General features: G+C 60.2%; 35 protein-coding genes and 1 tRNA gene (1 of these 36 only partly in view). 17 read left to right on the plus strand and 19 right to left on the minus strand.

Annotated elements, in window-relative coordinates:
• Positions 1 to 59 precede the first annotated feature (59 nt).
• Positions 60 to 1,055 (minus strand): cupin domain-containing protein, encoded by a 996-nt coding sequence (locus HDF16_RS20710; protein ID WP_184221168.1) that lies wholly within the window; start codon positions 1,053 to 1,055, stop codon positions 60 to 62.
• Between the two features lie 120 nt (positions 1,056 to 1,175).
• On the opposite strand from HDF16_RS20710, the gene HDF16_RS20715 reads away from it, so the two are divergent.
• Positions 1,176 to 1,907, plus strand: a complete 732-nt coding sequence (locus HDF16_RS20715; protein WP_184221460.1) for an SDR family NAD(P)-dependent oxidoreductase — start codon at positions 1,176 to 1,178, stop codon at positions 1,905 to 1,907.
• Positions 1,908 to 1,973: 66 nt separating this feature from the next.
• Positions 1,974 to 2,708, plus strand: coding sequence for an SDR family NAD(P)-dependent oxidoreductase (locus tag HDF16_RS20720; RefSeq protein ID WP_184221170.1), 735 nt, complete (start codon positions 1,974 to 1,976; stop codon positions 2,706 to 2,708).
• 123 nt (positions 2,709 to 2,831) lie between these two features.
• Here HDF16_RS20720 and HDF16_RS20725 read toward each other — a convergent pair whose 3' ends face one another.
• Positions 2,832 to 7,244, minus strand: coding sequence for an Ig-like domain repeat protein (locus tag HDF16_RS20725; RefSeq protein ID WP_184221172.1), 4,413 nt, complete (start codon positions 7,242 to 7,244; stop codon positions 2,832 to 2,834).
• 356 nt (positions 7,245 to 7,600) lie between these two features.
• On the opposite strand from HDF16_RS20725, the gene HDF16_RS20730 reads away from it, so the two are divergent.
• On the plus strand, positions 7,601 to 9,703 hold the full coding sequence (locus tag HDF16_RS20730) for a winged helix-turn-helix domain-containing protein (protein WP_184221174.1): 2,103 nt from the start codon (positions 7,601 to 7,603) through the stop codon (positions 9,701 to 9,703).
• A 114-nt stretch (positions 9,704 to 9,817) separates the two neighbouring features.
• Here HDF16_RS20730 and HDF16_RS20735 read toward each other — a convergent pair whose 3' ends face one another.
• Together HDF16_RS20735 and HDF16_RS20740 are read right to left on the minus strand one after the other, a co-directional pair.
• On the minus strand, positions 9,818 to 14,443 hold the full coding sequence (locus HDF16_RS20735; RefSeq protein WP_184221176.1) for a protease pro-enzyme activation domain-containing protein: 4,626 nt from the start codon (positions 14,441 to 14,443) through the stop codon (positions 9,818 to 9,820).
• Positions 14,444 to 14,754: 311 nt separating this feature from the next.
• The gene (locus HDF16_RS20740; RefSeq protein ID WP_184221179.1) at positions 14,755 to 21,075 is read right to left on the minus strand and encodes an Ig-like domain repeat protein; all 6,321 of its coding nucleotides are present in this window, start codon (positions 21,073 to 21,075) and stop codon (positions 14,755 to 14,757) included.
• Positions 21,076 to 21,703: 628 nt separating this feature from the next.
• Here HDF16_RS20740 and pulA point away from each other — a divergent pair.
• Entirely contained in the window at positions 21,704 to 25,141 is a 3,438-nt protein-coding gene (pulA, locus tag HDF16_RS20745) for a pullulanase-type alpha-1,6-glucosidase (RefSeq protein WP_184221181.1), read from the plus strand.
• 29 nt (positions 25,142 to 25,170) lie between these two features.
• Here pulA and HDF16_RS20750 read toward each other — a convergent pair whose 3' ends face one another.
• Entirely contained in the window at positions 25,171 to 27,432 is a 2,262-nt protein-coding gene (locus HDF16_RS20750) for a TonB-dependent receptor (protein ID WP_184221183.1), read from the minus strand.
• A 191-nt stretch (positions 27,433 to 27,623) separates the two neighbouring features.
• Between HDF16_RS20750 and HDF16_RS20755 the strand changes: the two genes are divergently transcribed.
• A complete protein-coding gene (locus tag HDF16_RS20755; RefSeq protein WP_184221185.1) occupies positions 27,624 to 30,131 on the plus strand; it encodes a TIM-barrel domain-containing protein in 2,508 nt (835 codons plus the stop codon).
• 234 nt (positions 30,132 to 30,365) lie between these two features.
• Here HDF16_RS20755 and HDF16_RS20760 read toward each other — a convergent pair whose 3' ends face one another.
• From HDF16_RS20760 to HDF16_RS20770, 3 genes are read right to left on the minus strand one after another with little or no spacing between them, the layout of a single operon-like run.
• Positions 30,366 to 31,085, minus strand: a complete 720-nt coding sequence (locus HDF16_RS20760) for a hypothetical protein (protein WP_184221187.1) — start codon at positions 31,083 to 31,085, stop codon at positions 30,366 to 30,368.
• A 7-nt stretch (positions 31,086 to 31,092) separates the two neighbouring features.
• A complete protein-coding gene (locus HDF16_RS20765; protein WP_184221462.1) occupies positions 31,093 to 32,040 on the minus strand; it encodes a type I phosphomannose isomerase catalytic subunit in 948 nt (315 codons plus the stop codon).
• Positions 32,041 to 32,097: 57 nt separating this feature from the next.
• Positions 32,098 to 34,956: a bifunctional YncE family protein/alkaline phosphatase family protein gene (locus HDF16_RS20770; RefSeq protein WP_246409512.1), complete on the minus strand. Its 2,859-nt coding sequence runs from the start codon at positions 34,954 to 34,956 to the stop codon at positions 32,098 to 32,100.
• A gap of 270 nt (positions 34,957 to 35,226) precedes the next feature.
• On the opposite strand from HDF16_RS20770, the gene HDF16_RS20775 reads away from it, so the two are divergent.
• The 7 genes from HDF16_RS20775 to HDF16_RS20805 all read left to right on the plus strand — a co-directional run bounded on the left by HDF16_RS20775 (position 35,227) and on the right by HDF16_RS20805 (position 43,649).
• Entirely contained in the window at positions 35,227 to 36,096 is an 870-nt protein-coding gene (locus HDF16_RS20775) for an acyl-CoA desaturase (protein ID WP_246409565.1), read from the plus strand.
• Positions 36,097 to 36,515: 419 nt separating this feature from the next.
• Positions 36,516 to 38,099 carry a B12-binding domain-containing radical SAM protein gene (locus tag HDF16_RS20780; protein WP_184221191.1) on the plus strand — a complete coding sequence of 528 codons (1,584 nt, stop codon included), beginning with the start codon at positions 36,516 to 36,518 and terminating at the stop codon, positions 38,097 to 38,099.
• Between the two features lie 229 nt (positions 38,100 to 38,328).
• Positions 38,329 to 40,194 (plus strand): sensor histidine kinase, encoded by a 1,866-nt coding sequence (locus HDF16_RS20785; RefSeq protein ID WP_184221193.1) that lies wholly within the window; start codon positions 38,329 to 38,331, stop codon positions 40,192 to 40,194.
• Complete coding sequence (locus HDF16_RS20790; RefSeq protein ID WP_184221195.1) at positions 40,191 to 40,634, plus strand: response regulator; 444 nt, start codon at positions 40,191 to 40,193, stop codon at positions 40,632 to 40,634. Before HDF16_RS20785 ends, HDF16_RS20790 begins: the two co-directional genes overlap by 4 nt.
• Before the next feature lie 12 nt (positions 40,635 to 40,646).
• Positions 40,647 to 41,717 (plus strand): ATP-binding protein, encoded by a 1,071-nt coding sequence (locus HDF16_RS20795; protein WP_184221197.1) that lies wholly within the window; start codon positions 40,647 to 40,649, stop codon positions 41,715 to 41,717.
• 85 nt (positions 41,718 to 41,802) lie between these two features.
• Entirely contained in the window at positions 41,803 to 42,756 is a 954-nt protein-coding gene (locus tag HDF16_RS20800) for a sensor histidine kinase (RefSeq protein WP_184221199.1), read from the plus strand.
• Between the two features lie 158 nt (positions 42,757 to 42,914).
• Positions 42,915 to 43,649, plus strand: a complete 735-nt coding sequence (locus HDF16_RS20805) for a response regulator transcription factor (protein ID WP_184221202.1) — start codon at positions 42,915 to 42,917, stop codon at positions 43,647 to 43,649.
• Positions 43,650 to 43,810: 161 nt separating this feature from the next.
• Here HDF16_RS20805 and HDF16_RS20810 read toward each other — a convergent pair whose 3' ends face one another.
• The 4 genes from HDF16_RS20810 to HDF16_RS20825 form a co-directional block, all read right to left on the minus strand.
• Positions 43,811 to 45,280, minus strand: coding sequence for a Tad domain-containing protein (locus HDF16_RS20810; protein WP_184221204.1), 1,470 nt, complete (start codon positions 45,278 to 45,280; stop codon positions 43,811 to 43,813).
• A gap of 20 nt (positions 45,281 to 45,300) precedes the next feature.
• Positions 45,301 to 45,744, minus strand: a complete 444-nt coding sequence (locus HDF16_RS20815; protein ID WP_184221206.1) for a TadE/TadG family type IV pilus assembly protein — start codon at positions 45,742 to 45,744, stop codon at positions 45,301 to 45,303.
• 365 nt (positions 45,745 to 46,109) lie between these two features.
• Positions 46,110 to 47,672, minus strand: coding sequence for a pilus assembly protein TadG-related protein (locus HDF16_RS20820; protein WP_184221208.1), 1,563 nt, complete (start codon positions 47,670 to 47,672; stop codon positions 46,110 to 46,112).
• A complete protein-coding gene (locus tag HDF16_RS20825) occupies positions 47,669 to 48,163 on the minus strand; it encodes a TadE/TadG family type IV pilus assembly protein (protein WP_184221210.1) in 495 nt (164 codons plus the stop codon). Before HDF16_RS20825 ends, HDF16_RS20820 begins: the two co-directional genes overlap by 4 nt.
• 349 nt (positions 48,164 to 48,512) lie before the next feature.
• Between HDF16_RS20825 and HDF16_RS20830 the strand changes: the two genes are divergently transcribed.
• Positions 48,513 to 48,896 (plus strand): HesB/IscA family protein, encoded by a 384-nt coding sequence (locus HDF16_RS20830; protein ID WP_184221212.1) that lies wholly within the window; start codon positions 48,513 to 48,515, stop codon positions 48,894 to 48,896.
• A 267-nt stretch (positions 48,897 to 49,163) separates the two neighbouring features.
• Here HDF16_RS20830 and HDF16_RS20835 read toward each other — a convergent pair whose 3' ends face one another.
• The gene (locus HDF16_RS20835; protein ID WP_246409515.1) at positions 49,164 to 50,528 is read right to left on the minus strand and encodes a M24 family metallopeptidase; all 1,365 of its coding nucleotides are present in this window, start codon (positions 50,526 to 50,528) and stop codon (positions 49,164 to 49,166) included.
• Positions 50,529 to 50,570: 42 nt separating this feature from the next.
• Between HDF16_RS20835 and fbp the strand changes: the two genes are divergently transcribed.
• The 3 genes from fbp (at position 50,571) to HDF16_RS20850 (ending at position 51,998) form a co-directional block, all read left to right on the plus strand.
• Entirely contained in the window at positions 50,571 to 51,557 is a 987-nt protein-coding gene (fbp, locus tag HDF16_RS20840) for a class 1 fructose-bisphosphatase (protein WP_184221216.1), read from the plus strand.
• The gene (locus tag HDF16_RS20845; protein WP_184221218.1) at positions 51,554 to 51,832 is read left to right on the plus strand and encodes a hypothetical protein; all 279 of its coding nucleotides are present in this window, start codon (positions 51,554 to 51,556) and stop codon (positions 51,830 to 51,832) included. The genes fbp and HDF16_RS20845 overlap by 4 nt, the downstream gene beginning before the upstream one ends.
• Before the next feature lie 90 nt (positions 51,833 to 51,922).
• A tRNA-Ala gene (locus HDF16_RS20850) sits at positions 51,923 to 51,998 on the plus strand.
• A 10-nt stretch (positions 51,999 to 52,008) separates the two neighbouring features.
• Here the strand turns inward: HDF16_RS20850 and HDF16_RS20855 are convergent.
• The 4 genes from HDF16_RS20855 to HDF16_RS20870 form a co-directional block, all read right to left on the minus strand.
• Positions 52,009 to 52,374 carry a nuclear transport factor 2 family protein gene (locus tag HDF16_RS20855; protein WP_184221220.1) on the minus strand — a complete coding sequence of 122 codons (366 nt, stop codon included), beginning with the start codon at positions 52,372 to 52,374 and terminating at the stop codon, positions 52,009 to 52,011.
• Positions 52,371 to 53,495: an alkene reductase gene (locus tag HDF16_RS20860; RefSeq protein ID WP_184221222.1), complete on the minus strand. Its 1,125-nt coding sequence runs from the start codon at positions 53,493 to 53,495 to the stop codon at positions 52,371 to 52,373. The genes HDF16_RS20855 and HDF16_RS20860 overlap by 4 nt, the downstream gene beginning before the upstream one ends.
• A gap of 49 nt (positions 53,496 to 53,544) precedes the next feature.
• Positions 53,545 to 54,264 carry a hypothetical protein gene (locus tag HDF16_RS20865; RefSeq protein WP_221312973.1) on the minus strand — a complete coding sequence of 240 codons (720 nt, stop codon included), beginning with the start codon at positions 54,262 to 54,264 and terminating at the stop codon, positions 53,545 to 53,547.
• Between the two features lie 114 nt (positions 54,265 to 54,378).
• On the minus strand, positions 54,379 to 55,299 hold the full coding sequence (locus HDF16_RS20870; protein WP_184221224.1) for a sensor histidine kinase: 921 nt from the start codon (positions 55,297 to 55,299) through the stop codon (positions 54,379 to 54,381).
• A 172-nt stretch (positions 55,300 to 55,471) separates the two neighbouring features.
• On the opposite strand from HDF16_RS20870, the gene HDF16_RS20875 reads away from it, so the two are divergent.
• Positions 55,472 to 56,602, plus strand: coding sequence for a hypothetical protein (locus HDF16_RS20875; RefSeq protein ID WP_184221226.1), 1,131 nt, complete (start codon positions 55,472 to 55,474; stop codon positions 56,600 to 56,602).
• A gap of 24 nt (positions 56,603 to 56,626) precedes the next feature.
• Here the strand turns inward: HDF16_RS20875 and HDF16_RS20880 are convergent, their stop codons facing one another.
• Together HDF16_RS20880 and HDF16_RS30290 are read right to left on the minus strand one after the other, a co-directional pair.
• Positions 56,627 to 57,355, minus strand: a complete 729-nt coding sequence (locus tag HDF16_RS20880) for a Gfo/Idh/MocA family protein (RefSeq protein WP_221312974.1) — start codon at positions 57,353 to 57,355, stop codon at positions 56,627 to 56,629.
• A gap of 18 nt (positions 57,356 to 57,373) precedes the next feature.
• Positions 57,374 to 57,671: the 3' portion of a Gfo/Idh/MocA family protein gene (locus tag HDF16_RS30290; protein WP_221312975.1), read on the minus strand. The gene runs 56 nt beyond the window's last position; only the last 298 of its 354 coding nucleotides appear in the window; the start codon falls outside the window, past its right edge; it ends in the stop codon at positions 57,374 to 57,376.

A 57,671-nucleotide genomic window follows, 5' to 3' on the forward strand; every position in this document is an offset into this window, starting at 1 on the left:
AATGTTCCTCCGCGAATGCGGGCAGCCAGGCACCGCCGTCAAAGTAAGAAGCCTTTGCTTCAAAAAGCTTCCGACGTTCCGGCACTGCCGCTGCGTTCAAAACCACGTTTGATGTATTCACCCGTGTTGGCACCGACAACCCGCTTGAACGCCTTACTAAACGCAGCGTCGGACTCGTAACCGACCAACCGAGCCACATCGATCAGCTTTTTGTCTCGCTGTTCGAGTAACTGCATCGCCTTCTGCATCCTCCACTCCGTTACATATTCCAGCGGTGTTTGTCCGAGCAGCTCTTTGAAACGCGCTGCGAAAGCGGAGCGAGACATGCCCGCTGCCTCGGCCAGGGATTCTACAGTCCAAGGGGTCTTCACACTGTCATGAATAGCACCCAAGGCAGTCCCCAGTTGAGGATCGAAGACAGCCCGAAGCCATCCTTTGTTGCGTTCCGGTTCCGAAGCAATATGAGACCGGAGAACCTGGATAAACAGCACCTCCGCCAGCCGAGTTGCGACGACCCCAGATCCCGGCGCCTGTTCCGCCATCTCTGATGCCAGTGCCTGCAGCGTGTTGTGAAGGGCAAGCGTACGTGCCTGATCGGCTTTGATCAGAATGAAGTTCGGCAACAACTGAGTGATAGGCCTCAGACTGGCGCGATCGAAGCTAAAGGACCCGCAGACGATTGTCGTCGGGGCACCACCACCTCCACAAAGAGCAACATTGCCGTTGGCGCTCGCCCCGATCTCGCGGAAGGTCCATCTCGGACGCGTTCGCCGACTGTCACGCAAAACAATCGACGTCCCCTTCGCCAGCAAAAAGCAGTCACCCCCCGTGAGCGGGATCGGCTCCGCAATTCCTTCCACACTCAGCCAGCAGTTGCCACGCGAAAGCATCGCGAAGTGCGCCAAGTCTGTCGGTGGAATCTTTTTACCGGAAGATTTGGTCTTTCCTTCGGTTTCATTTTCCTGTTTCACACCCCACGGGGCGGTTGCTTCCAGTCTGTGCAGACCGAACGCGGTGACGTGCATCGTTCTGAAGATGTCGCTTATCGGATCCACGTAGCACTTCCCTTCTGGACGAATAGACAAAATGTTTGGATGTTTGAGCAGTCCGAGTCCACCACAGAAGAACTCTACTCCTCAGTAGTGGATGCAGAACATTCACCGAAGGGAGCAATTATGGGAAAGCTTGAAGGGAAAGTTGCAGTGATCACGGGCGGATCGAGCGGTCTTGCGCTGGAGACTGCTAAGCGCTTCGTTCAGGAAGGCGCTTATGTCTTCATCACGGGCCGGAGGCAAGAGCAGCTCGACGAGGCCGTGAAGCAGATCGGTCGAAACGTAACCGGCGTGCGTGGAGACGCGGCCAATCTCGACGACCTCGACCGCCTGTTCGATACGGTCAAGCAGGAAAAGGGCAAGATCGACATTCTCTTCGCGAGTGCTGGCAAGGGCGAAGCCGCCGTACTGGGCGAGATTACCGAAGAGCATTTCGATAAGGAGTTTGGGCTGATTGTGCGCGGGACGCTGTTTACAGCTCAAAAGGCGTTACCGCTCATGAATGACGGCGGATCGATCATCATGACCGGTTCGGTTGCTTCGGTGAAAGGTTTCCCCGGGTTCGGCGTGTACGCGGCGAGCAAGGCCGCGTTGCGCTCCTTCGCACGCACGTGGCTCAACGAACTGAAGGGCAGAAACATTCGAGTGAACGTGCTGAGTCCGGGCCAGGTCGACACACCTGACTCCCAGCGGCTCGATGAGGAAACGAGGAAGATGTTCGAATCCCTGATTCCACGCGGAAAGATGGGACGTCCTGAGGAGATTGCGGCGGCCGCTCTGTTTCTTGCTTCAGACGAAGCAAGCTACGTGAACGGGCTTGATTTTGCGGTCGACGGCGGCTTCTCCGCTATTTGAAATCACGCCCGATCGCCAACGAACTCTTTGAACGAAACGTTACACATTGATCGAAAGGAAATCATCATGGGAAAGCTTGAAGGTAAGGTTGCAGTCATCACAGGAGGGTCGAGCGGTATGGCGCTTGCGAGCGCAAAGCTCTTCGTGGAAGAGGGTGCTTACGTTTTCATTACGGGCCGTAAACAGGAGCAGATTGACGAGGCCGTCAAGGTCATCGGCAAGAATGTGACCGGTGTCCAGGGTGACGCGGCCAGTCTCGAAGACCTCGACCGGTTGTTCGACATCGTGAAGCGGGAAAAGGGGAAGATCGACGTCCTGTTCGCAAGCGCCGGCATCGGCGAGCCCGTGCCGCTGGGTCAGATCACCGAGCAGCACTTCGATAAGACCTTTGACCTGAACGTGCGCGGCACCCTCTTTACGGTGCAGAAAGCGTTGCCTCTGTTCAATGATGGCGGATCCATCTTCATGACCGGATCCAATGCTGCGGCGAAAGGTTTCCCCGGTTTCGGCGTCTATGCGGCGAGCAAGTTGGCGCTGCGCTCCTTCGCTCGTACATGGCTCAATGAGCTGAAGGACAGAAAGATCCGCGTGAACCTGTTGGTTCCAGGTGCTATTGCCACACCGATGCAGGAAGCAGTTCTCACCAAGGAAGCGAGGCAATATTTCGAATCTCTCATCCCGCGAGGGACGATGGGCCGATCTGAGGAGGTCGCTACCGTCGCGCTGTTTCTTGCCTCAAACGATTCGAGCTTCGTGAACGGGCAGGAGTTGTTCGTCGACGGCGGCATGACGGCGATCTAAAGATCCGCAGACCTCTGTTAGCGGCGGCTGACATTTCAGACGTTCGCAAAAAGCCTCGGCTCCGAATCTCACGGGATGACTTGGAGCCGAGGGATGCCTTGATGCGTGTTCGTGAGTTGCCGATCAGTTTGAGGCGGTCACCTGCAATTTGATCGTCTGAGTCACCGTGCTGGCTCCGCTGGTTAGAGCAACGGTCAGGGAGTACGTACCGACGGGCGTACCTGCATAAGTGGGAGCGTCTGGGGGCGTGGATGCGGTTTTGGATGAGCCGCCGCAGCCGGTCAGACCGATGGCAACCAGTGAGAGCATAGCTACGCATAAGAGCGACAACTTACGCAGGGCACGCCGGCGGGGCCAGAAGAAGAGTCCAACTCCGCCGATCATCACACCGCCGGCACCAGGTGCCCACGGGGCCAATGGCAGCGTCTGCTTCGCCTGGTAGGTGCTGTTGGGCGGAGTGGTGGCCACAACAACCGTCGCGGTTCCCTGCTGGCCGGGCGTCAGGGTCAGGCTGCCTGGATTGATGCCGCAGGTTGATTCGGTGGGAGCGCCCGAGCAGCTGAACGCAATCGCTCCGCTGAAGGTCGCGTTGGCTGCGAGCGATAACGTCACCTGGCCGGTTGCTCCCTGAACGAGAGATAAGGTCGCGGGCGCAGGCGTCACAGTGAAGGCGGGATTGAGCGGAGCTACGGTGATCGTCATCGAGCCGGTCGAGGCGGCGTAGTTCCCATCGCCTGGATAGCTGGCTGCAATCAGGTTCGCTCCTGCCGGGAGTTGGCTGGTCGAAAAGACTGCCGTGCCGGATGTGGAGATCGGCTGGGCCGCTAGGAAGATGCCGTTGTTGGTGAAGGTCACCAGTCCCGTCGGCGGAGTCGTTGCCATTCCAGCCATGGTTGCGGTGAACGAGAGTGCCTGTCCCTGGCTGGGTGAGGATGACGAAGCGGTCACTGTGAGCGTGTCCGCCGCGAGTGCTGCGATGACGACGGTTGCGGAGCTGCTGGAGGGGGCGCAATGAGAGTCTCCGGCGTAGTTGGCGACAATCGTGTCCGAGCCGGAGGGCAACTGGGTGGTGCTGAAGGTGGCAAAGCCCGAAGTGTTCCACTGCGCCGAGCCTAGCTGCGCGCCGTTGAGAGTAAAGGTTACGAGGCCGGTCGGCATCACGGTGCCGGTTCCTCCGATGGTTGCGGTGAGCGAGATGGTCTGGCCCGCGTTCGCCTGCGAAGGAGAGGCAGTCAGGGTCAGGGTGTCAGCGATCAGGCTGGAGACGGCGACAGTCGTTGACGCGCTCGCGGGATTGGTGTTCGAGTCGCCGGAGTAGGTCGCCGTGATCGTGTCTGAGCCTGCTGGGAGGGCCGTGGTTGCCAGCGATGCGGCTCCGGTTGCATCCAACGGTGCCGCTCCCAGGAGTGTGCTGCCGTTCCAGAAGGAGATGGTTCCGGTTGCGGGATTCGGGTTGGCGAACGACTTGATCGCCGCGGAGAGCGTCACCGTCTGGCCCAGCCCAACGGTGGCAGGGGTGGCCGTCAACGTCATGCTGTTCGTTCCTTGATTGATGAACTCGGCGGTCGATGCGCTTCCCGAGACCAACAGATCGTTGCCGCCGCTGTTGCCGAAGTTTCCGGTGAAGGTATAGATCCGGTCCGTCAGATTATTGAGCGGGTTGGAAGTGACGTCGAAGTCGTTGAAGTCGTAGTCGGCGTCGTACAGCGTGATCGCAGCTCCGAAGATTCCTGATCCAAGGTTCGGCAGAATCTGCGCGAGCGGCGCTGGCTGAATGAACTGCTCGTCGCCTGGATCGAGCGCGCTGCCATATTCGGCGAGTGCGAGGTCCGGAGTGCCATCGCCGTTGAAGTCAGCATAGGAGCCCCAGAAGGCAAAGTTACCGGCGTTCACCAGGGACAGCGGACCGAAGGTGAAGTCTCCTTTTCCGGGCAGAAGGAGAACGCCCTGGCTACCCTCCGAGATATGGGTCGATGGCGCGTAGTTGGGGTCGGCGACACCCAAGGCGGCGAGGGTCAGATCCTGCTTGCCATCCTGGTTATAGTCACCGGGAACCATATCCGAGACGACATAGTTCGGAGCCTGGTTGAAGGCGGATGCGAGATCGAAGGTGCCGCTGCCATCAGCGGCGTTCGGCACGGTGTAGATGCCGAAGACTGCGTTGGTGAAGTCCTGATCGCTGATCGCGAGGTCGGGCAAGCCGTCGCCGTTGAAGTCGATCAGGCGGGCCTGAAAGAGCGAGCTTCCATAGGCGGTGAAGGTGGGCTGCTGGAAGCTGCCGTCCGCGTTGCCGAGGAAGGTGTAGTAGCCCGAGCCTACCTGCACGGTGGCTCCGCAGGAGGCGTCGCCGGGATAGGCGATGACGATGTCGTTGACTCCGTCACCGTTGATGTCGCCGGCATCGCCAAGCCCAAAGGGACAGCTGACAAAGCCGGGTGTGAGGAGCCAGTTTGCTGGGCCGGCCACGCCGTTGGTGACGGTCTGGAGGGTGATGCCGCTGACGCTAACGATGAGAACGTTCGTCCCGCCAGCGGGATTGGCAAAGGTGAGGGGCTCAACAAATGAGCCTCGAATGGCCTGGAAGTGTCCTGCCGGAAGGAGCGTGGAGAAGGTGTATCCGCTGGCTTCGTTGGCTCCGGGTTTGCCTCCGTTGTTGATGCCGACGACGAGGTCGGGATAGCCGCCATTGGCTGCGGTGGCAGAGTTGGTCCAGTCTTCCGCGATCACATCCAAGAGGCCGTCGCCGTTCATATCGCCGGTGGCCTCTACGATGATGTTGCCGCCGAGAGCCGCGTAGCCGTTGCCGTTCGTGCTTGCTCCCGCGACCACCGGAGCGGCGTAGAACTGTCCCGTGCCATCACCGGCGTAGAGCGAGACGCTGTCGAGTGCGTAGTCCGCCTCAAGGAAGGATGGCTTGGTTGTGTAGGTGAATCCGGAGAAGTCTCCTGGCTGGGGTTCGACGTAGCCCGGAACGCCGGTAAGCACCTGGGCTGGCTTGGTGGTGAAGGTGCCGGGGCCGTCGTTGAGATAGACGTAGTTCGCGCCTTCGCCATAGACGATGAGATCGAGTGCGCCGTCGCCGTTCATGTCGGCGACGTTGAGAAATTGGGTGAGAGGGATGGGCGTGAAGTTGTTCGATCCCACGGTCGAATCGTTCGCGCTTCCCTTGACCGCAAGCGGTGTTGGGCGTGAAGGACTGGTGACGGTATATGGACTGACCTCTGCGTTGGCACCGACCAGGACGTTTACCGTACTCGGCGAATAGCTGGCTCCGTGGTCGGTGTAAGGGACGTCGTAGACTGCGCCGTCGCCTGTCAGGAAGACGAAGTCAGTCGTGGCAATTCCTGTCCCTACGGTGCTGTGCGGTAACGCGCCCTTGCCGGACTTGCCCGCCGGAGATGAAGCGTGGGCAAAACTTCCGGTGAGGTTCGTGGCGTAGAAAGATCCCTCGCTGAAGGAGTAGTAGTCCGGAACCAGGGCGGCAGACGGCTCGACGGCGGCCGCGAAGCTGCCATCGCCATTCGATTTCATCATCACGACGCTGGTGCCCGGATTGACGTCGATGCCCTTGACAGTAAAGGCGATGCCGGTGGGGGCCCCGCCGTTACTGACCACGTCGCCCGCGCCGAATTGCGCGCTGTAGCTTCCGGAGAACTGGGTATCGGTCTCCGGGCCGGTGGCGAAGTTGCCTTGACCGTCGTTGAGCAGGGTCAGCTCGGTTAAGGTCGTGCCGTAGAATTCGATCGTCGCGATATCGGGGAAGCCGTCGCCGTTGAAGTCGCCTACTACGGCAAAGCCTCCGCTCAGGAGCCAGTTCGCTTTGGATTTCGGGGTGATGGCGTATGGCAGAGCTCCCTGAAATGTGCCGTCGCCGTTGCCCATCCATATAAGAAGCTGGGTGTGGAACGCATCCTGACCGATCAGGTCGAGATTGCCGTCGCCGTTCAGGTCGGCGGACGTGAGAAAGATGACTTCCGGCAGCAGGACGAACGCGCTGGTGTCGGGTGTTAGAACTTTCGCCGTTGCGAGACTGCCTCCGGGACCGGGGTTGAGGACCATGGTCAGGTCGCCATCAGCCTGCACCACCGCCAGGTCGAGATTGCCGTCGTTGTTGAAGTCTCCTGAGACCGTGGCCTGCAGCGTGTTGTGGTCGTACTCGCTGTTTTGGGCGAGAGGGCTGGGATTGAAGTTGATCGCCGCGAGCGGCAGCGTAGGCGCGGAGACGAAGCCGGGAAAGTTTGGGTTCGCCGAGGTCGTGGCAGCAGTGTTTGGTGCTGTCGCTGCCCGGTGTTGCGCGGGAGTTATCGCGCGAGCCAGAGCATGCGCGGAAGCCGATTGCTTCAACATCTGGCCGAGGTGAGGAGCCATGATGCGCTGGAACGGACTTTGCACGTTCGCGTTGTGGTTCGTCCCATTGCCGGCAGGATTCTGGCGCGTCGCCGCATGGCTCTGAGTCTGCGGTGTCGCCGAGGCAGCCTGTCCGCTCATGCTCGAGGTCGCCGGAAGGGCGATACCGGCCAACATCCCCATTGCCATAAGGCTTCTTGTTACGAGCCGATGGCGGAGGCTGGATGCACCAGGTTGTTGGGTGGCCGTGGACGACAGAATCTTTACATTTCTCGTAGACACAGGAGGGACTCCTCAAATTGAGCTCGTGGCGTCAACTTCAAAGCTGGTGTATCTGGATTTCGCCTGGAAGGGTGGTAACGTCATCCTAGCCCGTGGCCGCGAGGTGGGCAATTCGCGAGACCTCCCCATTGGGATACCGTTTTCTCCGCAAATAAACGATTTAGAATAAGCGACTTATATCGAGTCGCAGAGAAAACTGCGCGGGAAAACGGCAGCTAAAGACAGTCGTTGCTTGCCGTTATCGCAGCGTGATAGCTTGAAATATGAGAATCAGTAAGTGTGCGTTTTCAGTGTTTACCTTTGACGCGCCCGCTGGAGTGCTCAAACGGAATGATCGCTATCTTCGGGTTCCGCCGCAGACGCTGGTCTTATTGACCGCTTTGCTTGAGCGAGCCGGAGCCGTGGTGACCCGTGAGGAGCTTCGGGCCGTACTCTGGCCTGAGGGCGAATTCATCGACCATGAACACGCGATCAATCGCGCCGTGAACTACCTCAGAACCGTCCTGCGCGACGATCCCAAGAAGCCTCAATTCATTGAAACTCTGCCCAAGCGCGGCTACCGGTTCATCGCCGAAGTTACGCACTCGCCTGAGAAGGCGGAGGCACTTCCGGAAGCGACTGCGGTGCCTGTCCCTGTAGATGCTCTTTCAAGTTCGGAGAGCCTGATCGTCGAGCCGATGGTCCCGGCAATCTCAGAGCAGGTGATAGCCCCGGCGGCCAATACCGCTTCCTCATACGAGGAGCCGCTGCACTCCGAGTCGCTGGTGTACCTGGAGGAGACGTTTCTGCATCCTGCGCCGCGCCGGACTGGATGGTATCAGCGTGTGACATCCTCAGTTCGCCGCGCACCTGGGGTGTACTCGGCCGTTGCGGGCGTCGCGGTGCTCGGTTGCGCTCTGGTTGCGACCTACGTTGCGACCCGCCCCAAGCCCCATCCTGCGACGACTTCCCTTTCGATGGGGATCGTGCCCTTTGAAGTCCATGGTTCTCAGGCCGGACAGTTGGAACAGAGCTTCCGCATGGACCTGACCGATACGCTGTCGCAGCTGCCCTCGCTGCAGCTTCGCGCGTCGCACTCGCTTGACCACGTGAAGACGGATGATGCCAGTCTACGCAGCACGGCGCAGGCACTCCATCTGGATCTGCTACTGCTGGGCGATCTCACCGTCGAGAACAGCCGCTGTGTTTTAAAGCTTGAGTTGGTGCGGGGTATGGATGCGGTCCATGTGACTTCCTTTCAGTACGCCGGCTCGGTGCAGGAGCTGACCGCGATTCGCGACAAGGCTCAGAAAGACATCTATAACGGCCTGCAGTTGACAGGAAGTTCAGTGCAGGCCAGCGCTGGCAGTACCCAGAACCCAGAAGCGTACAGCTTTTATCTTCGGGGCCGGGAGCTGGCCTCGCGGCGCACAGTGGCCACGCAGAACAGTGCGCTGGCGCAGTACCTGAGCGCTACGGAACGCGATCCCGGATTTGCGCGGGCCTATGCGGGCATGGCAAGCGCGTATCTGAACCTTGGCAGCATGGCTGATCCGGCCGAAAACCTGCGAGAAGCAAGAAGCATGGCGGAGAAGGCAGAGCGTATGAATCCGCGAGTGGCCGAGGCCCACGCAGTGCTCGGCTTTGTGGCGATCCGGCAGGATTGGAACATGGCGTTGGGAGAGACCGAGCTACGCCGCGCCATCGAACTGGAACCGAACGAGGCTGTCTATCATGCGTGGCTGGCCGAGTCGCTTGCCGATGAGGGCCGTTCCGACGAAGCGCTAAGAGAGGTTGATCTGGCTCGCGCCGACGACCCTCTATGGCCGCAGATCAACGCTGTGGACCTCTTTGTTTCGGGAGCGACTCATCAGTACGCGCGCGGAGTGGAAGCTGCGAGGCGGAACGTGTCCCTGGCACCAGACTCGTCATTCGCGCGCGATCAGCTGGCTTGGTCGCTGTTCGACGCGGGAAGCTATGAGCAGGCGATTGGCGTATGGCGTGAGACCGCACTACGGGAGAAGGATTCGGCGCGCGTGGCGCTCGAAGACCGCGGACTTACAGCGCTGCATAAGGGAGGTCCGGCGGCCTACGGAGAGGTCCGTGTGAGTGCTATTCAGGATCATCTGGAAGCAGCGGCCACCCATCCTGACGACTTTGTTCCGGAAGAGTGGTATGCCTACGTTGGCGATCGCGACCAAGCCATCGCCGCGCTGCAGCACACGATCGACAGTCATGATCCCTCCGCTGTCGATATCGCGGTCAATCCTATGCTGGAAAATCTGCACAGCGATCCTCGCTTTCTTGCGATGCTGAGCCGGGTTGGGCTATCGCTTCCATCGGCTCCCGCGTTGGCTTCGGCCAAGCATACTCCCACCAATCCCTAGACTCTTTGCAAGCAATTCCTTAAGCAAGTCCGCGATGCGGAATCTTCTTGAGGAAGATACACGCATCGCGGATGCCCAACAGACGACGTTGATTACAGCTCAGTGTGGCGACGTCTATTGCACGTTCACGATTACCGTCGTTGAACTGACCAAAGCTCCGCTTGCTGCGTCTGTTCCGGTTACGGTAAAGGTGAACGCGCCTGCTCCGTTGACTGGAGTAGAGCTTGTTGAGGCCGCACCTCCGCAGCCGATCGTGAAGGAGCCGGCTGCGGCAAGCAGCAGGACCATGAACACGATGCGTTTGCGACGGCGGGACGGGATGAAGCAGAAGAGCAATCCAGCCAGACTTGCGGCCTGAGCAATTCCCTGCCATCCACCGTTGTGGGGAGCGACCATGGCTGTCGCGGTCGTGCTGGTCGCCACATTCATCGTCGCGGTGACCGGACCGGATGCCGTGATGACAACACTATTGCTGGAGCCGAAGGAGCAGGTAGGATCGACATTGACTCCGCTCGGTGCTGATGCCATGGCGCACTTCAGGTTCACCTGTCCGGTGAATCCACCGGCCGGGGTGAGCGTGATCGTGGAGGTCCCGGTCGATCCGAGGGTGGCAACCGTCACCGAGGTTCCCGTGAGGGTGAAGCCTGCCGGAACGACTGGAGCGCTGATGGTGACCGTTACGCTGGTTGTCGCGACGGAGGCACCTCCGGCGTTTGCGGTGACCGCCAGTGTGTAGGAGCCGGGTGTGGTGGTGGAGGTGGTTTCGATGTTCAACATCGCGGTGACGGCTGCTGTCCCCGAGATGCTTGCTGTCGTGGTGGGGCAGACCGGCAGCGAGACGGCTCCGGTCGGGCTGGCCGTAACGGTGCAGGTCAGGTTGACCGTACCGGCGAATCCACCGGACGGAGTGAGCGTGACGGTTGAACCCGCCGACGCGCCGGGATTGCTCATCGTAACGGGAGTGGCGGCGATGGCGAGCGAAGGTGTTGCAGCTACGTTCACGGTCACTGCGACCATGGTTGAGGCAGTCACCTTGCCGGTTGCCGCATCGACGCCGTTGACGGTCAGCGAGTAAGCGCCGGCGACGGTGGTTGACGGAGCGTGGATAGTGAGGCTGGCGCTTCCTCCTGACGCAGCGACAGTCGCGCCGGCCGGATCGCAGGTCAGCCCTGCGGCTGATGCTGCGCAGGTAAGCGAGACTCCACCGGTGAATCCGCCTGAAGGCGTGACGGAGACCGTAGAGGCAGCGCTTGTTCCGGGGCCTGCGAGGGTTACTGGCGTAGCCGCCATGGTGAAGGCGGGAACGACTGCCGGATTGACCGTGAGGACGATCGTCGCCGAAGCGGCGATCTTACCGGTGGCCGCATCAGCACCAGTAACAGTCGCCGAGTAAACGCCTGCCGTGGTGGTTGAGGTTGTGGCGAAGGTGACGGTTGCGGTCGTCGCCGTCGTGCCGGTGATGGTTGCGGTCGCTGCTGCGCAGGTGGGAGCCGAGACCGCTCCTGAAGGTCCGGTCACGGCGCACGTCAGGTTGACTGCCCCGGTGAATCCGCCGAAGGGCGTCACCGTCATGGTTGCGTCGACGGAAGTGCCCGGGCTGGCGATGGTCAGCGTCGCAGGTCCGTTCAGCCCGATCTTCGGAGTCGGCACACCGGTTACCGTGATGCCTACGCCATTCGAAATGGAGGAGGCGTAGTTCGCGTCACCTGCGTAGGTGGCGGTCACACCGTTGACACCATTCTTCGGGAACTGAGTTCCGGTGATGGTCGCCTTCGCAATGCCCGCATCGGTGTAGTCCTGAGTGCTGTAGCCAGTCTCCATCGTTGCCGTACCGAGAACCGTACTGCCGCTCATGAACGTGATGGGGCCGGTGGGGAAGTTGCCCACGCTATCGGTTGCGATATAGGCCGTAAGCGTGACCGAGCCGCCATAGCTCACTCCCGTCGAATCGGCAGAGAGCGAAGTCGAGATCTGACCCTTGGTGACGGTAAAGGCCGAGGAGATGCTGTGGCTCGGGTTGTAGCTAGCGTCACCTGAGTAGTTGGCGCTCAACTGGTACGTCCCGGCTGGGAACGCAGGCTGGTCCTGGCTGTTGTACGACGCTATCCCGGCGGTATTGATATTTACCGGACTTCCCAGAGCTGTGCTGCTGTTCTTGAAGGTGACCGTTCCGGTAGGAACTGAACTCGGGCCGCTGACTCCTTGAGGCGTGGCCGTTGCGAAGAGATAGGCCCCGTAAGGAACGACGGTACCACTCAACGGAAGGCCGCTCGAAGCGTCATAGAACACCGTCGAGATCGCCGTGGTGCTGTCTTCCGGTCCGACGATGACGGGGACTGGGTTGGACTTGCTGGCAGCGTAGCTGGTGTCGCCACCGTAGTAGGCGTAGACGTTGTAGCTTCCGCCGGGGAGCCATGTCGTCGTGCCGGTGGCGATGCCACCCACACTCAGGCTGTACAGGGGAGTTGGTGCGCCGCCTCCGGGGGTGACGGTCACGTCGGTGTCGGTGATCAGCGTAACGTTGCCGGTGACTGAGCCTCCGGGCGCGGTCTCCGACATGAAGGTGAGGGGCGTTCCGTGTTGAACCGTGATGGCTGCCTCAGTAAGCGTGGCCATGCTCGTTCCCAGTTGGAAACCGGTCGTGGAAGGAGCGAAGCTTACAGACGGCCACGATTGAACCAGAGCGGTTGCGTCGACGCTGCCCAGACCGGTGGCGAGATCGTAGCCGGTGCCACTGTCATAGCCGGTAAGGAAGTTGGTGGAGTTGCAATTCGGAGACCCGGACTCGCAGAAGACCGAGTTGTTGCCGACGGTTACGTCATGGAAGACCGAAGGTGTCGTCTCGGCCAGGCTGTAGAGGACCGGGTTGACGTTGCCGAGCCGGCTGCCTGTCGACTGGCTGACCAGAGCCAGCATGCCGGCAAAGGCTGGAGCCGCGGCGGAGGTTCCGCCGTAGCCGCTAAGCGTTGTGGTGGAAGAGGGCTTGCCGTTTACCAACTCGCAGTCGGTATAGGTCGTGGCTTCGCCGTTGGTGATGTTATCCGCGCAGACTCCCCAGATCGCGAAGCTGAAGCCGTTCGAAGCGAAGAAGGAGACGTCCGGGAGATCGCGAGCGCCGTCTGCGGGGGTGAGGTTGGTCTGGTACGCGGGTTTGGCATATCCGGCCAGGCATCGGCTGCTCTCGTCCTCGTAGCCGCAGGTGCTTATGCCGCCGCCGCCACCGACGATGTTGTACTTTGAGTTCGGCACGTTCAGATTGAGGGTCGTGTTGTTCGTCGTGGAGTCGTTCCATACTGTCTCCGGGATCGGTCCGAGAACGCTGCCGTAGTAAGGTGCCACGCCGCCATTCGAGTTCATGTACTGGTCGAACGAGGAGGGGTAGTTGGAGGAGAGCACACCAAAGTCGGTTCCGCCCACAGCCACGGCGTAAGGCGTCGAGGCGAGGCCGTTCACAGCGAGGCCATCGTAGGCAATCTGCTGGGTGTTGGGGTTGTCGCAACTCGCGGCACCGCTGTCACCGGTAGAGACCGTGACCGAGATACCCTGCGTGGCCGCCTGCTCCCAGGCGAGGAACTCCTGCTGGTTGCCGGCTTGCCCCTGGCCCTGTTCGCAACCACCGAAGCTGACATTCAGGATGTCGGCGGTGTTGTCGTCAAGGGCGCGGAAGATGGCAAGGAAGAGGCCGGCCTGCAGGTCAGTGTTCTCGGAGGTGTAAAAGTTGATCTTCGCTCCGGGAGCGACGCCGCCGACGATCTCGTTGTCGAGAATCGCTTCGCCTGCATCCGGGGTCACGCCGGGATCGTTGCCATCCACGATCACGTTGGGCAGATGGGCGGCGTTGGTGTCGTTTAGAAAGAATGCCCGGTAGTTGGCCACATCTTTCATGATGAAGTTGGAGTCGCCGACGATGCCGACGGTTACGCCGGTGCCGTCATAGCTCGTCCCGGTGTAGCTGGGGTTAAGGGTATGGTTGGGCGTGTTGTAGAGCACGGCGACATCGGCCGGTGCGACGTATAGAGATTCATTTCCGTGGGGATCTGTCCAGGTGATGTTCTTGCCGGTGCGGCTGGAATCAGCGCTCCAGTGGCCCTGTTTGCCGACCACGCTGTTCTTCTTCAGGTTGAAGTTGTGCAGTTGGGTTACGCCCGCGACGACGGGGGCGAGCGCGGCCGGGATCTCGGGATCGGTGGCGTTGGCGAAGTGATCTTCGCCATTGACTACGTAGTGGTGAATCGAGGTGTGAAACGCCTCCTGCACCTGCCCTGCGTTGCCAGAGAACTCGATCACGTTGCGCGCTTTGGCGATGCGGTTGACGGCGAACCCATGCGACTGGAGCCACGTCGTGACGGCCTGCAGGTCCTGATCGGAGGGGCCGTACTTCGCGCCGTACTGCTCGGGCGTCAGCCACTTGTGATAGTTCGGCGACTTCTTGTCCTGGAGGGAGTCGATGTACTCGCGAACCGCGGCAGCCTGGGTGGGGCTGTGCTTCATCAGGAGCATGAGACGAGAAGCGGGCATCGTCGCAGCGACGGCACCGCGGTCGTAACGCGCCTGGGCAAGAGGATGCACGTTGCCATGCAGAGCCACGCGAGCGTTCTCGTTGACCGCTGCGGTGATGCGCGAGGGCACATGGGAACCGTTCAATTGCACGGCCTGCGACTGCTGGGCCGAGGCGGATGAGGAAACGGAGGCGGCCAGGGCCAGGGAGAGACTGAAGCAAATAAGCAATCTGCGTAACATGGCTATCCTATGGTTGAGGCGGGCGATTGCGGATATGAGACCCGGTCGTCTCCCCAGTGAGATTGGGTTATGAGTTAGGGCAAATGACGCTGCAAACCAGCTCTGCGGCACGCCTGATTCCTGCATTGAGTTGGCAACGATGCGCTGAGCTTACAACGGGTGGAATGAATCTTCCCTACTCAAAACCGCATCGTTACCTACTCGATTGATTGCCGTACAAGTTTGTTTCGTTCATAGCGTTACGCGGACGGGAGGGCTCCGGTCAGGAGGCTGGCGGAGCTGCACCAGCCCGGTTGTGATTGCGACCCCCGCTACTGCAGGGTCAGGTTGACGACTGAAGACTGGCTGATGGTTCCCGAAGTAGCTGTCACGGTAAAGCTTGTCTGTCCGGTAATGACCTGGTTGAAGCCGGCGCCGGAGGTGGATGACTGGTTGAGGCTGTCGCCGGCATACTTCGCCGTGATGCCGTGTGCGCCGACGCTGAGGGTGTTGATAGAGAGAGCCGCCGATCCATTGGCGACATCTGCTGCTCCGATCTGCGTTGCGCCGTCGAAGAACGCGATGCTGCCCGTCGCCGTGCTGGCGTTGGTCCCTGCCAGCTTCGCGGTCAAGGTGACGAAGCTTCCGCTCGCACTCTTGATCGCCGACGAGCTGATCGCGACGGTTGTCGCGTCAGGTCCCGCCGGGGTGACAGGCGTCGTGGCCTTGGCTCCACTCCCGCCGCAGCCGATGAGAGCGGATCCTCCGACCGTCAGGAGCAGCAGAACCAGCCAGGTCATGCGTTTGCGCCGGCCCGTGAACCCGATCAGGAAGATCGAGGCTATGGCCGCAGAGCTGGCCGCCAGGATACGGCTGCTGGCGATCGCGCTCTGCGTTGTGGAACCGGAGGCGGGCGCGAGGACCGATACAGTCAGCGTGGACTGTAGAGCGGCCGCACCGACCGCGCCCGTCGCCGGAGCGAAGATGCAGTTGACACCTGCGGGGAGGCTGCCGCAGGTGAAGGTGACGTTGCCGGTATAGCCGAGTTGCGACGTTGCAGCGACAGACTCCGCAGCGGACGAGCCTGCTGTCAGGGTCATCGCTGGCTCTCCGACCGACAATGCGATCCCCGGCGTTCCGATGACGACCGAGACCGCGGCGGCGGTGCCGGGGGTGAAGTTGCCATCGCCCAGATAATTCGCCGTGACGCTTGCGGTGCCAGCCGGCAGACTTGCTGTGCTGATGGTGGCGACGCCGGTGCTGTCCACCGTTGCCGAACCCAGCGAGGTGGTGCCCGAGAAGAACGTCACGATGCCGGTAGGGGTGGTGGTGGTTGTCGTCGAGACCACTGCATCGGTGAGGGTCACAGCAACGCCCGAAGAAGCCTGTGCGGTAGACGCAGTCAGCGTCTCGGCCACAGTGGCCTTGGTCACGGTGAATGGTACGCTGGCCGTGCTCGGGGAGTAGTCAGTGGGAGTGGTTGGAGTGAAAGCCGCCAGGAGAGCGTAGGTTCCCGCACCCGGCAGAGTGTCACCGGCGGCGACCGGAATGGTTGCTCCCAGTGCCGTCTGTGCGGAGTAGGCGATGGTTCCGGAAACGCTGTGCTCGACTTGCGCGTTCAGTGACCCGGCGGGGATCGCCGTGCCGAAGACTGCGGATGCAGTTGCCGGGGTCCAATCCAGCTTGGTTGTCACCTTGCTTCCCGAACCCGGCAGGGTCAGAGGAGCCGAGGTCGAAGCCAGGTTGACGCTGTCGCCGGAGTAGGTGGCTGTCATCGTCTCCATCTCTGTCGCGGCTCCATAGAGAAGCACGTTGAGAATCGTCGTCGTCCAGGTCTGGCCGTTCAGCATCGCACCGATCGTGCCCGAGGTTGGCTCTTCGACCAGGATGTCCGGGGTTCCGTCGCCGTTCAGATCGCTCACCAGCACCTGGAAGGGCCCGGGAGCGGTGTTGATCAGCTTTGGCGTGTACTGCTGGAAGGATCCATTTGCCTTGCCGTAGAGAATGGAGACCTGGTTGATGTGGTTGTTCGCGATGACCACGTCCATGTCGCCGTCGTTGTTCATGTCGGCGAGGGCTACGCTGAACGGCTCCGGGTAGTAGTACTGCTGAGGATCGTCGATCGACGCTGCCTTGTACGTGTTGGGGCTGGCGAAGGTGCCGTCCTGGTTGTTGAGGAAGACGGAGATGTTCTGGTCCGCGCGGTTCGGTGCGACGATATCCGGGAAGCCGTCGTGGTTCACGTCTCCGAGAGCACCGAAGGTGGTGAGACTGCCGGACGGATAGGTCAACTCGCCTTGGAAGGTTCCATCTCCATTACCAAGGAACGTGGCTACTTCGCCGTCGGTCTGGATGAAGGCAACCAGGTCCGGCTTGCCGTCATTGTTGATGTCGCCAACCACCAGGCCGTCAGGGGCGTTGCCGGAGTCGTAGTCTCCGATGCTCGGAATGATGGTGGGAGTGTGACCGAAGCTACCGTCGCCTACACCGAAGAAGACCTCGATATTGCCGACATAGTTTCCGCCGTTGAAGAGGGCGATGTCCTGGATGCCGTCACTGTTGAAGTCGGCGGTGACCATGTTTCCGAGAGTGGATGATGGGGCAGCACCGATGGGAGGAATGGAGAGCGTCTGTCCCGGGTGGAAGGTTCCGTCTCCGTTGCCCAGCATCACGACCATGGTGTTGCTGGTTGCGAAGGTGACTGCGATGTCCGCGACGCCGTCTGCGTTGAAGTCGCCGGCTACAAGTCCATAAGCGCTGGTGAGAGTCGGGTCCGTGCTAACCACCGAACCGACTGCCGGCTTGAAGGTGCCGTCGCCTACGCCGATCGAGACCATCAATTGCGTTGCGAGGTTGGGGCTGGTGGCGGCGAAGTCAGGGATGCCATCACCGTTGAAGTCTCCGGTAACGATCAACCCGGTCTGATTGCCGGTGGTTACGGCGACCTCCGGCGAAGGACCAGAGACGGCCTTGTTGGGATCAAGAGCAACGTTGCCCACCGAAACGCCGAGGCTCGTTTCCTGCAGCGTCAGCGTTCCCGTTGGGGCGGTAATTCCACCGGCGACGACCAGTGCGGTCACGTCGTAATTCGCGGGGGTGGCAGCATCGTTGATCGCGCTGATCGACGTTGTCACGGTTTGTTGCGCAGCGGTCACGGTGATCGCTGGTGCTGCCCCGCCGGTGGGATGCAGCACATTTCCCGCACCGCTGTAGATGCCGACGATCACGTGCGTTCCGGGAGTAAGGCGGGTCACGAGTGTTGCCGTGCCTGTCACGGCCCCGGCAGCAGGGGTCAATCCGACTACTGGGATCTGAGCGATTGGCTTTCCGTTATCGAGGAAGTTGACCGAGCCGGTCGTCGCGGGAGTTGTTCCCACCGCGAGGGTCGCCACCACCGTCACCGGGGTCAGGTTCGTCACCGTGGCGCTGCTCGCTGTCAGGGACATCTGCGTGGGCAGCTGACCGGAGAGGCTGATGAAAGAGGAAGGCGTCGCGGTCGAAGTGAGGAAGTTATCGTCGCCGCTGTAGGTCGCGACGATCTGGTTGTTGCCGTCCGCGATTGCCGAGGCAGGGACAGCAAAGGTGGTCGTTGCAATGCCCGCGCCGGTCAACGTGTCAGTGCTGCTCGCGAGGCGGGATGTTCCGATGGCCGTTCCATTCAGGTTGAACGTCACCGATCCGGTTGGAGGTGAGGCGTAGCTGTTCGAAAAGACGTTGGCGATCAGGTTGACTGTGTCTCCGCTGGCTATCGTGCTGGCACTGGCGTGCGCTTCGATAGAGGTAGCGGCCTGAACCTCGGTGTAAGGAGCGGTGAGCGCGGCGATGGGATTGTAGTTGGCATCGCCGCTGTAGCTCGCCGTAAGGGAGTAGCTGGCGATGTGGCCGGCTACTGTCTGATAGGTGGCCGTCATGCCTGCCGCGGTGGAGGTGAGTGGAACGGTCGAGAGGACCGTGCCGCCTGCGGAAAAGGTGACGCTACCGGTCGGCGGAAGAACGCCGGGAGCTGTAGTTGGACCCTGTACGGTGACAGTCGCGACGACCTCATCACCGTAGGGAATCGCGCCATTGCTCGAGGGCAGCGCAGCTCCGGTGCGAACGTTGGCGGCGGAGAAGACGAGCGTGTCGGTCGGCGTTCCCGCTGCGACAGTCATCGAGATGGGGGACGAGATGCTGTTGAGATATCCGCCGTCACCTATGTAGCTGGCGGTGATGTCGTAGGCACCAGGTAGAAGACTTGCGACCGCCTGGCTATACGTCCCGTTCGTCAGATTGAGCGACGCCTGGTTCAGCTGCATGCCCTGGATCGAGACCGCTCCAGGTGGCGTGCCGGAGCCGGATACTGGAGCCACCGTTCCGGAGAGAGTGATCAGCTGGCCATAGCTTGAAAGCGTGGTGGAGGCCGTCAGCGTGGTGGTCGTTGGCTGTGTGGCGGCTGCGAGGGTGGCCCAGTTATTGACCAGGTTCTCAACGTTGATCGAGCCGAGCCCGGTTACGCGATCGTAGCCTGGGGTCGAAGTGTAGGCGGCAAGCACGCCGGCATAGCCTTCGGGGCCGTTGATGCAGTCCCAGCTGGTGATGAAGCAGGGGAGTGCGTTTGTGCCCTCGGTCACGTCGTAAAAGGTGCAGGAGTTGGCCGCGCCTGGGGACGATCCTGCTCGGCAGGCATTCGTCTGGCTGGTGTTCGGTGAGGCGGTGCTTCCGAACTCCTGGCCCGCTATCGAATAGAGATAGTAGTTGGCAAGGCCTTGCGAGGAGCTGGTCTTCTGGTTGATGAGAGCCATGATGCCGGCGAAAGCTGGTGCGCCGAACGAGGTGCCGCCGCTTGCCAGGTACTTGAGGCCGTCGGGAGTGTCGTAGTTGCAGGACGGCACATACTTCGGGTCGGTCATGCAGTAGAGATAGGCGCTGCCGAAGGTGAGATAGGAGCCGAAGAGCGAGACATCCGGCACGTCGCGAACCTTGTCGTCGGGGATACCGTTAACTCCGGCCTGCCACTCCGGCTTGGCGTAGCCTGCCGCGCAGTACGCACGTGTCGGATAGGCGGCTGGGTCAAAGCTGGTACAGCTGCTCGCGCCTCCGCCACCGCCTTCGGGGGTCAGATAATTGCCGGGAAGCTGATAGTCGTCGCACCATTGCGCCGGGGAGGAATCGCCCGAACCTCCGCTGAACGCTGCGAAGACCTCTGGGCTGGCGCAGGAGTTATTCCAAGGAACTTCAGGGATATAGGAAAGCGCAGAGGCCTGGGTCACAGGGTCGTTCGTCGTTCCCCAGTACGGCGTGGGATTGGTGATGTTGACCGCGAAGTCGGTTCCGCCGACGGCGACGTTATAGGGAGTGGATGCGAAGCCATTGACTGCAATACCGTTCGAGGCGATCTGGAAGGGATCGATATCGCAGGCCGCCGCAGCGCTGTCGCCCGAAGAGACTACAACCGTGATGCCTTCCGCTGCCGCCTGCTGCCAGGTCTGGTAGAAGAAGAGGTTGCCAGCTGGGCCTAGTGCGCTCTCGCAGGTCTGATAGCTCTCGCTCAACACCGGCGACGTCAGGTTGTCGACGGCATAGGTCATCGAGAGATAGATCCCGGCCGTGACCTGGGTCGAGGCAGAGACAACAAGATTGATGGTCGCGTTCTTCGCCACCGCGCCCGCCCATTCGACGTCGATTGATGCCTCGTCCTGGTCGTTCAGCAGGCCGGGAGCGTCTCCGTTATGCAGGATGTTCAAGTGCTTATCTGGAAGTCCAAAGGCGCTGCGAAACTGGTCCACGTCGCCAGTGCTGATGTCGCTCTCGGCCACAACGGCAATCTGCTGGCCGGTGCCGTCGAGGCCTGCATCCCAGAGGGGTTTCAGGTTGTAGATCGTGGCAAAGTCGTAGGGCGTCACGCCGTACATCGTCTGGCCGTCGGCGGTGTGCGTGGTCGTCAGGGCGGGACGTACGCCTCCCTTCCCCACACTGCCGCCGGGAGTCTTCCCGTCGTCAACTGCGGTCCAGGTATGCGTCTTCTTGTCGAGTTGAACCACCTTCGAGTCCGAGTGCGCACCCTTGATGGGGAAGTTGTTCATCGCCGCGAAGCCCGCCACCACGGGCGCGAGAGCGGCCGGAATCTGCGGGTCGCTGGCATTCGCCGAGTAGGTGCCGCCCTTCCAAGCGTAGTTGTGCATCTCCGTGTGAAACGCCGAGGCTACCTGCGATGCCGTACCCGAGAACTCGACGACGCTACGAGATTTGGAGACGGAGTTGACGTGGAAGCCTGCGCTGGCCAGCCAGCCCGTCACCTTGGCGACATCTTCGGGAGCAGCGCCGTACTGCTCACCGATCTGTTCCGGGGTCAGCCAATGATGAAAGGTCTTCGAGCCGGGACGCTGCATCTCCTTAATGGCGGCGGCCAGCGCCTGGTCCTGCGCCGCCGGGCGCTTGAGGACCATCATCATGCGGTTCATCGGCTGCGAAGGCGTGACCGCTCCCCGGTCGTTTTGCGCGTTGGCCAGCGGATGGGTGCTTCCGCCCAGCTTCACCAGGCTGGCGTTGTCGACCGGCTTAGTAATGAGCGGCGCAACGCGTGAGGCCGCCTGCGACACGGGGACAGCAAGGGCCACCAGGAGAACTGCCAGGATCGGGGAGAGGCTGCGGCGAATCCGGAATCTGCTAAACATGACTGTCCTATGGCTTGGGGCGGACGGGCATCGGGCTGATGGAGCCCGGCCGCTTCCCCAGCGGAATATGGGTCGTGAATAATGCAAAAGCTTGCTGATGTGTGGTCGGAAGAGCCGCAACACTACCTGGCAAAGACGGCGTGGTCTTTTCGGATCCGGGCAGGGCGTAGTTCGGCGATGCGGAAGATCATCGATCGAAGAGCACACGAGATCGGACGAGCGGAGTCCGAGTAGCTGACAGAACCGGCTGAAAGCCCGGGCCCTGGCGTTGTGTCGATCGAAGGATGAACTGAGCGTAAAGGAGAAGACGCCGACCCTCCATACTCAAAAGCACATCGTTACCTACCCGATTTATCCTCATGTAAAGCTATTATTTTCAACCGCTTATGATGCCGGGCGAGCCGGGCGCAAAGAGGCCCGCGCGAGGCCTCCCTGGCGCAGAGACCCTCTGCGGAGAAGTTTCGCCACTCGCGTAATGGAAGAGCAGGTGGTGCAAGGCGGACATACTCGTGGATTGAAGAAAGTTTGGCGGGAGGGTGGACTTTCGCGTTAGCCGCGGTCTAGTATTCCGCCACTTCGCTGCCTTTGACGACCGGGCCGGTGAAACATTCGCTTCTCGGAGAATCCAATGTTCCTGTTCCAGCGTCTGCGCGCGGTGGCCCTTGCGATGTGCCTGCTGTCCCTGATGGTTGCGGTGGCTCACGCCGCAACCCCGATTCCGGCAGATCATATCCGCATCCATTACTTCCGCCCGGATGGCGTCTACACAGGATGGAGCATCTACGCCTTCGGCGATACGACCGAAGACCAAGGCAACTTCAACGGTGGCCCGGTGCTGATCGCCGGGACCGACACCTTCGGGGTCTACTTCGATGTGGGCGTGACGGCGGGTGCGAAGAACGTCGGCATCATCGTCCACAACCTACAAAGTGGAGCGAAAGATCCCGGCCCGAACGAGTTCGCGAATCCGTCGGCACAAGGGAACGAATTTTGGCAGGTCTCGAATACGACGGGGCTGATGACTTCGCCGCCAAAGACCTCTTCCGCGAAGAACCCGAACATTCCCGCGAACGTCGCACGTATCCACTACTACCGCCCTGACAACAACTTCACGGGATGGTACGTCTACGCTTTCAACGACACCACCGCCGATACCGGCAACTACAACGGCGGACCCATTCCGCAGACGGGGAGCGATGACTACGGCGCGTACTATGACGTTCCGCTCTCGGCCAATCCTCAGGACCTTGGCTTCATCGTCCACAACATCGTAAACGGCACCAAGGACACGCCCGACGATCTCCACCTGAACGTGGACATCTACAACGAGGCATGGAAGATCTCGGGCGACGGCAATGTCTACCTGACGCAGCCTACTGCGGCACAGTTACTGAATGGCAGCTTTTTGAAGCTACAGGCGTTCTGGGTTGATCGCAGTGCGGTGCTGATCCAGAGCGCTTATCTACAGTCGGGTGGAAAGTATTTTCTGGCGAGCGACCCGGCCGCTAACTTGCAGTTGACCTCTACCGGTGTGACCGGAGGGACTGATATTCCGTTGACTGTGGGCGGCAGTCTGACCGCCGATCAGATCTCGCGCTTCCCGCAGTTGGCTACCGGATATACCGTGTTGCAACTGCCCAAGACACTCAAGGCCAAAGACTATGCCGCGTTGGTGAAGGGACAACTCGCGATCTTTGTCAAGCGCACCGACGGGACGTTGACTTACGCGACAGGGGTGCAGGACGCTGGCGTGCTCGACGATCTCTACGCCTACTCGGGGAAGCTTGGCGTCATCGTTCGCGGCCACGGATTCGGTGGCTGGTTTGATGATGACGAGGACGATAAGGACAATCGGAGCGCGGTGAAGGTGAAGGTGTGGGCCCCTACGGCGCAGTCGATGAGTCTGCAGCTGTTCAAGCTCGGGACCGACACGGCACCGGCAAAGACGGTTGTGATGCAGGAGGACAAGGGCTTGTGGTCGGCGTCGCTTGAGGAGAGCTGGATCGGGAAGTATTACCTGCTCGACGAGAAGGTTTACGCGCCCAGCGTGCGGAGCGTAGTGGAGAACGTCGTCACCGATCCTTACTCGATCGACCTGGCGTTGAATGCGACCAAGAGCCGGCTGACCGACATCGACGCCGATGCGAACAAGCCTGAAGGCTGGGATGAAGACCGCTCGCCCTGGCTGGGGCGGACCAACGATCTCAGCATCTATGAACTACACGTTCGCGACTTCAGCGTGGGGGACGCGACCGTGCCGGTTGAACATCGCGGGACGTACCTCGCGTTCACCGACTTCCGCTCGAATGGCATGAAGCATCTTGAGCAGCTTTCGGCTGCGGGGTTGAAGGCAGTGCATCTGCTGCCAACTTTCCACTTCAACAGCATCAACGAAGACAAGACTACCTGGCAGACCACGCCTGACCTGAGCATCTATGCGCCGGACGGGCAACAGCAACAGGCCGCTGTTGCGGCTGTCCAAGCCAAAGATGCTTACAACTGGGGCTATGATCCGGATCACTATCTCGCACCCGAGGGCGGCTATGCCGTCAATCCCGACAAGCGGGTGAAGGAGTATCGCCAGATGGTGATGGGCCTGCATCGGGTGGGTCTACGTGTGATCCAGGATGTCGTCTTCAACCACACCAGCGGATTTGGTGAGGCGACGAACTCCATCCTCGACGAGGTGGTTCCCGACTACTACAACCGACTGGATATGGACGGCAATCTCGAAACGGGATCGTGCTGCGCCGACACCGCAACCGAGCACCTCATGATGGGCAAGCTGCAGCAGGATGCGATTTTGTGGAACGCGAAGAAGTACAAGATCGATGGCTTTCGCTTCGACATTATGAGCTTCACCTTTGTGAAGAACCTGCAGCAGATCAAGCAGGCGTTGGCGAAGCTGACGCTTGAACGCGATGGCATTGATGGGTCGAAGATCTATATCTACGGCGAGGGCTTTACGTTTGGTGAGACGGCGAACAACGCGCTGGGAGTTGCCGCGAACCAGATCAACCTCTACGGCAACGGTATTGGGACGTTCAACGACCGCATTCGCGATGGTGTGCGCGGAGGTGGGCCCTTCGATGACGAACGCGTACAGGGCTTTGCTACTGGCCTCTTCGACGATGCGAGTAGCTACACCTCGCAGCAGACTGCGCTGCTGGATCAGAAGAACACGCTGCTGCACCGGACGGACTGGATCAAGGTCGGGCTGACGGGCAATCTGCGCGACTATAGTTTTACCGACTCGACTGGAGCTACCATCACCGGAGCACAGCTTGATTACCAGGGACAGCCAACGGGCTACACAGCGTCGCCGGTCGAGGCGGTCAACTACGTTTCCGTGCACGACAACCAGAACCTCTTCGACACGGTCCAGATCAAGGCTTCGGAGGCGGATACGGCAGTCACCCGGGCACGGCGACAGGTGCTGGCGATGAGCGTTGTTGCGCTGGGCCAGGGAGTTCCCTTCTTCGCTGCGGGAGACGATCTACTGCGCTCGAAGGACATGGACCAGAACAGCTACGACTCCGGCGATTGGTTCAACAAGATCGACTGGACGGGACAGGGGAATAACTGGGGCATTGGGTTGCCGATTGCGAGCCAGAACAGCAGCCAGTGGAACTTTCAACAGCCGTTGCTGGCGAACTCCGCATTGAAGCCGACGCCGGCGGAGATTCAATCGACGACGAGCGCGTTTCAGGCGTTCCTGAAGATCCGCGAGAGTTCGGGGCTCTTCCGTATGGGCACGTTCAACGAGGTGCAGGCCAACCTGCACTTCCTGAACAACGGAAGCTCGCAGACGCCGGACCTTGTCGTGATGCAGCTGGATGCGAACGGGGGGCACTACGGTTTGTACAAGCACATACTCGTCGTCTTCAACGCAAGCACCACGCAGCAGAGCTTCACTGCGGCGGGACTCGAAGGAGTGGGATTCCGTCTCCATCCGGAGCAGCAACTCTCAACCGACAGCGTCGTGAAGACGTCGAAGTTCGATCGCAATACTGGCACCGTTGTCGTGCCGGGACTGACGACGGCGGTCTTCGTCAGCCTGCAATAGATCGCTTCAAATCCGATTGGACTGGGTGCCTAGTTGCGGCCCCAGTTCAATCGGACTCCGCCTTGCGCGAGGAACGGTGTGCCCAAAGTGAGGTTAGGGGTTCGCGCGGTTTCGATGCTGCGGTTCAGCAGATTCTGGAAGGACAGATAAGCGCTGATGTGGGAATGCACGCGGTACTCGGCGTAGGCGTCGAGTACGAAGAAGGTGTGCAACTCAAAGGTGTTTGCGCTGTCGTCGAAGGCGCGGCCGCTCTGGCGTGCCGCAAGGGTGAAGCTTCCGGGGCCGTGATGGTAGCGAAGCTGTCCGGTGGCGGTGTGGCGCGGGACCTGGGGAATCCACAAGCCTACCAGCGTCTGCTGCGGTTGAAAGGCGGTGACTACCGCGTGAGCATATTGGTAGCCGAAGTCCAGAGACAGGCCGTGCCCTGGTTGAAGCTGAGCGCCAAGCGCTGCGCCCTGACTCTGGATCTGGCCGAGGTTTTCTCTTAGGAGCGTGGTCGATGTTGCTGTGCCGCTCTGGAAGACGGTCGATACGGGGCGGTTAATCTCCGTCCAGAAGTATGTGGCCTGCAACGCTGCGAGGCTTCGAGGCGATGTCCAATGAGCGCCGCCTTCGATGCCTGTCGCACGCTCTGAGAGAAGCGCGGAGTTCGCGAGCGTCGTCTGCTGGCCAACTTGGCCGGTGCGGTAGAGTTCGTTCATCGTCGGCGTGCGGAAGGCGCGGAAGACAGACGCATGAAGCTCAAAGCGGGCCGGAAGCTGCTTCGAGATTCCCAGCCTCGGACTGAGCACGGCTTCATGACGGTCCGGCGTCCGGGTGAGCGTCTGAGGTTTTGTTCCGCTCCGCACGATGGCGTTGGTGTCGAGGTTTGCGGCCTCATCGCCGCGCAGGGAGAGCGCGCCCGACCAGCCGTGGTGCTCTGCTACGATCTCGCCGAATCCGCCGTAGAAACGTTGCCTCGCCGATGTGTCCTGAATGCCGGTGGGAGCCCCGGCGGAGTAGGGCGTCTCGAAGTCAGTCGCGCGAAGGTCGCGTAGATCGCCGCCGGCGATCAGCGCGACGTGCTCGAAGTGGTAGGCCGCATCGGTCGAGACTCCGAACTCCTGTGTTCGAACGCGCTGCAGGCGGGTGATGTTCTCCGTTGAACGCGCGGCGTTGATGGACGAGAAGCTCTGGCGATAGCCTTCGTTGCTGCCGTAACCTCTCACTCTGCCGTCGACGTGCGAACCGGCTTTCCAATCGTCGCCTGCGATGTAGCGCCACAGGCGTGTGCCGTTGGTCTGGATGGGTGTGCCGTTGCCGTGATCCTCGTTGAGCAGGTTGCCGGTCAGCCAGGCGCGGCCTTCCCTGGGCAAAGTACGTGCCAGTTCAACTCGACCATTCTGATAGTGGCCATTGGATGGAACGTCGACTTTGCCGCGAATCGCGGGAGCGACGATGGTGTATCCGGCGGTGCGAAAACTTTGCCCAGCGACCAGAGCGCTTGTACTTTCGTGGCGGAGATCGGCCCGTCCGCTGTAGTTCGACGTGTCTTCGGAGGCTCCGGCGATATCTGCGGAAGCGAGGACGGTGCCGGGGCGCGATGGGACGATATCGATGACGCCTCCGAGGGCGCTCGAGCCGTAGAGGTCGGATCCCCCGCCGCTAGCAAGCGTGATTGCGTCGATGGTCTCAGGGGGCTGTTCGTTCCAGTGAATCCATCCGCCAAAGCCGTCGTTGAGGGGGACAAGGTCTGATAGGACGAGCGTGCGACTGGCTGCGGTCGAACCAAGACCGCGCAGAGAGATGCCTTCGCTGGTGGGGTTCGCAACCCAGCTACTGGAGCGCCGGAAGAGTTCGAAGCCGGCGTGCTGGCGCAGGCGCTCGTCCAGCGTAAGCGCGGGATATTCATACAGCTTCGTGGAAGACAACGTCTCTACTGTCGCAGCGACGATGCCCATCTCGACGGAGGAACGCGTGGCCGTGACTGTGGCGCTCTGGTCGATCGTTGCGGGAATGAGGACAAGGTGAAGATCAGTACCGGTCGGTGACGGGACGCTTGCGTGTAGGCCACCGAAGACCGCCGTGAGTGGTGCATTCGTGGAGGAGACCGTGATAGCAAATCTTCCCTCGGCGTCGGTCTTCGATTGCTCAACACCGCCAAGCAGGATTTTGGCCCCGGCTACCGGAGCTCCTGTGGCATCGACCACCTGTCCGTGAATCTCACGGGGCGATTGCGCGCTGCTCCCAGGTGCTGCAAAAAGAGAAAGCAGCGACGCGGCCACGACAGACAGTAACCAGCGACACGTCATCTTCAGCCTTCTCCTTATATGTTGCAAAATGTTCGTGAGATCCGCGGCGAGCCGGATATGTATCAGTGTATCCGCGCAACTTGTATAGACTGCGAATCGGATGTCACTCTTCTGTCACCAATGATTGCGTGGCAACCGGTCGTTGAACAAGAAGCTTGCTAAGAGTTCATCGTTTGGGGTCTGATGTTCGGATGAAGAGCGCGTTCGCCATCCTTGCTGTAGTCCTTCTTCCTTTTGTGTCCGGAGTGCCTCGTTACGCTGCTGCCAGCAACATCGCGGAGTCCGTTGGAATCTCGGTGCTGCCCGATGGCGTGATGGTCTCGCATGGCGGAAATACCCTCAGGGTGACTGCACTGCGCGACGACGTGCTACGCGTGACAGCCAGCCATGCGCGGGGCCAGTTCCCGGAGAAGGCCTCCTGGGCGGTGGTTCCTGCGGCGCTCTCAGAGTCGGTGAAGGTGGTGGCCGGGCCGAACAGTCCCAATGGCGCTGTTGGCTTCCGCACGAACTCGCTACAGGTGAGCATCTCGGTGGATATGCGGATCACGATCCGCGACCTTGCCGGCAATATCCTGCAGGAGGACGCGGCTCCGATTGAATGGCACAAGCATGGGTTCACGGTTGCGAAGCAGAAGCATCAGGACGACCACTTCTTCGGGCTTGGCGATAAGCCCGGCCCGCTCGACCGTGCGGGTGAAGCCTTTACGATGTGGAACACGGATATGTTCGGATGGCAGGAGTCGACCGATCCGATCTACAAGACCATTCCGTTCTTCATCAACTTTCGTGCCGGGCATGCGACCGGGCTGCTGCTCGACAATACCTTCCGGACAAACTTCGACTTTGGCCGCAGCGATCCGAACGAGTACACCTTCGGCGCTGTCGACGGGCCACTCACTTACTACTTCTGGAGCGGCCCTGAGCCGAAGAAGGTCGTCGAAACATACGCGTGGTTGACGGGAACAACACCGCTGCCGCCGATGTGGTCGCTGGGCTTTCAGCAGTCGCGTTATAGCTACGAGACGGAGACTCGCTTGATGACGATAGCCAACCGGCTGCGCGCGGACAAGATTCCCAGCGACGCTCTGTATCTCGACATCGACTTCCAGGAGAAGAACCGGCCGTTCACCGTCGATACCAAGGCGTTTCCGCGCTTCAAGGATATGGTGTCAGATCTTGCGAAGGACCACTTCCATCTGATCGTCATCACCGACCTGCATATCGCGAAGCTGCCGGATGCTGGGTACGCTCCGTATGACAGCGGGATCGCGGGCGACCACTTCGTAAAGAATCCCGACGGAAGTGTCTTCTCCGGAGTTGTGTGGCCGGGGCCAGCGGTCTTTCCGGACTTCACGCAGAAGGTATCGCGTGATTGGTGGGGCACCCTGTACAAGGGGTTCACCGATGAGGGTGTTGCCGGTTTTTGGAACGATATGAATGAGCCCGCGGTCTTTGAGGTTCCGACTAAGACGATGCCGGACAACGTGCAGCATCGCATCGATGAACCTGGCTTTGCGAGACGTACAGCGACGCATCTTGAGATCCACAATGTCTTCGGCATGGAGAACTCGCGCGGCACCTACGAGGGGCTGCTGAAGCTGCAGCCGGACGTGAGGCCGTTCGTGTTGACCCGCGCTTCGTATGCTGGCGGCCAAAGATATGCGGCGACGTGGACCGGAGATAACAGTGCGACGTGGAACCATCTAAGACAGACGGTGCCCCAGATCGAGAACCTCGGCCTCAGCGGCTTCGCCATGACGGGCGCGGACGTGGGCGGATTTGCGGGTTCGCCTCCGCCTGACCTGCTGACGAAGTGGATCGAGATTGGCGCGTTCCAACCTATCGATCGCGACCACTCTGCGAAGGGCACGCGCGACCACGAGGTATGGGTCGATGGGCCGGAGCATGAGGCAATTCGCAAACACTTCATCGAAGAGCGCTATCGCCTGATGCCCTACCTCTACACCTCGGCTGAAGAGACCTCGCGTACGGGGCTTCCGATCATGCGCCCGCTCTTCCTCGAATTTCCTGACGCGACGACCGATGGACATCCACTCGATAACGACGCTACGGGCGAGTTTCTATTCGGCGATCGCATCCTCGTCGCGGCTTCGCCTTCACCTGAGGAGGTCGCGCCTTACGAGGTTCAACTACCACCTGGCCAATGGTATGACTACTGGACGGGCGAGCGGCTTGCGATGCTGACCGCAGTGGGCGCGCGCGATCTTGAGCAGCGTGACGCCCTTCCACCGAACAAGCCTATCTATATAACGCCGAAGCTCGCGGAGCTGCCGGTGTATGTACGGGGCGGATCGATCATCCCGGTCGCGCCGTTGACGCAGAGCACGATGGAGAAGCCCGATGGGCCGCTGACGTTGCGCGTGTATCCGGGCGCGAAGTGCGAGGGGTCGGTCTACCAGGATGATGGGACGAGCTTTGCCTATCGCGAGGGCAAGTTCTTTCGCCAACACTTCTCCTGCACGGAGGCGAAGAATGGCGCTGTGACGGTAAAGCTCGAGGCACCGACAGGCAGCTTCACGCCGTGGTGGAACTCACTGCGTATTGAGGTCTACGGTCTGGCCGGAAAGCAGCATATCGCCGTGGCGAACGGCAAGAGCGTAAAGGTTGAAGCGACGACGGCGGCGTCAATCCTTATCGTGCCCGCGGCTTCTACAGCGACAGAGGTGACCTTCCGATAGCGGTAGATGAACTTTCAAACATTGTCCTGTTCGTGCAACCGTCAATGAGCCTTGCGATAAATCTGTTTCATCACAAAGGCGTGTGCGGCAGCCTGTCATTGCTCATCCGTGCCCCGACAAGGAGGCCTGTCGGTTGACTCGTCCGTTCAGATTCAAGGCGCGTTGCAGGGTCGTCGATCATTCGCACAAAACCTCGGCGGAGAATATCCGGTCACTATAGCGCCAACTTCGCCTCTAGCGGGAGCCGGCCTTCAAGACAATCCGCAGCAAGTGTGCCGCCTCAGCCCCGCTTCCCTTGACGCTTGTCACTTCACCCTCCGGCACCCAGCGCACCGCCCCGGCATACACCGGCACGTTCTTGTGTGTCCTCCCCGAACTCATCTCGAACGTCGTAAACGCAACGAGCAGCGACGGCCCACCAACCGGCTTGACCGCACAAGCCTCCGCCTCCACACAAACAATCCGCTCAACCTGAACCTGCGGATCACTGAACTCCACTACATCTGAATCCGCACTCAGACTCTGCGGAGCCTTGCCCCGAAATGGCTCCTTCACCTGCAACGACACCCGCTTCAACTCCACCCGTAGAAAGTCCGAACTCAACTCTCCAAGGTTCTCGATGCTATGCCGTTCCGCAATCCCCGGAGCAACGCGATACGCTCCCTTTACCGTGGGTGGTCGAGTAACGGGAGCTTCCTTCGACCCTTCTTCCTCATGATTGATCCGCACCGGCCCCGAATCGCTCAGGTATACAAACACCGTCGAGAAGCTGGTATGGTCGTGCACCGGGATCTTCTCGTGTGGCCCATAGTGCGCGCGAACTACCACGACATCACTGTTCTCCAACACCACGCGGTAGTTCTTACCCGGCAGCGTCAGAGGATCCTGCGCCTGCAAACCAACAGGCACAGCCATCGCTGCCAAAGCAACCACGCCAAAGTAAAATCGACGCATCCTCAACCTACGCCACCTTTGGCTCAAAGCACCGAAAGAAAGTAAGCGCATCTCCCGCCACAACCTCAACGCCCGAGGCAGTAGCCGGCACCACCACCGCCTCGCCAACTCCAAGCGCCACGCCGCCTTCTCCGGAGTTCACCGTTCCCGAGCCCTTCAAACAGACGAGGCACTCTGAGACGCCGCTTACATCCGCAAGCGAGATTGTCGTCCCGGCCGCGACCTCAAACCGGTCCACCACAAAGTACTTCTGCGAGATCACCCGGGTAAACCCGTCCATTTCCACCGGCTCGACTTTGCCCGCAGCGGTATGCAGCTTCGTCACCGCCAGACCCTTCTCCAGATGCAACTCGCGAGGCCTTCCGTAGTCGTAAAGCCGGTACGTCGTATCGCACGTCTGTTGCGTCTCGAGCAGCACCACCCCGGGCCCTATGGCATGAACGGTCCCGGCGTCGACGAAGATCATCTCGCCCACCGTCACCGGTACCCACTCCATCAGCGACTCCATCGTGCCGTCCTCGACCGCGGCAGCCATCCCGGCGATCGTCGTGCCAGGCTTGAGTCCGAGAGCGATCGTCGCTCCAGGCTCCGCCTCCAGCACGTACCAGCACTCCGTCTTGCCCCGATGGAGTCCAATTGCCTGTGCCTCCGCGTCGTCTGGATGCACCTGCACCGATAGCTTCGCATCCGGAAAGAGCATCTTCACCAGCAGCGGAAACTCCGCCATCGCCCCCGGCGTCAGCAGCTCGCCCGCGTACTCTTCGGCGACATCGCCCAGCGTCCGCCCCGCCAACGGTCCGGTCTCCACCAGGCACTGCGGTCCGGTTAGCCAGGCCTCGCCCACCAGCTCCGTCGTCCCTGTCTCTTCATACCAGGGCTTCAAATTAGGCTTGCCCCAGGGCCGCGGGCTGAAGAAGGGCTTTAGACGAAAAGGGGAGGATGTTGACGATACCATTGCGCTCTCACTCATGCTTCAAGTTTACCGTGATCGACATCTCTGGAGTCGCGCGGCCTAGTCGTCATCATCCTTCTTAGCCTTCTTCCGCTTCTCCATCAGCATCGGAGGCACCGTCTTACCCCCCATCGCATCCTGCCAAAGGACCACGTTCAACTTCTGCGCATCCGCACGGTCCGCATGACGAAAGTCCATCTTCATCGACTCCTTCGCACCCGGCGCAGTCTTCTTGTTCGCCGTATAGATCAGCCCGTTATCCCGGTTCCGATAGTCCGCCTGATACGGCGCATCATCGCCCGCACCGGTAAACACCGTATTGATCAGCGAGCACAACGCATCATTGTTATTCATCGGCGGAATCCCCAGCAGCGTCTCCATCGTCCGAATCACGCTCACCGTCGAATAGAACCGGCTATCCACAAACGGTCCGCCATCCGCGGCCTTTGGTGAATACTTACTCACCACTAGAGCTGTACTCCGATGCGCATCCACGTGGTCGGCCCCGTTCTGCGCATCGTCCTCAAGGATGAAGAACGCCGTGTCCTCCCAGAACTTGGTATGCGAGATCATCTCGACCGCCCGCCCCACGGCCAAATCGTTATCGGCTACAGACGCCTTCGGCGTCGGATCTCCCGGAGTAGTCCCCGCCGTATGATCGTTCGCCAGCCGCAGCATCACGAAGTTCGGCATCGTGTCGTGCCCAGCTTTACGATCAGACACCCACTGCTTCAGATGCTGCTCGAAGATCTGCACCCGAATCTGGTCCGGCACCATCAGGTTGAAGTCCGGTGCCTCGACGGCAAAGTGCCCCACCAGCTCAGGCTTGGTCGCCAGGTTCTTCGCCATCCGCGGGATCGCCCATGGCCAAAGATTTACACCGCCTCCCCAGTTAGCCGGCAGAGGCTGCCCTGGCTTGATCTCCGGGTCCTTGCAAGGCTCGCCGGCAAGCATCGGGCCGTCCTGGGGATTGTCCGTATGCTTCTCATCGCAGAAGACCGAGGAGATGTACTCGCCAAAGTGATACAGCGTCTTGCCATGCTTCGTAAGGTTCGTCCACAGATACCCACTCGCCGGCTCGTTCACATCGGGAATCTTCTGCAGCAGCGGATACCCCGACGACACCACGCCCTCGAAGTCGTACCCACGCTCACCACCGCGATAGTCCTGCTCCCACGTCTTCTCAAGATAGTCCGTCCCAATCGCCGCGTTCGACCACACATGCCCGTCGCCCGATACCTCTCCCGAGTCGAAGAAGTTATCCAACACTCCGAACCTCAGCGCCAGCGCGTGTTCATTCGGCGCGATGTCTGCCCCGTACATGGTCAGGCTCGCATCGCCGTTGCCCACCGCCTTGCCGTCTTTGCTCAGGTCGCCCAGAATCTGGTCGTACGTCCGGTTTTCCTTGATGATGTAGATCACGTGCTTGATGCGGTCGCTCGATCCATCCGCAAACTTGATCTTCTCCTCCGCCGCCTTCATCCGGTTGGACTCCAGCACCTGAGCCGTACTCGCTTTCAGGTTGTTTTGCACTGCCGCCTCATCAAGCGTTGCAATCGACCCATACAACAGCGTCGCAATGTACGTCCCCGGCGTGCTCAGCTTCTTCTGGGACTTCATCTCCTCCGTCAGCCGCTGCGGAAAGTTATTCGGACCCGTCCCCTTACCCTTCGCCGTTGCAACATAAACCTTGCCTCCGGCGAATGCCACGTTCATCGGCATCCACTCCGTCGGCACAAATCCAACCGGCTCCGCAAACCCCTTCGTCGCCACGCTCTTCGTCAACTTCGCTGTATCGATCACCGCCAGAGCATCCGATCCCATATTCGCGACATACAGTCTGCGCCCGTCCTCTGACACCGCCAGTGCCGCAGGCTCCGCTCCAAAGTAAGTCTGCCCTGGCAGCCGCGTATCGAAGTACCCCTTCACCGCGAAGGCCGCGCCCTTCAAATCAATTGCCGCCACCGCATCGCGATTCGATAACGCCACGAACATCGTCTTCCCATCTGCCGTAATATCCAGCGCACAAGGATGCGTCCCGGGCGCAATCGGACTCTTGGGCTTCAACAGCGCCAGCTTCCGCCCAACCTTATTCGCCTTCAGATCAAGCTCAACCACCTCCGACGAGTTCCAAAGCGCCACATAAGCCCGCGCCTCATCTTTAGCGACAGCCAGCGCCACCGGATACACCGACGGCACATTGTTCGTCTCCGCCAGATCGAACCGCTTCAGCACCGCGCCCGTTACTGCATCGAGTAGCAGCACATCGTCCGAGAGATTGTCCGCCACCAGCAATCTTTCCGCACCCGCTCCACCGATCACCGCGATCGCCGCGGGGAAAGGGACTCCCAGCACGCCATCTCCGCCACCCTTGCGCTCGAGGATCTTCGTCGTCTTTCCGGGAGCAAGCTGCTGCAGCGGAATCTTGATCATCCTCTCGGCGGTAATCTTCCCCTCGCTGAAGCCGTACACGGCCACACCGCTCCCGCTATCGCCATCCTTCTCGCCCAGCGGATCAGTTGTAGAAGCCATGCTCGCGTAGATATGCCGTCCATCCTTGCTGAAGGCGAGCCCCGAGTAGAGCGTCTGCTTCGCCACGCGCGCCAGCGTCCGGCTATCAGGAAAGTCTTCGACCTTTCCCGTCGTCGTATCCAGCACCGCCAGCGACTGGTCGTAGTTCGACTCGAACGTCCCATAGCCCGCATTCAGCGTCACCACGTACCGCTTATCCGGCGACACCGCAATCGACATCGGCAGCGTATTCAACCGCTTCGGATCACCCGGTACCGGCATCGTTAACTGCTTGCTCGTCGGCAGGTCGATCGTCTTGCCATCCTGAGCAAATGCCGCAAACGTCAACGAAGAGACCCATACCGCACTCACAAATCCCGCTACGCCGTAACACCGCAAGCCACGCATATCCATCCCCCGAACGTATCAAACTCCGTCGTAACCGGCATTACAAAACTCTTACAACCGCCTCTTTGCGATCCTGTTAGCGTTGTCCTTGTAGCAGCTTGGTAACAGGAACAAGGGGACAAGAAGACACCTATGAAGCAAGCCACCATCACACCTGAAAAGCTCTCGGCTGCCGCCGCGTACAAGCCTCAGATCGGCGACCTGCCCAACGCAATCTCTGACCTTCCCATCGCCGCCAAGGTTGCGCAGAAGGTCAAGCAGGACCTCCGCATGGGCCGTGAGCACCAGCAGGGACGCATCAACTGGATCACCACCATCGTCATGGGCCTCTTCCATGTCCTCGCAATCGTGGCGCTCTTCTTCTTCTCCTGGAAGAACCTCGCTGCCTTCGCGATCACCTACTTTTTCGCCATCAACGTCGGCATCGGCGTCTCGTATCACCGCCTGCTGACGCACCGCGGCTTCCGCTGCCCCAAGTGGGTTGAGTACTTCGTGACCGCCTGTGGGACGATGGCTCTTGAGGGAGGCCCGATCTTCTGGGTCGCCACCCACCGCGTCCACCACCAGAACTCCGACCACGAAGGCGATCCGCACACCCCCACCGAAGGCACCTGGTGGGCGCACGCCGGCTGGATCCTCTCCGGTCGCGCCATGCACTCCGAAACCGCCCTCCTCGGCCGCTACGCTCCCGACCTCACCCGCGATCCGGTCCACGTCTGGCTCAGCAAGTACCACTGGCTGCCGCTCACGCTCTCTGGCCTTCTCCAGATCGCTATCGGCACCTGGGCCACGGGTCACATCTCCGGCGGTCTCACCATGCTCCTCTGGGGAACCTTCCTCCGCGTCACGCTTGGCTTGCACGCAACCTGGCTGGTCAACTCCGCGACCCACATGTTCGGATCGCGGCGCTTCGAGACCAAGGACGATTCCCGCAACAGCTGGTGGGTCGCTCTGCTCACCGGTGGCGAAGGCTGGCACAACAACCACCACGCCCACCCGGTCAGCGCCCGCCACGGCCTGACGTGGTATGAGTTCGATGTGAACTACTACTGCATCTGGGTCCTCAGCAAGCTCGGCCTCGCTGAAAAGGTCCAGATCGCCAAGTTCGACCCCAAGAACCCCAAGCCAGCCGGAGTCTAAACCCCTCCGAACCACCCCAGACGGCCATCCTTCACTTGAAGGATGGCCGTCTCCTTTGAGAGCCGTCATCTTGAGCGGAGTTATTCGCAGCTTCACCGCCAATAACATAGTCGAAGGACCCCAAAGCCGATCATTGCTCCCGAGCCGCTCGAAGATTTCTCCCCAGGCATCCGTCAGACATTCGTGCGAAGCACGAACCATCTCGCATTGTTCGATACCGCACCAAAACCCCGCCCCAAATTGTCTTTTACCCGACAAAACACCTACGTAAATCTGTATGATCGAGTGGCCATCACCTCGGCACGATCTGTCGCAGGTCATACGCAGTAGAGGCTCTTCTCTCTCATTGGAGATCACCGGCACAGCCGGTCCCCTGGGAACACGAAGTCAGCACGCCCCCCAGCGGAGCCCTCTTACGCATGTCTGTTCACCTGATTAATCCCAGCGACAACGCCTTTGGCACTGCCGTCATCACCCCGCGCTGGCTCTTCGTCCTCGCCGCCGCCACCCCTCGCTCCTTCGGCGACCCCATCCTCGTAGACGAGTCGATTGAACAACTTGACCCAGAAACGATCCAGTCCGGCGACGTCGTCGGCATCAGCGTCCATACCGGTAACGCCCTGCGCGGCTACCAGGTCGGCAAACTCGCCAAGGATCGCGGCGCGACCGTAGTCTACGGCGGAATCCACGCCACCCTCTTTCCCGACGAGCCCTTCGAACGCGGCTACGCCGACCACGTCGTCAAGGGAGACGGGGATGTCGCCTGGGGCAACGTCCTCCGCGACATCGAGAGTGACTCGACCAAGCTCGTCTACGAAGGCGGCAAGATCGAAGGCGAGGAGTTCCTCGCCGCCCGCTGGGACCTCATGCAGAAGGACAAGTACATGTGGGCCTCCGTCCAGACCATCCGCGGCTGTCCGAAACATTGCTCCTTCTGCTCCGTCTGGCGCACCGACGGCCAAAAGCCCCGCCAGCGCTCCTTCGAAAACGTCATCAACGAGATCATCGACCTCCGCCGTCTCGGCTTCCGCTTCATCGCACTCGCCGACGACAACTTCTACCCGGTCACGTTGACCGACCTGCGTCTCGCTGAACAACAGGGCGATCAGGCCAAGCTTGACTCCCTGCGCGCCACTCGCGCCGAACGCTACGCCCTCATGGCCGAGCTCGCCAAGCTCCCCAAGGACATGGTCTTCTTCACCCAGATCACCATGGAGTCCGCCGAGGACACCGACTATCTCGACGCCATGCGCAAGGCCAACATTAAGGGCGCTCTCGTCGGTGTCGAAGCCGTAACGCCCGAAGGTCTGAAGGCCGTCTACAAGGACTTCAACTACTCCGGCGACCGTCTCATTCAGCAGCTCCAGACATTCCGCAAGCACGGCGTACACGTCCTAGGATCCTTCATCTTCGGCCTTCCCACGGACAAGGAATCCACCTTCAATGCTACTGTCGAAGTCGCCATGAAAGCCGGCGTCACCTTCGCCCAGTTCGTCATGATGACCCCGTTCCCCGGAACCGTCGACTTTGGCCGTTGGGAAAAAGAACAGGCCGCCGCCCCCGAGCTCGTCGATGGCACTCCCATCACCCGCTACTGGCTCATCCCCACCGCCATCCGCCCCAAGATGTTCACCCCACATCCCTCCATGTCGTCGGACGAGATCAAGACCCGCACCCAGGGCGTCTGGGACCGCTTCTACGAGTGGGGTCCGGTCTGGAAGCGTTCGTCCTGCATCCAGAACAACCTCAAAGGTCGTATCGCCTTCGTCCTGCTCTCGAAGCTCTACCGCCAGATGTACGCCGGCACCGGCATCTCGACCGATAGCGCCCGCCGCAGCAAGGCCAAGACGACCGCTCGCTGGATCGCCGCCAAGACCCGCCTGCTCTTTGTCTCGAAGCCCATGCCAGACCTGGCCTATCCCACCTGGGCTCCCCGCGCCCGCACGATGCCCCGTCTCACCCAGCTCACAGCACTGCCGTCGACCATAGACCCGTCAGCCTAGGCAAGAAACGGGTGTCCCATCCATCGCGCCGTTGTCTTGTGCGATGGGTGGGAGATTCGTGTGCCGCACGAACCGCCTCTCTCCCATCCCTGAAAAGCCTCCCCAAAACACTTCAAGCCCCCTCGCCTTCCAGCCGATAACCTCTCTCAGTGCAGCCGCAACTCCTGCGCCTGTTCGTCCTTGGGCCCCAAAGCTGGACCAGAGCGAAATCTCAACCAGAGACACCAGGATGCCCTATCAAGCGACCACCACGGGTTCGAAGATTGCGATCTGGGTGCCCGTCCTTGCCGCCATCCTGGTCTTGATCGCCGACGCACGCACCCCCCGCGGTGTCGTGTTCTGCACGGCCTATATTCCTCTGATCTACTTCGGCCTACAGTTTTCGCGTGCCCGAGTCGTCTTCCTCTACGCCTTCGTCGCCAGCGTGATGACGATAGCGGGCGCTTGTCTCAAACATCCGAGCGCGGTCACCCTGTGGATGCTTCTGACCAATCGCGTCGTGAACATCGCCGTCATCTGGTGGACCGCCGAACAACTCTTTCAGCATCGGGTGATTCGGGAAGCTCTTGCGCAACAGGAGCTCACAGCGGTGCGCCAAGAGGCCGCTGGCAACGCCTCTCTGCTCGCTACCATCGTCGATTCCTCCGACGAAGCCATCATCTCAAAGTCTCTCGACGGCACCATCAAGAGCTGGAACCGCGGGGCCGAGCGCGTCTTTGGCTACCGAGAGGAGGAGGCTATCGGAAGGCCGATCTCTATGCTCATCCCACTCGAACTCCTGAAGGAGGAGGGCCAGATATTGGACGCAATGGTGCACGGCAAGGCAATCGAACACTTCGAAACTGTCCGCCTGCATAAGAACGGCAGCAGAATCGAAGTCTCGATCACCGTATCGCCCGTCAAGGATCTCCAGGGAAGAGTCGTCGGGGCGTCGAAGAACCTGCGAGAGGTAGGCAGGCGCAAAGGTACAGAGGCAATGCTCGCCGCTGTCGTCAACAACGCGATCGACGGCCTCGTCACGATTGATGATCACGGGAACGTCGAAACCTTCAACCGTTCGTGCGAGGCGATGTTTCGCTGCTCCGAGGCGGAGATCGTCGGCAAGAACCTGAGCACGCTCCTTCCCGAGCGCTACTACAGCGAGCACGCCGGCTACTTCGCAGAAGCCGGTAATCAAAGCGACGATCCGAGAAGCGGAGCCATGGGTCGCGAGGTCAGTGGCAGAAGGAAGGACGGCAGCTCCTTTCCCGTCGAACTCTCAATCAGCGGCTTTCAACTCGCAGGAGCCCGCCACTACTCCGGGATTATTCGCGACATCACGGAGAAGAAGCGCGCCGAAGAAGAGGCAGCCAGCTACACCAGGGCCCTGCTCCGCAGCAACCAGGCACTCGACGAGTTCGCCTATGCCGCGTCGCACGATCTCAAGGCCCCGCTTCGCGTCATCGACAACGCCTCCAAGTGGCTCGAAGAAGACCTCGAAGAGCATCTCACCGGCGAGATCCGCGAGAACATGCAGATGCTACGTGGCAGGGTCAAGCGCATGGACAGGCTGCTCAACGACCTCCTCGCCTACTCCCGAATCGGCCGTAAGGCTGACGCCGACTTCTCTGAGATCGTCTCCGGGGCCTCGCTGATGAATGACGTACTCGCCATGATCACGCCGCCCGCAGGCTTTGAAATCACCGTAGACCCCGCCTTCGCCGGCCTCTCGCTATGCCGCATGCCGCTCCAGCAGATCCTGATGAACCTCATCAGCAATGCCATCAAGCATCACGACAGAAAGACAGGCAGGATCGACGTCATCGTCGACCCCGGCGAGAAGATGCAAACCTTTGAGGTCAGGGACGACGGCCCAGGTATCGATCCCCGCTTCCACGCCCGCATCTTCGATATGTTTCAGACCCTCAAGCCACGCGACCAGGTCGAAGGCAGCGGCATGGGTCTCGCTATGGTGCGCAAGAACGTTGAGGTCTTCGGCGGCACCGTTGCGGTCGAATCTGACGGACGCGGCAGCACCTTCCGCTTTACCTGGCCAGCTCAACAGCCTGATATCGAGCGGGCCGTAGCAGCCAGCCCCGCAGGAGCGCACGCATGACATACTCCGCTCAAGCTGAGAGCCGGCCGATCAACATTCTCCTCGTGGACGACGACGATGGAGATGCGCGCGCCGTGCAACGGGCCTTCGCCAAGGCCCGCATCGTGAACCCCTTCTGCCGCGCCATCGATGGCATCGACGCCCTGGAACTGCTGCGCGGCGAGAATGGCAAAGTCAAAGTGAAATTTCCGCTCATCATGCTGGTCGATCTCAACATGCCCCGCATGAACGGCATTGAACTTGTAGCCGCCCTGCGTGCCGACCCCGCCCTGCAGAAGACCGTCGTCTTCGTCCTTACGACCTCTTATCGCGATGAAGACATGGACGCAGCCTACGGTCTCAACGTCGCCGGCTACATCGTCAAGGAGAAGGCGGGTGAAGACTTCCTCCGCCTCTTCAGCCTCGTCGACAACTACTGGCGCATCGTTGAGCTGCCTTAGCGTGAGAGAACGATGAAAGCTCCCCTCAGAATCCTGCTGGTAGACGACGACCTCGGCGACGCCCGGCAGATAGCGCGGGCGATTCGCCAGTCCAAGCTCGAAGCGGAGTGTGCCCATGTCGTCGATGTGGACGAGGGGATCGCAAAATGCCGCGAAGTCTCCTTCGACTGCGCCGTCGTCGACTACCAGCTCCCCGGACAGGACGGCCTGCAGGCGCTCACCTCCTTCGGCGAGTGCTGCCCCAACATGCCCCTCGTCATGTCCACCGGTCACGGCGACGAACTCGTCGCCACCGAGGCCATGAAGCGCGGTGCCGCCGACTACATCCGCAAAGGCGACATTACGCCTTCCTCCATTCGCAGGGTGATTGAGAACGCCGTCGAAAAGGTTCAGCTTCGGCGCAAGCTCGCCGAACAGAAGAAGGAACTCGAGCGGTTCGCCGACATTCTCGTCCATGACCTCCGCGCTCCATCAAGCTCCATCCAAACCTTCGTCATGTATATCCAGGAAGATATCCGCGACGGGAAGATGGAGATGGTTCCCCAGTATTGTGACTGGGCCCTGAAGGCCTCAGCGCGCATGGATACGCTCATTTCCACGCTCTACCAGTACACCCGGCTTGAAGGTGAGGTCACTTTTCAGCCCGTATCGATGGTCACAGCGCTCGAAAGCGCGCTGGAAAACCTCCACAACGTGATCCGCCTCAAGGGAGCTGTCGTCACCCATGGAGATCTCCCCACCGTCACGGGCAGCGCCTCGCTCCTGGAACAGTTGCTCCAGAACCTCATCGGCAACGGCATCAAGTACTGCAAGCGCGACATCCCCCAGATTCACGTAGAAGCTGCTCTCGAAGAGAACGGCCTCTGGCTCTTCTCCGTCAAAGACAACGGTATCGGAATCCCCGCCGACGATCGCGAGCGCATCTTCGAGTCCTTCACCCGTCTTCATGGTGTGGGCGAATTCGAAGGTACAGGCCTCGGCCTCGCCACCTGCAGCAAGATCGTGAACCGCCATGGCGGGACCATCTATTGCGACTCCGCGAACGGCGACGGAACCACTTTCTACTTCACCCTCCCCCCGTAACTCTGCCTCCCATCGAGCCAGAGCTTCCCCACGCTCCGCCCCCGTTGTACCCTGTGGTTGTACCTCGCCGTCTACGGCCACAGCCATGAACATCTCTCGACGTCGCGGAGCTATCGCCACCTTCATCACCATGGGTGTGCTCCTCGTTGGCCTCGCCGTTGCGCTTCAGGTCGGATGGATCATCCTGAATGAGCGAACAGTCGCCTTCGTTGTGCTCGGCATCATCCTGTTCGCCATCCTCATCGCCGGCGTCGTCCTCAACACCATCTTTCTCGTTCGCGAAGTCCGCCGAAACGAGCGTCAGGACTCCTTCCTGAACGCCGTCACCCATGAACTAAAGACCCCCATCGCAAGCATTCGGTTGTATCTTGAAACATTGCAGCGCCGGCCAGTCGACGAGGCCAAACGTCAGGAGTTCTACCGCATCATGCTCGCGGACTCCGACCGGCTCCTCGCCACCGTCGAGCAGGTGCTCAAAGCCGGCGAACAGGGTCAGCGTCGTCGCAAACAGCAGCGCTCCATCGCGGAGATGGAACCTCTCGTAGCCGATTGCGTTGCCGTCGCCCTCCAGCGCTACCGCCTCCCCGCTGCAGCCATCGTCCTCGAACCCGTCTCCGCCGGGGTCCACCTCCCCGTGCTCGCGAACCTCGAAGACCTCCGCACCGCCATCTCGAACCTCCTCGACAACGCAGTCAAATACTCGCCGGAGGGCGTCCAGGTCCGCTGCCGCCTCGACATCGTCGACTACACTTCAGTCGCCCTCACTATTCAGGACACCGGCGTCGGCATTCCCGCCGATCATCTCAAACGCATCTTCCACCGCTTCTACCGCGTGCCCGGCCGCGCCATGGTCACCATTAAGGGAACCGGCCTTGGACTCTTTATTGTCCGCTCCATCGCCCGTCAGCACGGCGGGGACGTCACCGCCACCAGCGAAGGCCTAAGCTCCGGAACCACCATGACCCTCCGCCTCCCCCTGGCCAACCCCGCCAACGCGCCCGTCCAGACAAACTCGGCGTCCGAATCTGTAGCGTCATAGATCGTTATGGTCAGTAAAGCCCCTTCATCCTGAGCGAAGTCTCTCGCAGTGCTTCACCGAGAGAGGCGCAGGCGAGGGACTTGCATACATTCCGCTCCTCCGATAACCTCCAAACCTTTCCGCCCGTAACCGCCAGAAGGCACCGTCCAGGATCTCTTATGACCACCGAACCTCTCATCATCCTCGTAGAAGACGAAGAGCACCTGGCCACCGGCCTGATCTTCAATCTCCAGGCCGAAGGCTACCGCACCCACCACGAATCCGATGGCGACGCCGCCCTCGCATACCTACTTGCCGCACCACAGGAAGGCCCCGAAGCCCCGTCCGCCATCCTCCTGGACTGCATGCTCCCGGGCACCGACGGCTTTGCCATCGCCCGAGCCCTTCGCGCCGCCAAACGCTTTGTCCCGGTCCTCATGCTCACCGCGCGCAGCCGTACTGAGGACATCCTCGAAGGCCTCGAAGCCGGTGCCGACGACTATCTTCCCAAGCCCTTCGACCTCAACATCCTGCTGGTCCGCCTCAAGACGCTTCTTCGCCGCACCGCCTGGCAGGCCACCACCGCCGCCTCCATCGTCGAACCCTCACCGCCCGACGAGTACGCCTTCGACCATCACCTCATCCGCTTCGACGCCCTGGAGCTGATCGCCCCGCACGCCACTACCCATCTCACCCTGATGGAGGCCGATCTCCTCCGCTATCTCACCGACCGCGAAGGCAAGATCGTCCCCCGCAAGGAGATCCTCGAGCAGGTCTGGCGCGTCCACGAAGACACCGACACCCGCGCCATCGACAACTTCATCGTTCGCCTCCGCCGCTATATCGAGACCGACCCCGGCAACCCCGTCCACCTGCTCACCGTCCGCGGAGTCGGCTACAAATTTGTCTCCTGAATCGCTCCATCTGGAAGATATCCGTCATCTCGACCGTAGCGAAGCGAAGTGGACAGACCACAGCATTTGTTTTGGCGCTGACCGCCTTTCGCCCACATGTCTCGTTCCTCACGCCTTTGTCTTTCGCGATGAGTTGGCTTGGAGTGAATCTTTCGCGCTCTCTATGCAGCCCCATCCGAGATCAATCGAGCTTCCGTCAGGTCCCCCGCGATCTGCAGAAAGATATCGCTCAGTGCCACCTCGGTTTGTGCCGCGACGCACGTACTCGCCGAGCCCGTCTGCTTATAATCCGAGAAGAAATCCCATGAGTGCGATGCTAGCTGCGCCATCTCGTTGCAGGGTTGGACGTTCGGGAAGTCGCCCGCGCCCAAGTCCGTCGTACAACCCGCCGACGGCGATCCATAGGCGACCGAGTACACCGTTGTACCCGCAGCAGTCGCGGCATTGGCGGCCGTAATCGCCTGCCCGCACTCGCCTAACCATGAGGGATACTTGCCATTCGATGTCGCCCCCGAACCCATCACCGTATACGGACCGTTCGTATGCGGTGCGTTCGCATCACCGTCCCCAAGAATGATCAGAACATTCTGCGACCCTGGATTTGCGGCCTTCGCTTGAGTCAACGCAGCCTGCGCTGCATAGATCGTCGCTGCATAATATGTTCCGTAATCTCCCGCATTCGCCGGGGCACCCATTCCTGAGCAGCCACCTGCTCCGCCCGCAGCGATCGTCAGAAGGGAGCTGTTGTATAGAGAGGTTGCCGTATCAGACACTCGATAATCACTTTGAAAATCGGTCACCCGGTACGTTGTGCTGCTTGATGAAGTTCCCGGTGTGTAACTTGTGGCTCCGGCGGCTGGAAAGGTGTACGTCGTCGCCGTAGCTGTGGAACTTCCGCACTGTGAGTCGTAGCTGACCGTCGGATACGTCATCTGCGGAAACGTAAAGATACTCACTCGCGCCACGGAGTTTGCTGCGTTTCCCGCTGTCACTACGCACGTTGGCTGGCTTGTCCCGCAGGGATCGAGATGCTGCAGCAGAATCTGTACTCCGGCTAGACCGCATTGCATCTGAGTTGCCCCGCAGTCCGCATCGTAGAAATTCATCGAGAGGGAAGTATCCAACATAAGTACGATGTTGTAAGGTCGCGACGGTCCACCACCTTTTGTCGCTGTCGCCGACGCCGCGATCGTGATCGTCGGGAATCCGATCAGTTTCCCGAAGTATGTATTGACCGTCGCCTTCTGCTTCACCTGAACCGCGTTGTATGGTGTATAGCCCACGCAGGAAATCCCCTGCGCCTGCATTGACGACAGGCACTTCAACATTGGGTATCCCGAGACCATCGTCACGCCGTTAAGCCCGTTGATCGCGTTATACCCGCCTGAAACTGAGCTGTAGTTTGTTGCAATCGTTTGGACGCCGGACTTATCGACCGTGTAAGGAATGGCCGTCGCTCCTGCAAGCGCTGCAGCATCGCAGGATGCCTGCAATTCGCGATGGATGAGATAGGCATGACCCACATCGATCACCAGAGCCAGCATCGCCAGCAGCGCAATCATCATGAAGGCGAGAAGCGGTAGCACCTGTCCGCTTTCATCGCTCTTAAGGGACCGCAAGCGTTGCCCCATTCGCTCGATCCCGCGGTTCTTCACTGCATCAACTCTGTAGTCTGTGCTGTTAGCACAGACGTAGGCGTGGTTAGCTTCAGCCCGTATATACCCAGGGCAAACGGATAGGTCACTGTGACGACGGCATTCGTACCCAGAACCATGTTTGCGGGCGCACCGCTCGTTGCGCTTCCACTGCAGGATGGCTTCGTGTACTGCGTTCCGTTCAGCGTGATGGTGAACTTTAAGTTTGACGCGGTCAGCAAGGGTGCAGCCGCGTAAAGAGAGTTGGCAAAGGTCTGGCATGGGTCAGTGGTCTGCCCTCGGCTCACGGTCAATTGCCGGGCTGCAACTGCAGTCGCGTCGGTCAGAATCATGTAGTTATTGAAGGTCACTCCGAAGGACATCAGCCCCGTCACAACCAGCAGCAATGCGGGAAGAGTCAGTGCAAGTTCCACCATCGACTGCCCGCTCTCGTCGCCCACGCAGTATCCGGGCCTTCGTCGCTCTTTCGAGCTTTTGAATTCTGACTGTACTTCGACCAACGTGTACCCCCTCTCCGCCGACGTCCTGGCATCTTCATCTCTTACAGTCAGAAATCCTGTGGGCAGGCGCCGTATGCTTGTCGCAAGGCTTCGCATTCCCGCGGCTCACATGGACGATGTCGTAACGACAAGCGTAGGTTTCACTGTTTCGATTTGGCATCCCACGAAAGTGACAACGCGACCGCCATCGGTTCCGTTTGCCCACGCCCCGCGAGCACGGAACAGCCCTCGATCCCGTCGCCCGCGCACGATTCACGGCGTCAGCTACAGGTTCGTTGTCTGATGGAAAGCGTAAGAGCGTCCGGCTACGTTAGATTGTCAGGAATGAGTCGCGGAGTGGATAGGTCTGCCGCGATCGCGGCAAAGATGGCGCTGAGCGACGTAACCGGCTGGCTGGACACGCAGGTGCTTCCCGATCCCGTCTGCTTATAGTCCGAGAAGAAATACTGCGGCGCGGAAGCCAATGCAGCCATCGTGTTGCAGGGAGTGATATTCGGGTTCGACCCGACCGCTATATCCGTTGTGCAGCCGACAGACGGTGAGCCATAGGCGACCGAGTACACTCGTGTCCCAGCGGCCGCCGCCGCCCCTGCCGCAACCACTGCCTGCCCACACTGCCCCAACCATGAGGGGTACGTCCCGCTGGCGGTGGCGCCGCTGTAGAAGACGTTATAGGAGCCGTTCTTCTGCGGCGCGTTGGAGTCACCGTCGCTAAGGATGATGAGGGCGTTCAGCGTCCCAGGATTCGCCGCCAGCGCCGCGATCAGCGCCGACTGGGCCTCATAGATCGCTCCGGCATAGTAAGTGCCGTACACTCCCGCGTAGTTCGGCGGAGCCATGCCTCCGCAGCCGGATACCCCCGCCGCCGCCTTGACCATGGCGGACGACGTGTTCAGCGTCTTGATCCCATTCGAGGTCTTGTAATCACTCATGAACCCTACGATCTGGTAGGTCGAGGTCACACTGCCGTTCGCCGGACTCACGCCGTAGGCCGTCCCCGGCGCGGCCGATCCCGCCCCAGCCGGTGGAAACCAGTAAGACGTAGCCGTCGCCAAACCGCTATATGCAGCGGACGGAGGCATCACGATCTCTCCTATCCCGGCAACATACGTATATCCACTGCTGGGCGTTGTCGTGCAGGTGGAGTCGACACTCACAGAACTCGTCTGTACCGGTGGAAGGGTGAACAGGCTGACCCGGTCAACCGTGTTGGCAGAGACTCCCGCCGTAGCGATGCAGGCGGCCGACGTCTGCGCGCACGGATTCAGACTCTGCATCAGGTACTGCAGCCCTGTCAGCGCGCACTGCATCTGCGTGCTGCCGCAGTCAAGATCCTGCTCGTTCATAGAAAGGGTCGTGTCGATAATCACCGCGATGTTCGAAGGCAGTGGCGCTCCGCCATTGATCGACGCCGTCGCGCTTGCGGTAAGCGTCAGGGTTGGATGCCCGATAAATCCCCCGAGAGGAATGTTGATCACCGCCTGCTGTTTGACCTGCACCGCGTTATAGGGCGCCGCTCCAACGCATGGGATACCTATCGCCTTCAGAGCGCTCAGACACTTCAATGCGGGACTTCCCGACATCATCGAGACCGTCCCAAGGTTCGAGCTCGCATTGTTCTGTCCGGAATTCGAACTAAACGATTGCACAGCGCTCAAAGCGGCAGAGGAACTCTTGTTGATCTGCAGTGCACCGGCTCCCGCCAGAGCTGCCGCGTCGGTTGAGGCCTGCAGTTGACGCTGCATGGTGAGGGCATAGCCGGCTCCCGCCACCAGCGAAAACATGCCCAGCAGCGCGACCATCATCACCGCGGTAAGAATGATCGCCTGCCCACTTTCGTCGCGAAGTAGAGATCTGACACCCCTCATTGCACAAGCTCCTTGACCGAGGCGTGCAAGGTGCAATTCGACACCAGGTTCTGACCGAACACCGCCAGCTTACAGGGGTAGGTCGTCGAAAGGATGTAATAGCCTCCCTGCGTAAGATTTCCCGCAGCTCCCGTTGTCGTGCTCGAACTGCTGCACGTGGTGCCGGAGTAGGCCGTCCCATTGATGACCGAGCTATAGGTGATCTGGCTCGTATTCAGGCCAGGTGCCGCTCCCACAACGGCGGTCGACGCTGTCGAGCACGGATCGAGCGTATTGCCCCGGCTGATCGAGACCGTTCTTCCGCCAAGAGACGTGGCGTCGGTCAGGACCATCCAGTTCGTGAACGCGACGCCGAAGGCAAACATGCCCGTGACCACCAGCGGAAATATGGGGAGGATAAAGGCAAATTCGATCAGAGACTGTGCTTTCTGATCGCTGCTCAGAGAGAGTAGAGCTTGTTTCCGGCTCCAGGAGGGCGTTCTCTCTGTCACTTCGGTCCCCTTAGTCTGCACACTCTTAAAGTGCTCTCGTGGGCCCCGGAATAGGACCTAATCTCCTCGCATTTCACGAAAACCCGTTACGAACACACGTGCGGCATTAGCCTGGCTGCGTATCGCTGCCACGGCAGATTCGCCCGCTTCTGGTCTTTATCGGCGCTGTAACCGCTTCCCTGAGTGAAGGCTGAGGCCGGACCGAACTTACGAGGGATATGAATCCGGATCCGGGCGGACGAATCTAACGCTAAGGTTGGTGTCTTGCGCCTTGTCTCACCTGCCACTTGCCGCGCAATCGAGTCGCGCATACACTTAAGTTGAGAGTTTTGTACCCATAGGAGATTTCATGGCGACTGCTACCGTTACCCCGACTGCCGAAGTTGTAAACGCACCCGCGTCAACCACTCCCGTCACCCTGACCCCGAATGCTATCGTCAAGGTCCGCGAGATCATGTCCACCCAGGATCCCATCCCGGCTGGCCTGCGCATCGGTGTCGTCGGCGGCGGATGTTCCGGCTTCCAGTACTCCATGAGCTTCGAGAACCAGAGCGGCATGATGGACAAGGTCTACCGCTTCGAAGACCTAAAGGTCTTCGTTGACGCCACCTCCGCCATGTATCTTTCGAACTGCGTCGTCGACTACGTCGAGACCCTCGAAGCCGCCGGCTTCAAGTTCGAAAACGCCGCCGTTAAGAGCACCTGCGGATGCGGCTCCTCCTTCAGCGTCTAACTGAAGTTGCGTGCCGAGTGTCGGAGCCGTGATCGCGAGCGAAGGATAACGACGAAGCTCGCGTCCCACAGAATTGCAAAGAGAATAGCCTCACCACGGCTCACGTCTTGGTGAGGCTATTCTCTTTAGAATCAAAACTCTACGAGAGGCTCGTCAATAAAATGAGGAACTTAGCCTGCCAAACCTCGTCAGGTATAACTGGAAGCAAAGCTAAGTCCTTATTCCTGAATATTTTGCGAAGTAAAGAGGGGGAGGGGGTACCCCCCATTATCCCTTCCCAAACGGCTCTTCCAGACTCAAACTGGTCGGCGTAAACATCTTCCCGCCATCCGGCGTCACATACCAGTCATCCTCCAACCGCACCCCGAACTCCCCTTCGATATAAATCCCCGGCTCATCCGAGAAACACATCCCCGCCTCAAGCTTGGTCGCGTTCCCACGCACAAGGTAGGGCCACTCATGCCCATCCATTCCGATCCCATGCCCCACGCGATGGGTAAAGTGTTTGTAGTCCGGCCCAAATCCCGCCGCATCGACAACATCCCGAGCCGCCTTATCGATCGCCTGACACTCAATCCCAGGCCGAGCCGCTGCCAATGCCGCCGCCTGCGCCTTGTGTACAATTTCGAAGACTTTCTTCTGCTTGTCGGTGGGCTTGCCCAGCACAAACGTCCGCGAGATGTCCGACTGATACCCCTCCACCGAGCAGCCATCATCGATCAAAATAATCTCGCCTTCGCGAATCACCTGCGGCTGCACCGACCCATGCGGTAACGCCGAGTACTTCCCAACTTGGCAGCTAGCCTCTCCGCGAACGCCACTCCGCTCATAACCCGCGGCAATCAACCCCGTAAACTCCCGGTTCGTCATCCCCACCTTCGCCGACTTATACGCCGCCTCGTAGACCGAAAGCGTAATGTCGTTCGCCAACTGCATCAGCGCCAGTTCTGCCGGAGACTTCGCCATCCGGCATCCTGCCGTGATCGGCGTCCCATTCACGACCTTCAAAGCCGGAGTCGCATGGGCCATCCCATCGGCGAACGCAAACTGCGTCCGCTCCTCGATCCCCACCGTCCCCGCAGCGAGCCCACGTTCCTTCAAAGATCGCGCCACCAGGTCATACGGACTCGCATCCTCGTTCCAGGTATGGATCTTCGTCGCCGCGCCGTCGGGAGCCATCGTCAGCCCTTCGCGAATTCGCCCTTCCTCAAACGCCGGACACACCACAAAAGGCGCTCCACTCGCAGGCAGAATCCACGCAAACAGCCGCTCCGACTGATACCCCACCTTCAACCCGGAGAAGTAGTTCAGGCTCGTCCCCACGGTAATAATCACCGCATCCATCTGCTTCGCCTTCATCAAGGCCCGCGCATGTTCCAGCCGCCCCTCACGCTCCGCCAGGGTAATCGGAACAGCCTCATGCACTCTCGCCTTCAATCCGGCGATCGCAGGTGGCAGCTTGCCAACCTTCGCGCTCTCCTCATCCTCTTGTGCATGCAGCGTAAAGGCAGGTGCGGCAGCGGCAGCCGCAAGCAGAAAGTGTCGCCGGTTCGGCGAGGTCAATTTGGATGAAGGCATAACGGGATTGTAGCCCGTCCGTAACCCCACGCCTCCTCCGAACTCGTCAGCCAACCAGCTATCATGGTCAGGACAAAGCGAGGACAAAGCATCCCCATGATCACGACCTTTCAGCAACACATCCAGGCCCAGCAGCAGAGCATCAGTGAAGCCAGCGGCACCTTCAGCTATCTCCTAGCCGGCATCACGCTCGCGACCAAGATGATCCAGGCGAAGATCCGCCTCGCCGCGCTCGACGGCGCAATCGGCGCCTACGGCCAGACCAACGTTCAGGGCGAACAGCAGCAGAAGCTCGACGTCTACGCCAACGAGGCCCTCCTCCACTGCCTCGGACTCAAGGACTCCGTTGCCGCTCTCGTCAGCGAAGAGGACGAAGAGCCCGTCACCTTCGACCGCGCGCAAGGTGGCCCAAACACGGGCAAGTACATCATCGTCTTCGATCCCCTCGACGGCTCCTCGAACATCGATGTGAACGTGAACGTCGGCACCATCTTCAGCATCCTTCGCCGCCGCACCGAGGGCGACCTGAACGCCTCCATCCTCCGCCCCGGCCACACCCAGGTCGCCGCTGGATACGTCGTCTACGGACCGTCAACCATTCTGGTCTACACGGCAGGGAACGGCGTCCACAGCTTCATCCTCGACCCCGCCATCGGAGCCTTCGTCCTCAGCGAAGAGCGCATGATGATGCCCGAACAAGGCACCTACTACAGCACCAACGAGGCCAACGCCGCCACCTGGCCCCAGGCCTATCGCGACTACCTCGACCTCCTCCGCTCCGGCGGCCTCGGCAAGGAGTACAGCTCTCGCTACATCGGCTCTCTCGTCGCCGACTTCCACCGCACCCTGCTCAAGGGCGGCGTCTTCCTCTACCCACCCACGCTCAAGCAGTCCAAAGGTAAGCTCCGCCTTCTCTACGAAGCCAATCCCCTCGCCTTCATCGCCGAACAGGCCGGCGGCATGGCCATCGGCCACGGCAACCGCATCCTCGACATCGAACCCGAGGGCATCCACCAGCGCACCCCCTTCATGGTCGGCAGCCGACGCGAGATGGAGGCCCTGGCCGAGGTGCTGGCCGGATGACCGATACCCGCCTCACCTTCACCTCACAGGTCACCGACATCCGCCTGGAATCCCGCTCCGGCCTCGCAGCCCGCTGGCAGATAGCCCTCGAGCACACTCTCTTCACCTCGGCCTCGTCAACTGGCACCCTCCTCGCCATCGCCCCCAGCGGAGCGAGGTTAGAGGTGCCAGTGCTCGGTGTTGTTGAAGAAGACGGGACAGTCTGGCACATCGTCGATAAGCCATTGACCGACGGGACCGAAGTCACAGGAACGCTTGCAGAGTTCCTTGCCTGAAACCGGCTTGAGCACCGCTTTCCGACCTGTTATCTTTAACCTGAATCAAAGTTGCACTCGCGCCGCACCACGCGCGTCCCTCCGCACTTTGGGGCTGTAGCTCAGTTGGGAGAGCGCCTCGTTCGCAACGAGGAGGTCAGCGGTTCGATCCCGCTCAGCTCCACCAATAAAATCAATTACAAGTTCGTGCTTTGGAAGTGGAGCAGCCTCAGGGCGTCGCCATCTTCCATGTACACGGCGACCAATCTGAACCTGGATTCCAAAGTGGTCCCCGCGCGTTTCGCTGTGGTCCGGCTTACACCCGTGAGAATGGCCACAGAGCCGACGATGCGAACCTTCTCGTCAGAGAGTTCTATCGATTCAAAGACAAGCTTCCCAGCCTGGAGATCACGCAGCACTTCATCCTTTGTGAGTAAAGATCCGTCCGAACGGATCAGCGTGTAGTCCTCCGCGTACAGGTCTGCGAGAACATCCCAGTCCTTTTCCAGGAGCGATCGATAGAAGACCTCGCGCTGCGTCTTCAGCACTTGCTCTGCTGTCATTGCTTCGCCAGTGTGGACGATTCGTCAAAAGCCCGGTAGTCCGTATAGCCACGTTCGTCGCCCCCGTAGAACGTCGACCGATCGTAAGCGTTTAGTGCGACCCCATCTGCGATGCGTTCTACCAAATCAGGGTTCGAGATGAACAGGCGCCCATAAGCGATCGCATCGGCGTAACCCGACACCAGCGCCTCGTGTCCGGTCGCAGGCGTGTAGGCCGCGGCCGAGATGAGATTGCCCTTGTAGTGCGGACGAAAGATCCGAGCGTTATTGAGTGCGTCCAGGTGGAGGTCGTCTCCGAGACCGATCTCAGAACCTCGGCCTTCAATCAAGTGGAGGTAGGCAAGGTCGTACTTATTCATTTCCTCAATGACCGAGGTGAACAATTGCATCGGATCACTGTCTTGAATGCCGCCGTACTGGCCGAAGGGTGACAAACGCACGCCGAGCTTCTGCGAACTTGTAACCGCGGATACGTTCTCCACAATCTCAAACAGGAACCGCATCCTGTTGGAGATCGACCCTCCATAGCTGTCGGTTCGCTGGTTTGAGCCATCCTCTAAAAACTGGTCGATGAGATGGCTGTTGGCACCTTGCAACTCGACTCCATCGAAGCCAGCCTCCATGGCGTTACGGGCTGCACTCGCGAAGCTTTCGATGATCTCGCGAATCTCCGGAACAGTCAGCTCACGAGGACTTTCGATTGGAACCTTCTGAAAATCTCGGGTGAACCCCGGCAGATTTGATGGGATGGAAGATGGGGCTACGGGAACGCCTCCATCAGGCATGAAGGAAGAGTGCGAGTTACGGCCGTTGTGCGCGAGTTGGAGAATGATTCTTCCGCCACGCTCGTGTACGGCTCGGGTCACCTTCTTCCACCCATCCACCTGCTCCCGGGTATAAATGCCCGGGGCATTCGGGTAGCCCTGGCCCTGCTGACTGACAGCGGTTCCTTCGGTAATGATCAGTCCGGCAGAGGCTCGCTGTGCGTAATACAGTGCATTCAACTCGGTGGGAGCGTTGCCCGCCCCCGCACGCATGCGTGTGAGCGGAGCCATGACGATGCGGTTCGGCAGCGTGATGCTTCCCAGGTGCAGAGGCTTGAAAAATGATGAAGGGTTCATCGTGTTCTCCCGTGGATCCGCTGCTGGAATGGTCCGTCTGACAAGGTTGCTACCGGATTGAAATCTCGCCCATGTCGATCTTCACGAGCAGAGGTTCGGGCACAAGCTGGTAGTCGCCTTCGTAGGCATAGATTCTGCGCCTGGTCGGGATGATGATGCCGTCGACATCACGGTACTCGGACGCGTAGTTCAACCCCGTGGCGCCGCCGAGGATATCGACGGTGTAGTCGTGGCGGCGCAGAAGCCCATCCGGGCCGAAGCACGAGATCTGTTCACGGGTGTGGCTCTTGATGTTGTCCGGGAAGATGACCTTAAGACGTCGCCACTGCTCACCATCTACATGAATCGGAGCGATCTCCTCGGTCACAAAGCCCGGCTTGGTATAGAGGAAGGGCGTATTCAGATAGGTCCAGAGAGCTTCGCCCAGGAAGTAAGCGACGTGCAGATCATCCCATGGCGTCTCACGCACCTGTCCGGCGAACGACGCCTCTGGATTCTCGCGTTCCCGAAGGAGCGTGCCATCGCAGCGTTCCATGATCAGGCGTTGCGGCTCGAAGACGAACCGCTTGTCCTGCCCGGGAAAATCAGTGACCATTCGTTCCTTCGTGGTGTCGATGGTCATCACCACATCCTTCAGAGAATCGCCCTGTCCCTTCACGAACCAGATCGCGCCCGTAATTGACGCAGCTACCTTAATCTTCCGCACCTTGTTCCAGCGAGACAATCCTCCATGCGCTTCCACGGCCATCTGCAATAGATCGTTCATCATTTCACCTCGGTCGGTCGCGGCAAGATGTTGTTGGCCGGCCGACATGTAGACAGTACCTCTAATCAAACCTCTTCGATCATCCCGATGGAGTCGAAAATCCGTGGCTCTTTCGAACTATCGCAGGCGCAATTGATGGGAAGAGTACTTCCGCGTCCGAAGCAGATCGGGCCAGTCGCTGAAGAGCTTCGATAGAGTCGGGCCACGTTCAACGCGATATGCAAGTTGCCCCGGAATCGTGACCAGGATCTCGGTGCCAAGTCTGGGCGTACTGGCGATGGCCAACTGCGCCCCGATCTTCACGGCGCGCTCCCTCATCCCGATAAGACCCCAGTGATTTGGCACTGATCCACGTTGGAGTATCTCTCGCGGGATTCCTCGACCATTGTCCCTGACCGTGATCCGCAAGTCCCTCCTGCCGTAGACGATCGTCACTACGATCTCGCTTGCGGCTGCGTGAACGAAGGCGTTGTGGAGCGCCTCCTTGCATAGTCTGTAGATGTCCTCGGAGACGATGGAGTTCAGGCGCATCGAAGGACCTTCGGTGACTACCTGGTAACTGGCGGCAGCAATCCGTGAAAATTCGACGGCTGCGGCAGTGAGGTCTCTCCCCAGTTCGTTGCACTCGGTCGACCTGGTGCGCAGATCAAGCACCAGCTCCCGCCCTTCCAGCATCACTCGGTCGGACTCAACAAGCGTCGCTTCGATCAATCCACGAGTCAGGTCATTGGCCGGCAATCGCTGCGAAGCTGACTGAAAGCTCAGCAGAAGCCCTTGCACGCCCTGGAAGAACGTATCGTGAAGATCTCTGGCGATTCGTTCCCTCTCCGCCAGCCTCTCGCAGAGCCGGGTGCGAACAGCTTCGCTCGCCTGCTTTAGACTGAATATGTAATATCCCCAACCGAAGAGGGCGACGAGCACTACCGCCGCGAGATCGAAAGTCCAGCTTCGCATAGAGGCGGGAAACATCCTGCCAGCCATCGCTGAGGTCGCGGCGACACATGCGGCTACGATGTAGCGTGAGGTAAACGTTGGCAATGGGATTCTCCTGTGACGGACCTCGCGATCGTGGTCCAGTGGGGAGAAGTTTTGCAGTGCCTTACCGTTTTATCCGCTAGATGCTTTATTTTCTTCAGCTTGACAGGATGTTGCGCCGACGTTCTAAACGTTGATTCGGCCAACGAAGGGTGAAATCGTGACGGATGAACGAATGAGATGGGTTCCCGTGACGGTGGCGGAGAAGACCGAGGTTCGGCACGAGCTGGAGGATGTGCTCACAGCTCCCTCATTCGTCAACAGCAAACGCTATCCGGCATTCCTGCGCTATGTAGTGGAGAAGGTGCTGCACGGGCAAGCTGAGGAGTTGAAGGAACGAACGCTGGGAGTCGAGATCTTTCATCGTGCGCCGGACTACGACTCGAACAACGACACCATCGTTCGGGTTACGGCGGGCGAGGTTCGTCGAAGGCTGGCCGCGTACTATGACGGACACGGAGCGCAGCACGCGGTCAAGATCGTATTGCCGCTGGGGTCTTACATCCCTGAGTTCTTCCGGATGGAAGGGCGTCTGGTCGAGAGGGGCTTTCCGGTGCCGATGCCTGCTGCGCGGCATTCGCGACGGTGGGTACTTCCAATGATTGCGGCCGTGGCTGTCGCGCTGCTATTCGCCGGATGGTGGACGTTCCGGGAGACTTCGGTTGAGCGGTTCTGGAAGGAGGCCGGCCCGGCGTCCGTGATCCTTTCTCCGGGAACGATCGTGACCTCAGGGTTCCCGCCGGTCGTGCAATATGGCGACAGCACGCACGATAGCGTCTGGGTCTCTGTAGAGAGCAGCACTGCCATTGCGCGCATCACACGGATGCTGGGCGCGCAGAAGAAGGACTTTTCAATCCGGCCGGCCGCCTCGCTGACTCTTACTGACCTACGGACGAATCCCGTGGTGTTGATCGGAGGATTCAACAACGATTGGACGATGCGTCTAACGGACGGCCTTCGGTTTCATCTCTGTCCCGTAAAAGCCGGGCGCTATTTCATGGATCGCGAAGATCCCAAAAACATCTGGCAGTCTCACAGCAATGCCCAGGAACGTGTTCTCGACTTCGCGCTCATTGCGAAGTTTCACGACTCGATGATCGACAACACGGTGTTTGTTATAGCAGGGCTTAACAAAGGCGGTACAGATGCCGCTTCAGAGTTTGTGACGACGAAGCGGTTTCTTGATCTGCTGGACCGGCAACTTCCTCGCGGGTGGGAGAAGCGCAACGTCGAGGTAGTTCTGGAGACGCATAGCGTCAGCAACAAGAACAGTGCGCCTAAGATCGTCGCGACGCATGTCTGGTGAGGTCGAGTGCCTGTCCGCAACGAACTACACGACTGACACTGACCTCCCGGACACAGACGATTCGTTGATTGCGTCGATCAGCCGATGCAGCTCCACTGCGTCAGCGAAGGTGCGGGCGGTTTTCTCTCCCGTGTGGCGGTCCGACTCGAACGCTGCATAGAGCTGCGCCAGGTCTTGCACGCTCACGTCAAGATTGGACGGAGGAATCAGACCTGTCGACGGCGGCAGAAGCAGCGACGCCCACGCACCCTTATCGCCTTGAGCAGCTTCGATCACATCGTGACGTTTTGTTACGAAGGCCCGCTCGTTGAAGATCTTCAAGTCACCTTGAGTACCGGTGATCTCAATCTGCAATCCAGCGAGGTTCTGCTTGCCACCTTCGAGGTGAATCTGGAAGAGCGCGCTGTCGACTAGCTGTCCCATGATCATGACCGCATCAGGCGTTTCGTTCGGATACACCTTGCCTGTCGAAGCAAGAGTCAAAGCCGGGAACTGGGTCGCTACGATTGCGCTCAGCATCCTCGGCTTGCCCACAGCGTGGAACAGCATGTCCATGAAGTGACCGCCATAAATCGAGAGCACATGGGAGAAGTTGCTCGCCGAAAGTGTCCATTCGAGTGACGCCGATCGCGTTGGTCCAAAGGACTCCATGCTCACGTGCATCCGCACGGACCGTATCTCCCCGATGTATTGCTCACGAATAAGTTCGGTCAGGTGGAGAGAGCTCGCGCCCAGCGTGCGTTGCAACCCCACACAATGTCTCACTCCTGCTTATTCGGCGAGTCGGAGCAGTTCTTCGGAGTCTTTCGTGCTTGTGGTCAACGGCCACTCACAATAGACGTCTTTTCCCGCCGCAATGGCAGCTTTTACGATCCATGCGTGCTCCTGCGCTGGCGGCAGTACGGCGATAAGATCCACGTCCGCAAGGCTGACGAGATCCTCAACTCGATCGAAGGCGTGCTCGATCTCAAACTCCTTTGCTATCGCCGCTGCCTTCTCCATGCTTCTGCTGCACACCGCCGTGATCTTGTACTGCGGAAGAAGCCTGAGTGCGGGTATGTGGCCGTAG

Origin of the sequence: Granulicella aggregans, from assembly GCF_014203275.1 — a bacterium.
Lineage (GTDB): Bacteria > Acidobacteriota > Terriglobia > Terriglobales > Acidobacteriaceae > Edaphobacter.

Bases quoted from the DNA above. Each gene is read 5' to 3' on its own strand.
- HDF16_RS20715 (WP_184221460.1), top strand. From the start codon at position 1,176: ATGGGAAAGCTTGAAGGGAAAGTTGCAGTGATCACGGGCGGATCGAGC.
- HDF16_RS20720 (WP_184221170.1), top strand. From the start codon at position 1,974: ATGGGAAAGCTTGAAGGTAAGGTTGCAGTCATCACAGGAGGGTCGAGC.
- HDF16_RS20725 (WP_184221172.1), bottom strand. From the start codon at position 7,244: ATGGCAATGGGGATGTTGGCCGGTATCGCCCTTCCGGCGACCTCGAGC.
- HDF16_RS20730 (WP_184221174.1), top strand. From the start codon at position 7,601: ATGAGAATCAGTAAGTGTGCGTTTTCAGTGTTTACCTTTGACGCGCCC.
- HDF16_RS20735 (WP_184221176.1), bottom strand. From the start codon at position 14,443: ATGTTACGCAGATTGCTTATTTGCTTCAGTCTCTCCCTGGCCCTGGCC.
- HDF16_RS20740 (WP_184221179.1), bottom strand. From the start codon at position 21,075: ATGTTTAGCAGATTCCGGATTCGCCGCAGCCTCTCCCCGATCCTGGCA.
- pulA (WP_184221181.1), top strand. From the start codon at position 21,704: ATGTTCCTGTTCCAGCGTCTGCGCGCGGTGGCCCTTGCGATGTGCCTG.
- HDF16_RS20750 (WP_184221183.1), bottom strand. From the start codon at position 27,432: ATGACGTGTCGCTGGTTACTGTCTGTCGTGGCCGCGTCGCTGCTTTCT.
- HDF16_RS20755 (WP_184221185.1), top strand. From the start codon at position 27,624: ATGAAGAGCGCGTTCGCCATCCTTGCTGTAGTCCTTCTTCCTTTTGTG.
- HDF16_RS20760 (WP_184221187.1), bottom strand. From the start codon at position 31,085: ATGCGTCGATTTTACTTTGGCGTGGTTGCTTTGGCAGCGATGGCTGTG.
- HDF16_RS20765 (WP_184221462.1), bottom strand. From the start codon at position 32,040: ATGGTATCGTCAACATCCTCCCCTTTTCGTCTAAAGCCCTTCTTCAGC.
- HDF16_RS20770 (WP_246409512.1), bottom strand. From the start codon at position 34,956: ATGCGTGGCTTGCGGTGTTACGGCGTAGCGGGATTTGTGAGTGCGGTA.
- HDF16_RS20775 (WP_246409565.1), top strand. From the start codon at position 35,227: ATGGGCCGTGAGCACCAGCAGGGACGCATCAACTGGATCACCACCATC.
- HDF16_RS20780 (WP_184221191.1), top strand. From the start codon at position 36,516: ATGTCTGTTCACCTGATTAATCCCAGCGACAACGCCTTTGGCACTGCC.
- HDF16_RS20785 (WP_184221193.1), top strand. From the start codon at position 38,329: ATGCCCTATCAAGCGACCACCACGGGTTCGAAGATTGCGATCTGGGTG.
- HDF16_RS20790 (WP_184221195.1), top strand. From the start codon at position 40,191: ATGACATACTCCGCTCAAGCTGAGAGCCGGCCGATCAACATTCTCCTC.
- HDF16_RS20795 (WP_184221197.1), top strand. From the start codon at position 40,647: ATGAAAGCTCCCCTCAGAATCCTGCTGGTAGACGACGACCTCGGCGAC.
- HDF16_RS20800 (WP_184221199.1), top strand. From the start codon at position 41,803: ATGAACATCTCTCGACGTCGCGGAGCTATCGCCACCTTCATCACCATG.
- HDF16_RS20805 (WP_184221202.1), top strand. From the start codon at position 42,915: ATGACCACCGAACCTCTCATCATCCTCGTAGAAGACGAAGAGCACCTG.
- HDF16_RS20810 (WP_184221204.1), bottom strand. From the start codon at position 45,280: ATGGGGCAACGCTTGCGGTCCCTTAAGAGCGATGAAAGCGGACAGGTG.
- HDF16_RS20820 (WP_184221208.1), bottom strand. From the start codon at position 47,672: ATGAGGGGTGTCAGATCTCTACTTCGCGACGAAAGTGGGCAGGCGATC.
- HDF16_RS20830 (WP_184221212.1), top strand. From the start codon at position 48,513: ATGGCGACTGCTACCGTTACCCCGACTGCCGAAGTTGTAAACGCACCC.
- fbp (WP_184221216.1), top strand. From the start codon at position 50,571: ATGATCACGACCTTTCAGCAACACATCCAGGCCCAGCAGCAGAGCATC.
- HDF16_RS20845 (WP_184221218.1), top strand. From the start codon at position 51,554: ATGACCGATACCCGCCTCACCTTCACCTCACAGGTCACCGACATCCGC.
- HDF16_RS20855 (WP_184221220.1), bottom strand. From the start codon at position 52,374: ATGACAGCAGAGCAAGTGCTGAAGACGCAGCGCGAGGTCTTCTATCGA.
- HDF16_RS20860 (WP_184221222.1), bottom strand. From the start codon at position 53,495: ATGAACCCTTCATCATTTTTCAAGCCTCTGCACCTGGGAAGCATCACG.
- HDF16_RS20865 (WP_221312973.1), bottom strand. From the start codon at position 54,264: ATGATGAACGATCTATTGCAGATGGCCGTGGAAGCGCATGGAGGATTG.
- HDF16_RS20875 (WP_184221226.1), top strand. From the start codon at position 55,472: ATGAGATGGGTTCCCGTGACGGTGGCGGAGAAGACCGAGGTTCGGCAC.